The 57,671-nt window shown below is 30.5% G+C and carries 64 protein-coding genes and 1 tRNA gene; 15 read left to right on the top strand and 50 right to left on the bottom strand.

Going from position 1 to position 57,671, the window contains the following annotated elements; genetic code table 11:
* Positions 1-156 precede the first annotated feature (156 nt).
* The 4 genes from PUD86_00920 to cbiM are packed head-to-tail and all read right to left on the bottom strand — an operon-like array spanning position 157 to position 2,690.
* Positions 157-990, bottom strand: coding sequence for an ATP-binding cassette domain-containing protein (locus tag PUD86_00920; GenBank protein ID MDD6775848.1), 834 nt, complete (start codon positions 988-990; stop codon positions 157-159).
* Positions 968-1,681 carry a cobalt ECF transporter T component CbiQ gene (gene cbiQ / locus PUD86_00925; GenBank protein MDD6775849.1) on the bottom strand — a complete coding sequence of 238 codons (714 nt, stop codon included), beginning with the start codon at positions 1,679-1,681 and terminating at the stop codon, positions 968-970. Before cbiQ ends, PUD86_00920 begins: the two co-directional genes overlap by 23 nt.
* A gap of 42 nt (positions 1,682-1,723) precedes the next feature.
* On the bottom strand, positions 1,724-2,014 hold the full coding sequence (locus PUD86_00930; GenBank protein MDD6775850.1) for an energy-coupling factor ABC transporter substrate-binding protein: 291 nt from the start codon (positions 2,012-2,014) through the stop codon (positions 1,724-1,726).
* Between the two features lie 10 nt (positions 2,015-2,024).
* The gene (gene cbiM / locus PUD86_00935; GenBank protein MDD6775851.1) at positions 2,025-2,690 is read right to left on the bottom strand and encodes a cobalt ECF transporter S component CbiM; all 666 of its coding nucleotides are present in this window, start codon (positions 2,688-2,690) and stop codon (positions 2,025-2,027) included.
* A gap of 290 nt (positions 2,691-2,980) precedes the next feature.
* On the opposite strand from cbiM, the gene pyrF reads away from it, so the two are divergent.
* A complete protein-coding gene (gene pyrF / locus PUD86_00940) occupies positions 2,981-3,628 on the top strand; it encodes an orotidine-5'-phosphate decarboxylase (GenBank protein ID MDD6775852.1) in 648 nt (215 codons plus the stop codon).
* Positions 3,629-3,645: 17 nt separating this feature from the next.
* Positions 3,646-3,891 (top strand): DUF5654 family protein, encoded by a 246-nt coding sequence (locus PUD86_00945; GenBank protein ID MDD6775853.1) that lies wholly within the window; start codon positions 3,646-3,648, stop codon positions 3,889-3,891.
* 51 nt (positions 3,892-3,942) lie between these two features.
* On the opposite strand, the gene PUD86_00950 is transcribed toward PUD86_00945, so the two are convergent.
* The 10 genes from PUD86_00950 to PUD86_00995 form a co-directional block, all read right to left on the bottom strand.
* Positions 3,943-4,464, bottom strand: coding sequence for a hypothetical protein (locus PUD86_00950; GenBank protein MDD6775854.1), 522 nt, complete (start codon positions 4,462-4,464; stop codon positions 3,943-3,945).
* On the bottom strand, positions 4,465-5,388 hold the full coding sequence (locus PUD86_00955) for a deoxyhypusine synthase (protein MDD6775855.1): 924 nt from the start codon (positions 5,386-5,388) through the stop codon (positions 4,465-4,467). It abuts the gene before it with no gap.
* Positions 5,389-5,403: 15 nt separating this feature from the next.
* On the bottom strand, positions 5,404-6,306 hold the full coding sequence (locus tag PUD86_00960; protein ID MDD6775856.1) for a CBS domain-containing protein: 903 nt from the start codon (positions 6,304-6,306) through the stop codon (positions 5,404-5,406).
* Positions 6,307-6,455: 149 nt separating this feature from the next.
* Positions 6,456-6,836, bottom strand: a complete 381-nt coding sequence (locus PUD86_00965; protein ID MDD6775857.1) for a hypothetical protein — start codon at positions 6,834-6,836, stop codon at positions 6,456-6,458.
* Positions 6,837-7,129: 293 nt separating this feature from the next.
* Positions 7,130-7,288, bottom strand: a complete 159-nt coding sequence (locus PUD86_00970) for a HEPN domain-containing protein (GenBank protein MDD6775858.1) — start codon at positions 7,286-7,288, stop codon at positions 7,130-7,132.
* Positions 7,289-7,311: 23 nt separating this feature from the next.
* On the bottom strand, positions 7,312-7,617 hold the full coding sequence (locus tag PUD86_00975; protein ID MDD6775859.1) for a nucleotidyltransferase domain-containing protein: 306 nt from the start codon (positions 7,615-7,617) through the stop codon (positions 7,312-7,314).
* Positions 7,618-7,787: 170 nt separating this feature from the next.
* Positions 7,788-8,900 (bottom strand): TIGR04083 family peptide-modifying radical SAM enzyme, encoded by a 1,113-nt coding sequence (locus tag PUD86_00980; protein MDD6775860.1) that lies wholly within the window; start codon positions 8,898-8,900, stop codon positions 7,788-7,790.
* 16 nt (positions 8,901-8,916) lie between these two features.
* A complete protein-coding gene (locus PUD86_00985; protein ID MDD6775861.1) occupies positions 8,917-9,126 on the bottom strand; it encodes a TIGR04165 family Cys-rich peptide in 210 nt (69 codons plus the stop codon).
* 132 nt (positions 9,127-9,258) lie between these two features.
* Entirely contained in the window at positions 9,259-9,483 is a 225-nt protein-coding gene (locus tag PUD86_00990; GenBank protein MDD6775862.1) for a hypothetical protein, read from the bottom strand.
* A gap of 137 nt (positions 9,484-9,620) precedes the next feature.
* Positions 9,621-10,652 carry a YeiH family protein gene (locus tag PUD86_00995; GenBank protein MDD6775863.1) on the bottom strand — a complete coding sequence of 344 codons (1,032 nt, stop codon included), beginning with the start codon at positions 10,650-10,652 and terminating at the stop codon, positions 9,621-9,623.
* Between the two features lie 245 nt (positions 10,653-10,897).
* Here PUD86_00995 and PUD86_01000 point away from each other — a divergent pair, with 245 nt between their 5' ends.
* Positions 10,898-11,485, top strand: a complete 588-nt coding sequence (locus tag PUD86_01000; GenBank protein MDD6775864.1) for a hypothetical protein — start codon at positions 10,898-10,900, stop codon at positions 11,483-11,485.
* Between the two features lie 21 nt (positions 11,486-11,506).
* Here PUD86_01000 and PUD86_01005 read toward each other — a convergent pair whose 3' ends face one another.
* On the bottom strand, positions 11,507-11,662 hold the full coding sequence (locus PUD86_01005) for a hypothetical protein (GenBank protein MDD6775865.1): 156 nt from the start codon (positions 11,660-11,662) through the stop codon (positions 11,507-11,509).
* A 104-nt stretch (positions 11,663-11,766) separates the two neighbouring features.
* On the opposite strand from PUD86_01005, the gene PUD86_01010 reads away from it, so the two are divergent.
* Together PUD86_01010 and PUD86_01015 are read left to right on the top strand one after the other, a co-directional pair.
* Entirely contained in the window at positions 11,767-12,207 is a 441-nt protein-coding gene (locus tag PUD86_01010) for a hypothetical protein (GenBank protein MDD6775866.1), read from the top strand.
* 204 nt (positions 12,208-12,411) lie between these two features.
* Positions 12,412-13,239 carry a hypothetical protein gene (locus PUD86_01015; GenBank protein MDD6775867.1) on the top strand — a complete coding sequence of 276 codons (828 nt, stop codon included), beginning with the start codon at positions 12,412-12,414 and terminating at the stop codon, positions 13,237-13,239.
* A gap of 192 nt (positions 13,240-13,431) precedes the next feature.
* On the opposite strand, the gene PUD86_01020 is transcribed toward PUD86_01015, so the two are convergent.
* The 4 genes from PUD86_01020 to PUD86_01035 form a co-directional block, all read right to left on the bottom strand.
* Positions 13,432-14,649 carry an aldo/keto reductase gene (locus tag PUD86_01020; protein ID MDD6775868.1) on the bottom strand — a complete coding sequence of 406 codons (1,218 nt, stop codon included), beginning with the start codon at positions 14,647-14,649 and terminating at the stop codon, positions 13,432-13,434.
* 31 nt (positions 14,650-14,680) lie between these two features.
* Positions 14,681-15,532: a UTP--glucose-1-phosphate uridylyltransferase GalU gene (galU, locus tag PUD86_01025; GenBank protein ID MDD6775869.1), complete on the bottom strand. Its 852-nt coding sequence runs from the start codon at positions 15,530-15,532 to the stop codon at positions 14,681-14,683.
* A 93-nt stretch (positions 15,533-15,625) separates the two neighbouring features.
* A tRNA-Leu gene (locus PUD86_01030) sits at positions 15,626-15,709 on the bottom strand.
* Between the two features lie 60 nt (positions 15,710-15,769).
* A complete protein-coding gene (locus PUD86_01035; protein ID MDD6775870.1) occupies positions 15,770-16,183 on the bottom strand; it encodes a DUF371 domain-containing protein in 414 nt (137 codons plus the stop codon).
* Positions 16,184-16,360: 177 nt separating this feature from the next.
* Here PUD86_01035 and PUD86_01040 point away from each other — a divergent pair, with 177 nt between their 5' ends.
* Entirely contained in the window at positions 16,361-16,783 is a 423-nt protein-coding gene (locus tag PUD86_01040) for a GIY-YIG nuclease family protein (protein ID MDD6775871.1), read from the top strand.
* A 111-nt stretch (positions 16,784-16,894) separates the two neighbouring features.
* Complete coding sequence (locus PUD86_01045; protein MDD6775872.1) at positions 16,895-17,875, top strand: diaminopimelate dehydrogenase; 981 nt, start codon at positions 16,895-16,897, stop codon at positions 17,873-17,875.
* Positions 17,876-17,878: 3 nt separating this feature from the next.
* Here PUD86_01045 and trmB read toward each other — a convergent pair whose 3' ends face one another.
* From trmB to PUD86_01090, 9 genes are all read right to left on the bottom strand, one after another.
* Entirely contained in the window at positions 17,879-18,502 is a 624-nt protein-coding gene (gene trmB, locus PUD86_01050; protein MDD6775873.1) for a tRNA (guanosine(46)-N7)-methyltransferase TrmB, read from the bottom strand.
* A 10-nt stretch (positions 18,503-18,512) separates the two neighbouring features.
* Positions 18,513-21,104 carry a DEAD/DEAH box helicase gene (locus tag PUD86_01055; GenBank protein MDD6775874.1) on the bottom strand — a complete coding sequence of 864 codons (2,592 nt, stop codon included), beginning with the start codon at positions 21,102-21,104 and terminating at the stop codon, positions 18,513-18,515.
* 48 nt (positions 21,105-21,152) lie between these two features.
* Complete coding sequence (locus PUD86_01060; GenBank protein MDD6775875.1) at positions 21,153-21,971, bottom strand: DUF368 domain-containing protein; 819 nt, start codon at positions 21,969-21,971, stop codon at positions 21,153-21,155.
* A 148-nt stretch (positions 21,972-22,119) separates the two neighbouring features.
* Positions 22,120-22,458, bottom strand: a complete 339-nt coding sequence (locus PUD86_01065) for a P-II family nitrogen regulator (protein ID MDD6775876.1) — start codon at positions 22,456-22,458, stop codon at positions 22,120-22,122.
* A gap of 12 nt (positions 22,459-22,470) precedes the next feature.
* Positions 22,471-23,682: an ammonium transporter gene (locus tag PUD86_01070; GenBank protein ID MDD6775877.1), complete on the bottom strand. Its 1,212-nt coding sequence runs from the start codon at positions 23,680-23,682 to the stop codon at positions 22,471-22,473.
* A 134-nt stretch (positions 23,683-23,816) separates the two neighbouring features.
* Positions 23,817-26,702 carry an excinuclease ABC subunit UvrA gene (gene uvrA, locus PUD86_01075; protein ID MDD6775878.1) on the bottom strand — a complete coding sequence of 962 codons (2,886 nt, stop codon included), beginning with the start codon at positions 26,700-26,702 and terminating at the stop codon, positions 23,817-23,819.
* A gap of 99 nt (positions 26,703-26,801) precedes the next feature.
* Positions 26,802-28,769: an excinuclease ABC subunit UvrB gene (uvrB, locus tag PUD86_01080; GenBank protein MDD6775879.1), complete on the bottom strand. Its 1,968-nt coding sequence runs from the start codon at positions 28,767-28,769 to the stop codon at positions 26,802-26,804.
* A gap of 5 nt (positions 28,770-28,774) precedes the next feature.
* Complete coding sequence (locus tag PUD86_01085; GenBank protein ID MDD6775880.1) at positions 28,775-29,065, bottom strand: hypothetical protein; 291 nt, start codon at positions 29,063-29,065, stop codon at positions 28,775-28,777.
* A gap of 1 nt (position 29,066) precedes the next feature.
* Positions 29,067-29,984: a ribose-phosphate diphosphokinase gene (locus tag PUD86_01090; GenBank protein MDD6775881.1), complete on the bottom strand. Its 918-nt coding sequence runs from the start codon at positions 29,982-29,984 to the stop codon at positions 29,067-29,069.
* Positions 29,985-30,077: 93 nt separating this feature from the next.
* On the opposite strand from PUD86_01090, the gene PUD86_01095 reads away from it, so the two are divergent.
* Positions 30,078-30,590, top strand: a complete 513-nt coding sequence (locus PUD86_01095) for a hypothetical protein (GenBank protein MDD6775882.1) — start codon at positions 30,078-30,080, stop codon at positions 30,588-30,590.
* Positions 30,591-30,609: 19 nt separating this feature from the next.
* On the opposite strand, the gene PUD86_01100 is transcribed toward PUD86_01095, so the two are convergent.
* Together PUD86_01100 and PUD86_01105 are read right to left on the bottom strand one after the other, a co-directional pair.
* Positions 30,610-30,978, bottom strand: coding sequence for a zinc ribbon domain-containing protein (locus PUD86_01100; GenBank protein ID MDD6775883.1), 369 nt, complete (start codon positions 30,976-30,978; stop codon positions 30,610-30,612).
* Between the two features lie 30 nt (positions 30,979-31,008).
* On the bottom strand, positions 31,009-31,518 hold the full coding sequence (locus PUD86_01105; protein MDD6775884.1) for a GNAT family N-acetyltransferase: 510 nt from the start codon (positions 31,516-31,518) through the stop codon (positions 31,009-31,011).
* 65 nt (positions 31,519-31,583) lie between these two features.
* Between PUD86_01105 and PUD86_01110 the strand changes: the two genes are divergently transcribed.
* Together PUD86_01110 and PUD86_01115 are read left to right on the top strand one after the other, a co-directional pair.
* Positions 31,584-32,498 (top strand): ADP-ribosylglycohydrolase family protein, encoded by a 915-nt coding sequence (locus PUD86_01110; protein ID MDD6775885.1) that lies wholly within the window; start codon positions 31,584-31,586, stop codon positions 32,496-32,498.
* On the top strand, positions 32,485-32,940 hold the full coding sequence (locus PUD86_01115; GenBank protein ID MDD6775886.1) for a hypothetical protein: 456 nt from the start codon (positions 32,485-32,487) through the stop codon (positions 32,938-32,940). Before PUD86_01110 ends, PUD86_01115 begins: the two co-directional genes overlap by 14 nt.
* A 16-nt stretch (positions 32,941-32,956) precedes the next feature.
* Here PUD86_01115 and PUD86_01120 read toward each other — a convergent pair whose 3' ends face one another.
* Positions 32,957-34,381, bottom strand: coding sequence for a Mur ligase family protein (locus PUD86_01120; GenBank protein MDD6775887.1), 1,425 nt, complete (start codon positions 34,379-34,381; stop codon positions 32,957-32,959).
* Positions 34,382-34,474: 93 nt separating this feature from the next.
* Positions 34,475-36,355: an ATP-dependent protease LonB gene (gene lonB / locus PUD86_01125; protein ID MDD6775888.1), complete on the bottom strand. Its 1,881-nt coding sequence runs from the start codon at positions 36,353-36,355 to the stop codon at positions 34,475-34,477.
* A gap of 292 nt (positions 36,356-36,647) precedes the next feature.
* Between lonB and cobQ the strand changes: the two genes are divergently transcribed.
* Positions 36,648-38,177: a cobyric acid synthase CobQ gene (gene cobQ / locus PUD86_01130; GenBank protein MDD6775889.1), complete on the top strand. Its 1,530-nt coding sequence runs from the start codon at positions 36,648-36,650 to the stop codon at positions 38,175-38,177.
* Positions 38,178-38,249: 72 nt separating this feature from the next.
* Here the strand turns inward: cobQ and PUD86_01135 are convergent, their stop codons facing one another.
* The 6 genes from PUD86_01135 to PUD86_01160 form a co-directional block, all read right to left on the bottom strand.
* Positions 38,250-38,756, bottom strand: a complete 507-nt coding sequence (locus PUD86_01135) for an MATE family efflux transporter (GenBank protein MDD6775890.1) — start codon at positions 38,754-38,756, stop codon at positions 38,250-38,252.
* 72 nt (positions 38,757-38,828) lie between these two features.
* The gene (locus tag PUD86_01140) at positions 38,829-39,470 is read right to left on the bottom strand and encodes an MATE family efflux transporter (protein ID MDD6775891.1); all 642 of its coding nucleotides are present in this window, start codon (positions 39,468-39,470) and stop codon (positions 38,829-38,831) included.
* A 495-nt stretch (positions 39,471-39,965) separates the two neighbouring features.
* Positions 39,966-40,298, bottom strand: a complete 333-nt coding sequence (locus PUD86_01145; GenBank protein MDD6775892.1) for a class I SAM-dependent methyltransferase — start codon at positions 40,296-40,298, stop codon at positions 39,966-39,968.
* A 90-nt stretch (positions 40,299-40,388) separates the two neighbouring features.
* On the bottom strand, positions 40,389-41,204 hold the full coding sequence (locus tag PUD86_01150; GenBank protein MDD6775893.1) for an SseB family protein: 816 nt from the start codon (positions 41,202-41,204) through the stop codon (positions 40,389-40,391).
* A gap of 9 nt (positions 41,205-41,213) precedes the next feature.
* Positions 41,214-41,744, bottom strand: coding sequence for a hypothetical protein (locus PUD86_01155; GenBank protein MDD6775894.1), 531 nt, complete (start codon positions 41,742-41,744; stop codon positions 41,214-41,216).
* A 20-nt stretch (positions 41,745-41,764) separates the two neighbouring features.
* Positions 41,765-41,935 (bottom strand): hypothetical protein, encoded by a 171-nt coding sequence (locus tag PUD86_01160; GenBank protein MDD6775895.1) that lies wholly within the window; start codon positions 41,933-41,935, stop codon positions 41,765-41,767.
* Positions 41,936-42,156: 221 nt separating this feature from the next.
* On the opposite strand from PUD86_01160, the gene PUD86_01165 reads away from it, so the two are divergent.
* On the top strand, positions 42,157-44,175 hold the full coding sequence (locus PUD86_01165; protein ID MDD6775896.1) for a cation-translocating P-type ATPase: 2,019 nt from the start codon (positions 42,157-42,159) through the stop codon (positions 44,173-44,175).
* Positions 44,176-44,220: 45 nt separating this feature from the next.
* Here the strand turns inward: PUD86_01165 and PUD86_01170 are convergent, their stop codons facing one another.
* A complete protein-coding gene (locus tag PUD86_01170; protein ID MDD6775897.1) occupies positions 44,221-44,475 on the bottom strand; it encodes a hypothetical protein in 255 nt (84 codons plus the stop codon).
* 178 nt (positions 44,476-44,653) lie between these two features.
* On the opposite strand from PUD86_01170, the gene PUD86_01175 reads away from it, so the two are divergent.
* Positions 44,654-45,526: an ATP-binding cassette domain-containing protein gene (locus PUD86_01175; protein MDD6775898.1), complete on the top strand. Its 873-nt coding sequence runs from the start codon at positions 44,654-44,656 to the stop codon at positions 45,524-45,526.
* The gene (locus PUD86_01180; GenBank protein ID MDD6775899.1) at positions 45,516-46,253 is read left to right on the top strand and encodes an ABC transporter permease subunit; all 738 of its coding nucleotides are present in this window, start codon (positions 45,516-45,518) and stop codon (positions 46,251-46,253) included. The genes PUD86_01175 and PUD86_01180 overlap by 11 nt, the downstream gene beginning before the upstream one ends.
* A gap of 7 nt (positions 46,254-46,260) precedes the next feature.
* Here the strand turns inward: PUD86_01180 and PUD86_01185 are convergent, their stop codons facing one another.
* The 6 genes from PUD86_01185 to PUD86_01210 all read right to left on the bottom strand — a co-directional run bounded on the left by PUD86_01185 (position 46,261) and on the right by PUD86_01210 (position 51,059).
* Positions 46,261-47,679 carry a phage terminase large subunit gene (locus PUD86_01185; GenBank protein ID MDD6775900.1) on the bottom strand — a complete coding sequence of 473 codons (1,419 nt, stop codon included), beginning with the start codon at positions 47,677-47,679 and terminating at the stop codon, positions 46,261-46,263.
* Positions 47,663-48,472 (bottom strand): hypothetical protein, encoded by an 810-nt coding sequence (locus PUD86_01190; protein MDD6775901.1) that lies wholly within the window; start codon positions 48,470-48,472, stop codon positions 47,663-47,665. Before PUD86_01190 ends, PUD86_01185 begins: the two co-directional genes overlap by 17 nt.
* A 13-nt stretch (positions 48,473-48,485) precedes the next feature.
* Positions 48,486-48,734, bottom strand: coding sequence for a hypothetical protein (locus tag PUD86_01195; protein MDD6775902.1), 249 nt, complete (start codon positions 48,732-48,734; stop codon positions 48,486-48,488).
* A gap of 135 nt (positions 48,735-48,869) precedes the next feature.
* The gene (locus PUD86_01200) at positions 48,870-49,067 is read right to left on the bottom strand and encodes a hypothetical protein (GenBank protein ID MDD6775903.1); all 198 of its coding nucleotides are present in this window, start codon (positions 49,065-49,067) and stop codon (positions 48,870-48,872) included.
* Between the two features lie 361 nt (positions 49,068-49,428).
* Positions 49,429-50,610 (bottom strand): alpha/beta fold hydrolase, encoded by a 1,182-nt coding sequence (locus tag PUD86_01205; protein ID MDD6775904.1) that lies wholly within the window; start codon positions 50,608-50,610, stop codon positions 49,429-49,431.
* A 5-nt stretch (positions 50,611-50,615) separates the two neighbouring features.
* Positions 50,616-51,059 (bottom strand): flavodoxin family protein, encoded by a 444-nt coding sequence (locus tag PUD86_01210; protein MDD6775905.1) that lies wholly within the window; start codon positions 51,057-51,059, stop codon positions 50,616-50,618.
* 159 nt (positions 51,060-51,218) lie between these two features.
* Here PUD86_01210 and PUD86_01215 point away from each other — a divergent pair, with 159 nt between their 5' ends.
* Entirely contained in the window at positions 51,219-51,578 is a 360-nt protein-coding gene (locus PUD86_01215; GenBank protein MDD6775906.1) for a MarR family transcriptional regulator, read from the top strand.
* Positions 51,579-51,938: 360 nt separating this feature from the next.
* On the opposite strand, the gene PUD86_01220 is transcribed toward PUD86_01215, so the two are convergent.
* The 5 genes from PUD86_01220 to PUD86_01240 all read right to left on the bottom strand — a co-directional run bounded on the left by PUD86_01220 (position 51,939) and on the right by PUD86_01240 (position 57,671).
* The gene (locus PUD86_01220; GenBank protein ID MDD6775907.1) at positions 51,939-52,700 is read right to left on the bottom strand and encodes an HNH endonuclease signature motif containing protein; all 762 of its coding nucleotides are present in this window, start codon (positions 52,698-52,700) and stop codon (positions 51,939-51,941) included.
* Positions 52,701-53,351: 651 nt separating this feature from the next.
* Positions 53,352-54,860 (bottom strand): FRG domain-containing protein, encoded by a 1,509-nt coding sequence (locus PUD86_01225; GenBank protein ID MDD6775908.1) that lies wholly within the window; start codon positions 54,858-54,860, stop codon positions 53,352-53,354.
* 98 nt (positions 54,861-54,958) lie between these two features.
* Positions 54,959-55,639, bottom strand: coding sequence for a VPA1262 family N-terminal domain-containing protein (locus tag PUD86_01230; GenBank protein MDD6775909.1), 681 nt, complete (start codon positions 55,637-55,639; stop codon positions 54,959-54,961).
* Positions 55,632-56,462: a hypothetical protein gene (locus tag PUD86_01235; protein MDD6775910.1), complete on the bottom strand. Its 831-nt coding sequence runs from the start codon at positions 56,460-56,462 to the stop codon at positions 55,632-55,634. Before PUD86_01235 ends, PUD86_01230 begins: the two co-directional genes overlap by 8 nt.
* A gap of 69 nt (positions 56,463-56,531) precedes the next feature.
* Positions 56,532-57,671, bottom strand: coding sequence for a hypothetical protein (locus PUD86_01240; protein MDD6775911.1), 1,140 nt, complete (start codon positions 57,669-57,671; stop codon positions 56,532-56,534).

The raw sequence follows: 57,671 nt of genomic DNA on the forward strand, positions 1-57,671 counted from the left end.
TATCATCTTTTAAAACCATGAATAAAACAACCATAAATATTAATATCTATAATAAACGATTGTACTTCATAGTATATAAAATTAAAGAAAAATAAAACAATTAAAATTAGAAAAAATTGTGACTTCGTGTCACATCCTCAAAATTAAAAAAAAAGATTAATGATTAAATAAATCATTAGCAATATGGCGAGCTTCAGATATTGTAAGAGGATAATCCTCAATTGAATCAAAATGATCTTCTTTATCTAAAATCTCAAATAAATGTGCAACTCTTGGAAGTCTTAAATTTGCATTTCTGATTAATCCTATGTCTGAAAATACTTCTTTTGCAGTTCCACTTTTGATTATTTCACCGGAATTTATTACATAAACCTTATTTGAATAAATTGGCACCAAATCAACATCATGAGTTGAAATTATAATGGTCATTCCTTCGTTATTAAGTTCATATAATAATTTAAGTATATTTGATGCTCCTTTTGGATCAAGACCTGCAGTAGGTTCATCTAAAACCATTATTTCAGGTTTCATTGCTAATATTCCTGCAATTGCAACCTTTTTCTTTTGACCTCCACTTAAGTGATGAGGTGCTTTTCTCTCATATCCTTCCATTCCAACTTTTTTTAGAGCTTCACTTACTCTTTTTTGAGTTTCACTTTGTGATAAACCAAGGTTTAATGGTCCAAAGGCGACATCTTCTTCTACTGTTGGAGCAAATAGCTGATCATCTGGATTTTGAAAAACAATACCAACTTTTTGTCTGAATTTAAGTAAGCTTTTTTTATCGTATTCAAGCTCTTCACCATCTATTAATATTCTACCTGAATCTGGCTTATAAATACCATTGAAGTGCAAAAATAATGTTGATTTTCCAGCACCATTTTCTCCAAGAAGTGCTACCATTTCTCCTTTTTCAACTTCAAAATCAATATTATTAAGAGCTTTTGTTCCATCATCATATGAATAGCTAATATTTTGCGCCTTTAACATCGAAATCACCTTTAGATTTATAAACCGGTAAATATCCACTGTAACCTCTTGAATCAAGGGAGTGTTGTAATGTTTCACTTTTGTCAAGAGATTTGAAAAATAAATTACTAAATAACATTCCTAATGATTTATATGTGCTTTTAGAGTTTATATAACCTAACCTTGTTTGTTGAGCATTTCTCATTACAGATATTTGATCTAAGAATATAAAAATTATATTATACATTAAAAGAGCAATATCAATTAGAACAATAGGGACTTTAATATTTCTCAAACAGTTTAAGATATCTGCAATAGGAGTAGTTAGTGTTAAAAATCCTAAACAGGTAAAACATGCAAAGCAGCGTCCGAATGTTTTAATACCCAAATCAAATGAAGATTTTGTTACAACAATACCGAAAATACCTGTGTTATAAATTACTTCACCATTTCCAAAAAAGAATATTAAAAAAATACATGTTAAAACTGCAAATGCCATTGGTATTGTTAAAAATTTAATATAATCTTTAATAGAGACTCTTGCAATTGCTAAAATTGCTGTTGACATTGCAATAAATACTACTGCATCTAAAACCAAGTTATTCAATATCAATACTACAATCATAAGAACTATTGATGTAATAACCTTAAAATAAGCATTAACATCTGTTAATTTGTTGTTGTGTGCAATATAATCAATATCAAATTTCAATTAAACCATCCCTAAAAAATAATTAAAAAAGAATAAAATTAATTATTCTTCTTTTTTACTTTGTCCTCTCCAGTAACCAAATGCATAACCTATAATTATTGCACCGATTGCTGCTTGAAGAGCAAAGAGTAAACTTTCTATTTCCCCACTAGGAGGCTCCCAGATTGATGAAAACCAAGGTTCAAAACCGGTTTCTTCGATAGCTTCACCAGCAGCACCATCTGCTCCACCAAAATATCCTTCATCCTCACCAAGACCATCATACATAATCAATGGGGAGATGAATAATACAATACAAATAACTGATAAAATAATTAATGTTGATTTTTTCATATTAATCACCTTATGCTTCATTAGGAGCTAATACTCCAAGTTTATCTAATAATTTTGGTTTGTAAGCTTTTAATCTGTCCCAAATAATTACAGTCAATATACCTTCACCAATAGCTAATGGAACTTGAGTTACTGCGAAAATAACTAAGAATTTACCTAATGATGCGGTGAATGTTGGAATCGGGAACGCAAGTGCTAATTGAATAGAAGTTGTTACATAAGTCAATAAATCTCCTAAGAATGCTGCAAAGAAAATTGCAACTGTAGAAGAAACATTTGCTTTTGTCAATGATTTGTATACAAACCAAGCTGCAAAAGGACCTACAATACCCATTGAGAAAATATTAGCACCAATAGTTGTTAAACCACCGTGAGCAAGCAAAATTGCTTGGAACAAAAGAACAATAGTGGCAAGTACTGAAGCTACAGCAGGGCCAAAAATTGCTGCACTTAACCCATTACCACAAGGATGAGAACAACTTCCTGTAACGGAAGGTAATTTCAAGGATGATAAAACAAACATGAATGCACCAGATACTGCGAGCAATGCTTTAGATTCCGGGTGTTCCTCTATAATTTTTTTAATTTGATAAATACCATAAGCAACTACAATTAATGATATGACTAACCATATAATACACCAGTTAAATGGCAAATATCCTTCCATAATATGCATTAATATATTCCTCCATAAATATAATATTAAATTATACAAATAACAGCCAACATAATTAAAAAAAACTTAATTTAATTATTTAATTCATACTAAAATGTTCAGTATAAAAAATTACCTTATCAATCCCATTTGATAAAACAATCAATGAAAACTTAATTTAAATTAATATTTATTAAAGTTTTATTGATAAACATAATATATAATTTATTATATATAAATATTATTAACAAAAATATTATTTAGAAAACCAAATCAAAGTTAATAACATCAAATAAAAAAAAGTTGATACTATGGAAATAAAAAACAACTTAATTCTAGCGCTTGACGTAATGAGTGAAAACGAAGCTATTGATATTTGCGATTCTATTAAAGAATACATTGATACAATTAAAATCGGATACCCATTAGCACTTGCAGAAGGTCTTGAAATCATAAACAAATTAAAAGACAAATTTGGATTCAAGGTTATTTGTGACTTTAAAGTAGCAGATATTGATGCTACAAACTCAAAAATCTGTGACGAAACATTCAAGGCTGGAGCAGATGCAATTATCTGTCATGGATTTGTTGGAAATGACAGTGTACAGGCATGTTTGGATATGGCAAACAAACATGGAAAAGAATTATTTTTACTTACTGAAATGTCCCACCCAGGAGCTAAAATGTTTTTACAAAAAAATGCTGATGAAATAGCTAAAATGGGAGTTGAAATGGGAATTACAAACTATGTAGCACCGGCAACAAGACTTGACAGATTATCAGATATTAGAAATATTGTCGGCAAAGACTCATACATTATCTCTCCAGGTGTTGGAAAACAGGGCGGAGACGGTAAAAAAACTCTTGAGTTCTCAAATGCTATTATTGTTGGAAGAAGCATTTATGAAGCAGAAGATCCAAAATTAGCATGTGAAAATCTTATCAAATCATTAGAATAAATAGGAGAGATAAAAAAATGGCAAACGAAGTAACAAAATTAATCATTGAAACAATATTAGGTTTAATTACAACTGCATTTGCATTTGTTGCAGGTTTAGCATGGAACGATGCAATCCAAAAATTAATTGAAACATTTATTGGAACTGGAGATGCACTTCCAAGTTTATTTACCTACGCTATTACAGTAACCATTGTTGCTGTTGTTGTAACTGTTCTTATTGCAAGAGTAGCTGCTAAAATGGGCGTAGATATAGACGAATAAAAATAATAAATAAAAAAAAAGAATTTTTACATTCTTTTTTATCTTCTTTTTTTAATTTTCAAAAACAACTTTTGCAAGTTCATAAGCTATTTCAAAGGATATGAAACATACAAATATCCAAAGATTGAATACACCACAAACTGCTAAAAGCAATATTACAACTTTCATAACAAACCTATATTCAAAAAATAGGTTTAAAAACATGTTTTGTGTAACATTTGGGATTAATTCATGGCCAACTTCATCACCAAGAGCTGCAAGAATACAGATTAGTAATACAACCATGCTCAACTTTGGAATACCAAATATAAGTACAATACCAATAAATAAAATCAATGTAACAATATGATGCATTCCATCAACTTTAAAAGCAATCAAATTACCAACTAAAATTGCAATAAAGATATAAGCTGCTTCATTTGAATAAATTGTAGCGGCTGCAGATGCAATACCACATAAAATTCCAAAAATTGTAGCATATTTTAAATCATCATTTACATCGAAAAAATCATCCGAATATTTCATGAAAAACCCGGATAACATAAATAAAATAATTAAAACTACATACTGCATTTAATCACCATCAATCTTATCTAATGCAGCTGCATAAATTAATGGGAAAATGATAGTAACATCACCAACAACACTTGCAAGATTAGATCCACATTTAGCTTTTGACCAGGATTTTGCCTCTTCAAGTGGTGCTCCACCTAAACTTCCTGCTTCTGGTCTGTCCATTGTAATTTGAATAGCACTATCTAATCCACCAGTAATTACATTGGATGCAAGAGTGTAGTGTTTGGTAAGTCCTCCTCCTAAAAGGATTGCACCTACTTTTGGAGATGAAAATACAATATCTGATAGATATGGCATATCTCCAGCTGCACTTATTGTAAAGTCATGGTCTTGTGAAAAGATCCAAAGTTGTAAACCAATCATTGAATCAATAATTCCAGGAGCAAATATTGGAACATTGTTTCTTGCAGCATTAGCTATAAATGAGTTTTCATCATCAATTAAAAGTCCGATTTCATATAATAATTCCTGAATTGAAATAACTTTCTTTTTAGAAGCAATTTCTTCAAATATCTTTGTTATTTCACTTTCAAAAATGGTAAAATCATCAGAACCCACGTTAATATCTGCAATACGACCTATTCCTTCTTCGTTTAATTCTTCATCATCTTTTCCTTCGTGGCGATAATGAGATCCTCCAAATGCTTCAACAAGGTCGTGAGTTAAGTTAGCTCCACTGGATATAATTACATTGACATGTCCCTGTTTAATCATTTTTGATACAAGATTTCTCATTCCTCCAGGAATTAAAGGACCACCTAGACTCATAAATACATTCATCTCATCATCCTGTATCATATCAGCTAAAATATTACATGCACGTGCAACTCTACCTGCACCTAAAACACCAGATTCATCAAATTGGTTCATTAAATCTGATATCTTCATATTACTATCTACATCAATCTGGTTAACTTTCATTAAATCACTTAAAAATTAATTTGTAATAATTGGGAATTGGTTTAAATTAGCAATTGTATTTATTAAATCAGTTCTTGTAACAATTCCAAGTAACATCTGATCATTATCTGCGATGATTAATCTTGAAATGGATCTTTTAAGCATTAATTCAATTGCATTAGCTATTTTTAAATCTTCATTAACAATAACAACATTTGCAGACATCAATTCTCCAACAGTTGAATTTTCATTGCCCTCAGCAATTGCCTGAACAAGGTCAGATACTGTAAATACTCCAACTACTTTACTTTCATTCATTACAGGAGCACCGTCAATATGGTATTTTGACAGTTTTTTAGCAGCATCCTTAATAGTACAATCCATTTTAAATGAAATTACATCACGGCTTGCAATTTCTCCAACAGTCTGTTTAGGAATACTTCTGATAATCTCAGTATCAAGTAAAAGGATATTGTCCATATCATCACGACCAACAATCCTTCCAATAATTCCCAAGTTGTTTACAGGAGTTGGTCCGATACTGATTGTATCACCTAAATTCAAGTCTTTAATACTTCCTAAAACCTTAATTGCAGCTTCACATTCACTTGGCTGAGGAACACTTGTAAACTCGATTTTTGCAACAGAAATATTCTCAACCTTACTACCGTTTTTAAAAATATGTACCTTGGAATCCTTATCTGAAACAGTAATGTTTAAAGAGTGATAAGCTTCAATAGTTGGCTTATATCCTCCTCTAGGACCAGGTACGCCCTTAACTAAACTCAAACTTCTTAAGGACTGCATCTGATTACGGATTGTTCCCGGATTTCTTCCCATAACCTCAGCAATATCTTCTCCCTTAATGGATTTGCCCTCAGAAGATTGGTATAAATTAATTAATGTTTGTAAAATTTCTTTTTGAACTGATGTCAACATAAATAATCCCATCAAATTTAATTAGTGTTTTAATTTATGTAAGGTATACCATATAATATTAATGATTTATCATGATGGATAAGAACATGAAAAAATGAGATTATTATTAAAGAATAATATTAAAAAAAAGAAAAAATAGGATGAAAATCCTATCTACGTAATTTTAAACAAGTAACTGGGCTGCGATAGCTATGTTTATAACCGGTTTTTGCATAATCAGACATTCCCCCATTGGTTGCTGAAGTCCACCAACCTTTTTTACCGCCCTGCATTCCGTTCTTTTTTTCATAGCAAACAGATACATCATATCGTTTACCATTCTTGTATTTGGATCCTAAATACTGTTTGTAGCTTTTTTTATACTTACACTTTACTTTTACAGTTTTTTTACCATCTTTAACTTTAACAGTGATGTATTTCTTGTTTTTGTATTTTTTTGCATTTACAGGTTCTGCAAAAGCCACACTGAGAGTCATACCCACAATAAAAATTGCTAGAACAAATATCAAAATTTTCTTATTTTTATTCATGAAAAAAATCCCCCATATATAAAATAAATATAAGTAATTAATAATATGTGTATAAGTTATATTTAAATTAATAAGAATCCTCATGAAAATAAAAATTAAAAAAATTATAAAAATCTTTTAGCTTCAGCAATAAACTCTTCAGCATGAATTAAACAATTAAAAGCTTCTTCTTTATCAAAATTTACAGTAAAATCATAACTTGATTTATTTCTAAGCTTTTTTGCATCAGAATAATATTTATAAATATCATGACTAAAATTATCATCACGAACAAAGTCTTTACTAAACTGAGTTTAAAATAGTATCATGTTTTTTACTAACAAAATCATGTGAAGTAACAATGCTTTTGCAGCATCAAACATTGCATAGTAAGAATGAGTAACTGAACCCCTGTACATTCCAGTATCAAATAAAATTTGAGCAGTACTTAACTCCTCTACTGCAAGATCCATAAATCCATTAATTTCATCGATATTCATATGACCATACCTTCAGCCATAACAGTTTTCAAAAAACTATAGTCTTTGGTTTTATTAAAATGGTCTTCAGTCATTACATGAGGTGAAATAACCTCTTCTTTTTCTAAAATGAAATCAACAACCATTTTATCAATCATATCTTCAACCTGACGATTATCACTGCGAATAATAATTAGAATATCAATATCAGATTCGTTAGTATCATCACCACGAGCCACAGAACCAAATAATATTGTTTGGACAATATTATCTGAAGATATAGCCTCAACAAACTCACGAGCAATTTCATATCTATTATTCATGTATAATCACACCTTATTAATCATAATAATAGTATAATAAATAATATCAAATTCATCAATAATAAACATTTACCAACTACACAAATATGAAAAAACATACAAAAAAATATTAAATTTAATTCGATAAAAAAAGTTATATTATAATTAAAAAAAAAAGAAAAAAATAAAATTTAGCGTTTCATAGCTAAATCCATAATACTGAACGGCTCACCCTCTTTTTTAGGTTGATTTCCACCTAATCCAAATGCAGAGCGTGCAAATTCTTTGTTCATTCTTTTTGAAACTTCGTCAAAAATCATTTTATATGCTGTGCACTGAGGATCAACTGCTTTTGGTGTTTTGTATGCAACTATTGCGTTGTAAGGACATCCTCCTTCACAATATTTTACATGCTTACATTGTTTACAGTTTTCATCAACATATTCTCTAAATTCCTGAAGTTTTACCCATGCATCTGATGTTTTTAACTCATCAAAGCTTGGATTGTCAGACACATTGCCTAAAACATATTCTGGCATTCCAACAAAACGGTAGCATGGATAGATTGAACCGTCAAAGCCAACTGCAAGTGTTGTTCCAATACAATCAGCAAATGTGCATAGTGTTCCTCTTCTTCTAAATGAACTTCTGCAGATATGATCCAAATCCATTATTGAAAACTTATCCAAGTCATAGAGATATTTATCAAGCCAGTTAATCAATAGCTTACCGTGTTCTTCTTGGTCTAAAGCCCACGGGTCAGCATTATCCCCACGTAGAGATGGAAGAGCTGCGTGAATTTTCAAACTCATTTGTTTTTCTTTGAAAAATTCATACAATTCATCAGAATAATCTTTTGAATAATCTGTTACAGTTAAAACAAAGTTAATTATGAGTCCTTTGCTTTTTGCAAGTTCATATTTGGACATTGCTTTATCAAAGTAACCTTCCCCTCTTTGATAGTCATTAATCTCTTTTGGCCCATCAATACTGGTACTTACAACAACATTATACTCCAAAAATAAATCTATTAGCTCTTCTGTTAAAAGCCAGATATTACTTTGAAGTGAAAATCCTTCAAGATTAGGTAACTTTGATAACTTTTCTAATGCCTGTTTATAAAAATCATAACCTGCAAGGAGCGGTTCACCACCATGGAAAGTAAAATGAACCTTATCGTCTCTAAAATCACCTAACCAGTCAATAATCTGATCAATGATTTGGATATCCATCATTTCATTTTTATGTTCTGAACCCCAACAGTATTTGCATCTTGATGGACAGTTGAGAGTGGGAATAATCATTACATGAAATGTCATTTTAACCATAAATTTTATTTAATTCATTTAACAATTTTTTCTTCTCATCTTCATCAATGTTATCATTTACAAAGAAAATATAACCACAGTCTTCGCATTTTACAGTTTCCATTTCTGCATGTGCTCTGTGATTGTCTAACATTTTTCTATGAGCTATTTTGTCTTTTGAACCACATTTTGGACATGGTGCTAAAAGTTCTTCGAGTTTCATTTTTTCTCACCTAATATATAATTTATTTTAAGAATATATAAGAATTATAGTCTATTTAAAAAGAATATTTTTACTGATTATATAGCTAAATTAATAGTTTTTATGATTTGATATAATCTAAGATTAACTTATTTAAATACTTCTTTTTAGTTCAGCAGAGTCTGTTTCTTCTTCTAAATGAAAAGCCCCAATTATATTTTTAAAATCTCTCTTCTTTCTAAAACTAATTAAAGGCTCCCCATCATCTGTTAAATCCCATTCTATAATATAATCTTTATCAATATTGCATTTTTTTATTATTTCTTTAGGAATAGTAGTCTTAAAATCATCAGATAGTTTAGAAGTAGCCAAAACCATATTATCCACCTTTAATAATTAATATGATTATTTTAACATAAATACATCCATTATTTTCAAAATATAATAATTATTCAAAATATAATAATTTATAACAATCGAAAATATTGATTAAAAAAAGAAAAAAAGGAAATAATCTAAATTATTCCCATAGTAAACTGTAATATTATACTAACAACGATAATGGAAATCCAGCAGCAAGCACCAAGGATAATTGGTTTGGTTCCAGATTTAACTAATTTTACAATATCTGTATGAAGCCCAATAGCTGCCATAGCAAGGATAATGAAGAATTTACTTAACTCCTTAAATGGTACGAATACATTTGCATCTACACCAAAGTTTACTGCAAGTGTTGTAATTATTGAAGCTATTACAAAGTACAAGATAAACATTGGAAATGCTTTTTTAAGTGAGAACTGCCCACCTTCATATTCTGCCTTTTTTGAAGTAAAAACAGATAATGCAAGAGTAATTGGAATAATAGCTAAAGTACGTGTTAATTTAACTGTACTTGCTTTATCAAGAGTTTGACTTCCAAGTCCCCACATATTATCCCATGTAGTAGCTGCTGCAGTTACAGATGATGTATCATTAATCGCTGTTCCTGCAAATAACCCGAATGGTCCTCCATCAACTGTAGAAAATCCAATGAGTTTACCTAAAGACGGGAAGATAATTGCTGCTAATACATTAAAGAAGAAAATTACTGAAATTGACTGTGCAACTTCTTCTTCATCAGCATTGATTACTGGTGCTGTTGCAGCAATAGCTGAACCTCCACAAATGGATGATCCAACACCAATTAAAATTGCTGATTTTTCTTCAATGTCCAAGACCTTCTGCATTATAAATGCAACAATTAAAGCAACAGATATTGTTGCAATAATAATTGGTAAAGACTGAATCCCTGTTTGTAAAATAACATTTAAATTCAATCCAAATCCTAAAAGGACAACTGCAGCTTGAAGGACATATTTGGATGTGAAACTAATTCCATCATCGAATTTATCCTTTTTATGCCATACAAGTGAAATTAACATTCCCAATATGATTGCAATAATCGGACCACCAATCACAGGAAACATATTTCCCAATACTAAAGATGGAATGGCAATAATTAAACAAACTATTACACCATACGAATATTTTGAAATTGAATTAAACATGTGATATAATATAAATTTTAATTTATAAATATGTTTAGATAACAATTGACATAATAATGATGAAAAAAGCATATAATTGCGAAATATCAACAATACTTCATTAATTAAGCATTTTATCCTCAAACAAATATGAAAACATTTATAATGATAAGATAAAGAAATATTAAATAAAGAAGTTAAGTTGTAATAAGTTATACTAACATTATTACTTCAATAATTTATTTTTGTATAAAGTAGGTGAATAAATGGAGAGAGATAAAATAATCATTATTGCTTTAATTGCCATAATCGCAATTCTTTTAGTAAGTATTATTGCAATAATGCCTAATATAATGAAAAAAGACACACAGGTTACAATTAATAGTAATTCAACATTAAATGAAGGAGATTCAATTAAAATAAGATTGATTGATGAAAATGGAGTTGCAATAGCTAATCAAAACGTAAACATTAGTATAAACAACGGTACTGTAACCGATTATCACTCAATAACTACTGATAATCAAGGTATTGGAAAACTAGAGCTTGACAAAAAAGCTGGAAGTTATGATGTATGTGTTATCTACAGTGGAAATGACAATTATAAAGGGTGCAATGCTACTAAAATGATAAAAATTGAAGAAGTGGCAGAAGCAGAACCAACATATACCCAATCAGCACCAACAGCTTACGCATACAAGTCAGACGGAACTCCAATGTATAGTCAAAGCGAAGTAGACAGATACATGTCACAGAAATACGGTCCGGGCACTAATTATCACATTGGCAGTAACGGATATGTTGATATGGACGAACCAGGATTTGATAATGCTGGAAACTGGATAGGATATTAATACGAGTGATTTTGATGAAAATTAAATATGCATTAATGGGTTAATAGTCCTATTTTTAGCTATTGGAAGCGTATCTGCAGCAGAAAACATATCTGATACTATAAGTATAACAAATGAAGACCCAATAGAATCTGCTCCAGCAGAGACGCTTTCATTAACACAGGATGAAAAAACCATAACTGCTTATGGGGATTTATATGGATATAGTTTAGAGGAAATTTCTACTTGTAAACTTTCAGATATTAACATCATACCAATATAACAAACTAGCTAATGCAAAAATGATAGGTACGTATGAAACAATTAGTTTTGATACAAATCAATATGTTATTGTTAAAAAACCAGTAATTAAAAAAACAACCAAACTAGTTTATTCTAAAAAATTTAGTAGTTACAAATCATACAAAAAGGCTTATGATAAACTATATTTTGGAAAATATTATGGTAGTTTCATTGGAGAATACAAGTTCAAAGTTAAAAAAGTTGGAAAATATAGAGTAATGAAATTCTATAAGACAACTAAAACAATTAAATACTTTAAAAATAGCAAACAAAGACTTCGTGCTTATGTTCATGTAAATGCAAGGCAATGTACAATAAATAAATACGGACATGATTGTTTTATTATGCATGTAAATTCATTAGGTCTAGATGGAACTATAGCACACTACAAAATCAATACTTTTGACAAATATGACTGTGGTTATAGAACCTGGTTATAATTAACTTAAAAAAAGTCTATATTACTTTTATAGACTTTTTTATTATTTATTTTAATATTACTACCAAAAAATTTATTAATTCTCAAATTTAAAAGAAATATTTTAAAATAAATAGGTTTTTAAAATGTTTGGAGAATTTTCAGAAAATAAAATTAATACAGGTAGACAAAACGATTTGGATATTGCAAAAGGATTATCAATCTTATGGTTTTGGTCCATGTTTTACTTATTTCATTTTATTTTAACTATTCTGCAAGTTTCCCATTTGAATATGTAGTTAATTGTATTCTAGGAGGACCTACAGCTGCACCGGTTTTCATGTTTTGTATGGGAATTGGAATTGTTTATTCTAGACGTAGCCAACCTGAAATAATGATAAAAAGAGGAATATCTCTAATGATATTAGGATTATTAGTAAATATTTTTGAATTTATTTTGCCTCATTTTGTTTCAGGATTTCTTTTACATGATTCATCCATGTTTGGAATTTATGGTGGATTAATCCTTTTTTACGTGGATATTTTAGGATTTGCAGGGCTTTCATTTATACTGTTTGGTCTTTTTAAGAAATATAATCTAACAGATAAGCAAATTCTTACAATTGCAATAATAATGTCTGTAATTGGAAGTTTTGTAAGATATATTGATTTTAACAATCATATTTTAAATATCATTTTTGGATATTTAATAGGCACAACTGACACATTTACAGCATTTCCATTGTTAAATTGGTTCATTTTCCCTATTGCAGGATATGTTTATGGACAATATTTTATCAGATCAAAAGACAAATCAGCATTATTTAAATTTTGGTCAATTTTTATACTTATTGGTATGATTTATTTCATTATAACCTCAATTATCCCAGGAGGATATTTAACTGCTGAGGACACATATTACTTTTTAAATATTACTGCTGCTCTTATTACAGTTGTCTACATTCATGGATACTTAGGATTTTGCTATTACATATCCAAAAAATTACCAGAAGTCTTAATAAACGTGTTTACAACATTAAGTAAAAATATATAAATGTAATTTACATTGCACAATGGTTTTTTATTCCATTAACATTAATATTTATAGTTTATTTAAACAAGAACTTTGTTTTTAATGATATAACTATAACCTTGATTTCAATTGGTATTTTGGCAATATCTACACTAATTGCAATAGCAAATAGAAAAATAAGTCTACGCAAAAAGATAGATTTAATTAAATAATCTAATTTAAAAGCTTAATAAAGAACTTATAAATTGGGAATCCAACGTGTTTAATAAATAATAAAACGTATTGAACGCCCGGAAACTCAAATTCCTTTTTTACTTTTTTTAATTCTTTGATAATATCCAATTTTTGAGGACATTTTCTTAGACATTTTCCACATCCAGTACATCTACCTGCATTTCCAACACTTCCCATTAATCCGCCAACATACTGGTAGTAATTTATAAATGCAGCGTTTATAATACCTTTATCTCCAAATAAGTATTTTTCATTGTATATTTTCATACATTCCGGAATATTTACGCCTTTAGGACATGGCATACAGTATCCGCAGGTTGAACAGTTAATTTTAAGAGATGTTCTTATTACTTTTTTAACTTTATCAACTGTTTCCAATTCCTCACTAGACATTGAGCCAGGAGTAGTATTATTTGCAACTTCAAGGTTTTCATTAAGCTGATCTAAAGTGTTCATACCTGAAAGTGCACAGGTAATGTTTTTATTATTTAAAACCCACTGAAGTGCCCATTGAGCATTACTTTTAGAAGAATCAGCTTTTTTAAATACATTTTCAGCTTTTTTAGGTAAGTTTCCGGATAAGATTCCTCCTTTTAGAGGTTCCATTACTAAAACACCAAGTCCTTTTGATGCTGCATATTCTATTCCTTCAGAGCTTGCCTGGACATTTTCATCAAAGTAGTTGTACTGAACCATTACAATTTCCCAGTCGTAGATATCTACAACTTCACGAAATTCTTCTTTTGGTCCGTGATATGAAAATCCAATGTGTTTTATTTTACCGTCAGCTTTTGCTTTTTTGATGAATTTAAATAAATCACGTTTAATTAATCTATTTATTGCTTTTAAGTCAACAGCATGAATTAAATAATAATCAATACAGTCAATGTTAAGTCTTTTAAGCTGTTCATCAAGTAGTTTTTCCATATCATCGTATTTTTTAACATTGATTGCAGGAAGTTTAGTACATATTTTAACTTTTGATCTTACTTCAGGTAAAATTTCACCTAAAAATGATTCGCTGTCACCATAAAGATATGCAGTATCAATGAAGTTTACTCCATTTTCTATTGCATGAAAAATAAGTTTTTTAGCTTCTGGTCTGTTGATTTTACCATTTTTAACAGGTAATCTCATTGCTCCAAATCCAAGAGGAGATATTTCATCACCAGTTTTTTTAATTAGTCTGTATTGCATAAATAATCTTAAAAAAAGTAGTTTGGAGTTTTTAAGCTCCGTTAACAATTTCTTTCATATATTCAATTAAGTCTGCTTTAGATTCTTCATCATCCATTGCAAATTCAATTGAGGTTTTTAACCATTCTAAACGGTTTCCAATATCATAGGTTCTTCCTTCGAAGGTAACACCGTAGATTGAATCTAATTTTTGAAGTGCATCGGTTAATTGGATTTCACCACCGACACCAGGTTCTGTTTCATCGATTTTATCAAAAATATCTGGTGTTAATACGTAACGACCCATAATAGCTAAGTTGGATGGTGCTTGATGAGCTAATGGTTTTTCAACAAGTTTAGAAATGTTGTAGATGTCTTTTTCGATTTCTTCACCTTTGATAATACCATATCTTTCTACTTTTTCTCTTGGTACTTCTTCAAGAGATATTGCAGATGCTCCGTATTTTTCATAAACATCTATTAACTGTTTAGTACATGGAGTTGGTCCTTTTGTAATGGAGTCTCCAAGCATTACTGCAAATGGTTCATCTCCAACGTGCTTTTTAGCACAGTAAATTGCATCACCTAATCCTCTTTGTTCTTTTTGTCTTACATAACAGATATCTGCTAAATCAGTGATGTCACGAACTTGTTTTAGACGGTCATCTTTACCTGCACTTTGTAAAGTCTGTTCAAGTTCAAATGATTTGTCAAAATGATCTTCAATGGATCTTTTATTTCTACCTGTTACAATTAAAATATCGTCAATACCTGAAGCTACTGCCTCTTCAATTACATATTGGATAGTAGGCTTATCAAAAACAGGTAACATTTCTTTAGGTTGTGCTTTAGTAGCAGGTAAAAATCTAGTTCCAAAACCTGCTGCTGGAATTACAGCTTTCATAATTTATCACCAAAATAATTTTTTTAATTATTAATAACTATTAAACTAATTATTATAAATAGATTAGGAAAAAATAAGTTTTTAAGTAAGTAGTGCGGGGGACGGGACTTGAACCCGCGAAGGGACTGACCCACTAGGCCCTCAACCTAGCGCCTTTGACCGCTCGACCACCCCCGCTTTTAAACAAAAGTAGTTATTATTAAGTATATTCATTAAGTTATATAAACTTAACTGTTTTTACTCTAATTTTATAGTAACATTCATTGTTTTTTCATTTTTTAAATCTTCAATCAAATCCAAATCCAAGTCACGTGCTGCTTTATTGGCTTTAATCATTAATGTACGTGAACAGGTATAATCACTTGTTCTTGCTACAATATCTGTTGGATGAGTTAATGTTAAATCTTCATGGCCAAAACCTACAATTTCATCACGCGCATTTTCAGTTTCTAAAATAACAGTTATTTTTGTATTGGAATTAGCTATTTTAGCTTTAAATTCTTCTGGAAAGTCAAACATTGATTTATCCATACTTGTTCCAATAATACAATCTGCAGTAGGTCCAATCTCAACATCTTTTGTTACCTCAAAAGTTGATTTATGTAGAGAAGTTACATTCTTGTGACCTTTGGTTTGAAGTTTAAAAATCATAATTATACTTAGTCTTAAAAATTAATTAAATGTTTGCATAAGAATAATTAAAAACATCCACAATAATTCTAATATCTCACATTAATATGTGTAAAAATATAACATGACACTTCAATTTATGAGAGCCCATATGATAAATCAAATAAAATGAATATGATAATCTACATAATACTAACCATGAAAGGTTGTTACTGTTTAATTATTGAAGTTGATGAGGATAAAACAATCCAGATTGGTAAAAAATTAGGGAAAATCCAATTTAAAAAAGGATTTTATGTTTATGTAGGATCAGCTATGAATTCACTTTACGCAAGAATTAACAGACATTTAAGTAATGATAAAAAGCTTCACTGGCACATGGACTATTTATCCAAACATTCCAAAATAACAGACGTAATCTACAACAAATCACCAAAAAAGATAGAATGTGACTTATCTAGGCATCTTAGCAAAAAAACTGAAGGAATAAAAGATTTTGGATGCTCAGACTGCAAATGTGAAAGCCATCTTTATTATTTCAAAAATAGAAATGAAGCTATTGAATCTGTTTTAGATGCATATGAGTCACTATCCATGCCATGTGAGTTTTATGAAAAATAATTCTATCTTTCAAAAAGATTATTAACAATAATAAAGAAAAATATAATAGGAAACTTATTTTGAAGTCAATACTTCACACTAACTACCCTAAATATTTTTATAGTGATATTTATGATAAAAATTGGAATATTAGGATACGGAAATATCGGTCGTGGAGTTGAAGCGGCTGTAACTAACGCTAATGACATGGAACTTGCAGGAGTATTCACAAGACGTGACCCTGAAAGTGTTGAAACTGAAACCGGCGCTAAAGTGTACAAAGTTGACGATTTATACAATATGAAAGATGAAATTGACGTATTGATGTTATGTGGTGGAAGTGCAAACGATTTACCTGTACAAACCCCAGAATTTGCAAAATACTTCAATGTAATTGACAGTTTTGATACTCACGCTAAAATCCCTGAACACTTTGAAAATGTTAACAAATCTGCATTAGAAGGGGAAAATGTAGCTATTATCTCTGTTGGTTGGGACCCAGGTCTTTTCTCATTAAACAGATTATACGCACAATCAATTTTACCTAACGGAAACGATTACACTTTCTGGGGTAAAGGAGTATCTCAAGGACACTCTGATGCTATCAGAAACATCCCTGGTGTAAAAGACGCACGTCAATACACAATTCCAGTTGAAAGTGCTCTTAATGCTGTTAGAAACGGTGAAAATCCTGAATTAACTACCCGTGACAAACACACCAGAGACTGCTATGTTGTAGCTGAAGAAGGTGCAGATAAAAAACAAATTGAAAATGATATTGTAACAATGCCTAACTACTTTGATGAATATGACACTACCGTTACTTTCATCACCCAGGAAGAATTAGATGCAAACCATGCAGGAATTCCTCACGGAGGTATTGTATTTAGAAGTGGTACTACTGGTTTAAACAATGAAATGAGCCACATTATTGAGTACAAATTAACTTTAGACAGTAACCCTCAATTTACTGCATCTGTTTTAATTGCTTATGCAAGAGCAGCATACAGATTATCCAAAAATGGTGAATCCGGTTGTAAAACTGTATTTGATATTGCACCAGGATTATTACACCCTGAAAGCCCAGAATTCCAACGTAAAAACTGCTTATAGTTTTTACTCTTCTTTTTTTATTTTAACTGCTTTTACATATTTTATTGCAATACCCTTTTTTGAGAACTTCTTTTCATATTCAGTCATTATATTGAAAATATTTTCACTATGTAAATCATAACTGATTTCTTTTATATCATAGCCATATTTTTTAAAGCTTTCAAGGGAAAATTCAAACAAATCATCATTGTCTGTTTTCATAATGATTTTTTTACAGTTTTTATTGGAAAATAACTCATCATAAATTCCCAAATAGTATTCATGAGTAAGTCTTCTTTTTGCATGTCTTTTTTTAGGCCAAGGATCAGAAAAATTTAAAAAAATAGTATCTATTTTATCCTTTAGTAAATCAACTGAATCTTTTGCATCCATTCTTATAATGCGAAGATTATCAAGATTATATTCATTAATCTTTTTAATTGCAAGGCTTAAAACATTGGAATGCATTTCCATACCAATATAATTAGTATCTGGATTATTTAGTGCCATTCCAATGATAAAATCTCCTTTGCCCATTCCTATTTCAAGACAAATCCTGTTGTCATTTTTAAAATCAATAGAATCTTTTATTAGATAATCACAGTTATCAATTAATTCATCTGCAGGTGAAGAAGTGCGCATTCTCATAGCTACCAGCTTATCCGTTTTCTATTTTCTTAATCAAGTAATTGGCTTTTTTAACAACATCATTACGGTTAAATGAGTTAGCTATTCTTTTAATTGCATCTAAGTTTTTAACGAAGTTATCAAGCCATGAAAATATATCTCCAGGATAAACCTGTATTTGATATTTTCTAAATAGCTTGTTTGAGATGTCTTGAGGATCTTTTCCTTTAAGTCTTTCATGAACAATAACTTCTGAGATTCCTCTTTGCATACATGTACAAAATGGTCTGTCCTGACATCTGCATTGCATAAAATCACTTTGGAGAGCAATTAATGCATCCTGGAACTTCTTGTCAACCTTTTCAATAGCTTCACCACTTGATATAATATCCAATGTTGATTCAGCAAATAATCTGGTTGAGAATTTAATTTTAAGAGCATTAGCTATTTGGTTGTGAATAACACTTGATAAGTATGCGTTTTCAAACATCTCCAAATCCATTGCCATTGCTAAAATCAATACCTTGAGTTTATCATACTTTTCCTTTTTCTTATACATTGGAGAGTGGCCAACATATCTTTTCAAGTATTCTCTATCATTTAAAGTATTTTTAATAAATTCTGCTTCTTCAATCGATAAAAATGACATTGAAGTAGCTCTACCGTATTTGGTTACTTCAAATTTATTGTTTGGAGCATATCTAATCAATCCCAAATCTTCCATTTCATCTCTAGCTATTTTAAGTGAGATTGGAATATCCACATCACTGTAAAAGTCATTTAACTCCTTAGGTGTTTTTATTGAGTTTGAAGAGATATCAGCAAGGATTTGTTCATATGCAGAATCCTCATCATATTCAATATATACATCATCACTATTACTTTCAAGCAAATCCAAAGCTTTAGATTCTTCAGATTCTCCTGCAAAATCATTTCCAATTTCAGGTAAAAGATAAACAATACCTCTGTCATGATATGAAGGTCTTCCTGCACGACCAAGCATTTGTGAAAATTCATTTGGATTAATCCATTTGTTTCCCATTACAAGAGAGTCAAATATTACCTGAGAAGCCGGGAAATCCACACCAGCTGCAAGTGCTGCAGTAGTTACTACACATGCAATTTTTCCTTTATCAAAATCTTTTTCAATTCTTTCTTTTTTATAATATGACAATCCCGCGTGGTATGCCTGAGCATTAACCCTTTTATTGTTTAAGTAATTTGCAATTTGATGGGTTTTACGTCTTGAATTTGTAAATATAATAGTTTGTCCTCTGTATCCCCCTTTGGATTTGGTATTGTATTCTTTTTGAACAAGATTTCTCATTAAATGTCTTTTTTGAGATTCATTTCTTGTATAAACAAGGTGTCGCTCCAAAGGAACTGGTCTTTGAGAGTACTGGACAAGTTTCATGTTAAATTCTGATGCTAAAAATTCAGGGTTTTTAACAGTAGCAGACAATCCTATGATTTGTGTTTTTGAATATAAATTTTTTAAACGTTTAATTAAACCATTAAGACGAGTTCCTCTGTCTTCATCATCAATCATGTGAATTTCGTCAATTAAAACAACACCAAGATTGGACAAAGCATTTGAATTTCCACTTCTTAAAAGATAATCAATTCCCTCATAGGTTGCAACAACAATATCAGCAGATGACACATCAGAATCCGGAAGATTAAGCTCACCTTTTGCTTTAACTCTGTTTCTTCCAACTTTAATAGCTACTTTTAATCCTAATTTTGAGTATTTTTTCTTAAAGTCCCTGTATTTCTGGTTAGCAAGAGCTACAAGAGGTGTAAGGAAGATGAATTTCTTACCTTTAAGCGCTTTTGTAATTCCTGCAAGTTCCCCCACTAATGTTTTACCTGAACCTGTTGCACTTACAACAAGCAAATCTTCTCCTTTGAGAAGTCCTTCCTTAATAGCAAGGTATTGGACAGGTAATAATTTTGTGTTTCCAGAATCCAAAAGAACTTTTTTGAAGTTTTTAGGAATTTTTAGCCTTTTCATATCCACTGGAGGAATAATGTGTTTTGATTTTTTTGTTTTATCAAATAATGTTAAATTTACGTTTTTTAAAGGATCAAAGTGTGGATCTAAGACAGATAAGGTTTTTTCAAGACTTCCTGTTTTTTCAAGAGTTGATTTTAAGTTTCTAAAAATCTTTTTATCAAAGCCCTGAAGCTTAAGTTCCTGTTTTATTGTATCAAAAGCACAGTCTCTACAGATAATCTGATTGTGATATTTATAGGAATAAGAAGAATTTACAATAGTGATATTTCCGTCATATGCACAAAAATCGCAAACCTGGGTTTTTCTAACCTTAATGTTAAGGGATTTTAAAAAGTTCTCCACGTCTTCATCTGGAGTTGCAAGAAAAACCGCCTGTGAGCGTAAAAGCTTATTTACTTCACCTGGTGGCAATAATTTTTCGTTTAGTGTTGAATTATCGTTATAATTGTAATCAGCAACAAATCGTGATATTGATAGTGAATCCCCATTTCTTGAAAATTTTATGTTTCCAACGAATTCTGGTTCCCTTTTTCTGTTTAGTGCACCTTTAGGAGAACCGATAGGGTATAATTTCCATTGTTTTTTAATCTTTTTTAAAACTAGCATTGTTAATAAATATATTTTTAATAATTAAAAAAAGTAACTAAATTTGAATTAGTCAATGTAATCAAATTTAGTTTCTAAGATAATGATTATTGCAAAACCAATTACAGCAACTATTAAGCATGGGAATAAACCTGCAAAACTAATTCCGGCAGCATTTATGATTTCCACACTAGGAACTTTAAGAGAACCAATCATTACTCCAATAAGAAATGCCATAGTTACTTCTTCATGGTTTTTAAGAAGGAAATTCAATATTTTTGAAAATCCAAGAATACCAATAACTGCACCAACAACAAAAACGATAATATCAGTTATTTGGAAGTTATGAAGTGCGTTTAACATGTATTCATATTGTCCAAGAAGCAATAATAAAAATGAACCTGAAATACCTGGTAAAATCATTGCACAAATAGCTATTAAACCTGAAAGGAATATAATCGGTAGTGAATGATTAGCTGCTATTGGATTTAAGCTTACAAATATGAAAGTTAAAACACAACCAATTAATGCGAATAATATGTTTTTTAAGTTAATTTGGTCGAGTTTTTTAAATAAAATAACTGCAGAAGCTATAATTAAACCTAAGAAGAATGCATAGGTAAGTGCTGTGTGAAATTCCATACAATATGTAACCACTTTTGCAAGGGTTAAAAATGCAATTCCAATACCCAGTACCAAAGGAATAAAGAATTTAAAATCTATTTCTTCAAAAATACCATTGATAAATCCATTAATATCACCTTTAATTAATGGTTTTATAAAAGCAAAACGAATTTTACTGATTGCTTCTACTAAATGGCCGTAGATTCCAGTAATTAAAGCAATAGTTCCCCCGGAAACTCCTGGAACAATATCCGCAGAACCCATCATTATTCCACGAATCAATATTAAAAATGTTTCTTTTAAATCAAAATTCAAATTATCACCATAAAAGTAATTACTATAATATTGGATAATTTTATTTAAAAAGGTTATTAAAAAAAGTAAAAAATAAGAAAAAGTAATTGGATTTTATTTAAACTGCGTCAGAACCTCTCTCGCCAGTTCTAATCCTAATAACTTCTTCAACATCAGAAACGAATATCTTACCATCACCAACATCACCGGTTCTAGCATTTTCAATGATGATATCAATGATTCTATCTAAATCTTCTTCATTTACAATTAATTCAACTCTTGTTTTTGGAATTAAATCAATACAGTAACTGGAACCTCTGTAGGATTCTTTAATACCTGCCTGTCTACCTCTTCCTTTTACAGTAGAAACATTCATTCCTTCACATCCTGCAGATAAAAGAGCTACTTTAACGTTTTCAAACATTTCTTCACGAATAACTGCAATAATTCTTTTCATTATATCACCTCATTATATTCTATATCCTGATTCTTCGTGTAATGAAGAGTCAAGCCCTCTGATTTCTTCTTTCTCATCTACTCTTAATCCTATTACAATATCTAATACTTTTCCAATGATATAACTTACTGTAAATGAATAAGCAATTGTTGCAACGACAGCTATTATTTGAATAGTTAATTGGGAAGGATTTCCGTAGAAAAATCCTGCAACTCCATTAATTGATGGTGCTGCAAATAAACCTGTTGCAATTAATCCCCAAACACCTGAAAGTCCGTGAACTCCAAATACATCCAAAGCATCGTCGTATCCGAATTTGCTTTTGATATAAAATACTGCATAGTATGAAATTAATGAAGCACCTGCTCCGATAATCATTGCTCCTGAAAATGAAACAAATCCTGCTGCAGGAGTAATTGCTACTAATCCTGCTACTGCTCCGGTAATTGCTCCTAAGACTGTTGGTTTTCCAGCATTGAATACATCTAAAAGTAACCATACAATCATTGCAACTGCTGCTGCAGTATTTGAAACAAGAATTGCTGAACCTGCTAAACCGTTAGCTGCAAGTGCAGATCCTCCATTGAATCCCATCCATCCAAACCATAAAAATCCAGCACCTAAAACTGAATATCCGAGGTTATGTGGAAGAAGTGAAGTGTCTTTTCTTTTTCCAAGAATTAAAGCTAAAGCAAGAGCGGAAAAACCGGAGTTAACTTCTACTGCAACTCCTCCTGCAAAATCAATAGCTCCCATATTCATTAACCATCCGCCACCCCAGATCCAGTGACAGATTGGAACGTAAACAAGTGTTGCCCATAGGATAATGAATAAAACCCATGCTTTTGTTTTCATTCTTCCAACGATTGCTCCTGAAACAACTGCTGCAGTTAATCCTGCAAAGGTTAGTTGAAATCCAGCATATACTAATGTTGGAATTGAACCTGTTAGTGCATTAACGCCGATTCCTTCCATAAATAATGTTTTTGGAATTCCTATTAATCCCATTAAACTTGAATCGGAAAATGCAAACTGATATCCGTACATAATCCATAGAATGCTAACAATAGCAAATGCAATTAAAGACAAGAACATTGAGTTTAAAACGTTCTTTCTTTTTGATAAACCACCATAAAAAAACGCGATACCTGGAATACTCATTAATAAAACCATAATGGTTGCAACGAGCATCCATGCAGTATCTCCAGTACTTAAAACCATAATAATCACTAAATAAATTGAACTATCTAAATCATCGGAAAACATTGTCGGAAAATATCTTCCACTAAATATTATTTTATAAAAAAGAGTATATAAATGTTTAGTCAATTCAAAAAAATAAGAAAAAAAGAAATTAGCTATTTGCCAAAGTCTTCAACTAATTCCTTTGCATAAGGAGTGATATTCTCATTAAGCATTTTTTCTAAGAACTTACCAGTGTAAGTTCCGGATTTTGCGATTTCTTCAGGAGTTCCAGTAGCAATAACCTGACCTCCACCATCACCACCGTCTGGACCTAAATCAATAATATGATCAGCAGTTTTGATAACATCCAAATTGTGTTCAATAACAACAACTGAATTACCAGAATCTGTTAATCTTGCTAAAACTTCAAGTAATTTTTCAATATCAGCAAAATGAAGACCTGTAGTAGGTTCATCTAAAATATATAATGTTTTACCAGTACTTGACCGGGATAACTCTTTTGCTAATTTAATTCTTTGAGCTTCCCCACCAGACAATGTAGTTGCAGGCTGACCAATCTTCATGTAACCTAAACCAACATCATATAAAGTTTGAAGCTTTTTAGCTATTTTAGGAATGTTTTCAAAGAATTCCAATGCTTCTTCTACAGTCATCTCCAAGACTTCGTAGATGTTTTTACCTTTGTATCTGATATCTAAAGTCTCTTCATTGTATCTTTTACCGCCACAGACTTCACATGGTACATAAACATCTGCTAAGAAGTGCATTTCAATTTGAACAATACCATCACCAGAACATGCTTCACATCTTCCGCCTTTTACGTTAAATGAGAATCTACCAGGTTTATATCCTCTTGCTTTTGCTTCTGGAGTATTTGCAAATAAGTCACGAATATCTGTAAATAATCCAGTGTATGTTGCCGGATTTGAACGTGGAGTTCTACCAATAGGTTTTTGGTTAATAGCAATAACCTTATCAATATTTTCCAATCCTTCAATTTCATCAAATTTACCTGCAAAAGTGAATTTATTTGATAATTTACCCTGAGTACCTTTGTAGAGAATTTCATTAATTAAACTACTTTTACCAGATCCACTTACACCAGTTACACAGGTAAATGTTCCTAATGGGATTTCAACATCAACATTTTTGAGGTTGTTTTGGGCAGCACCGATAATTTTAATGAAATTACCGTTTCCAGGTCTTCTTTGTTTTGGAATATCAATCTTTTTAGCTCTTGATATGTATTGACCTGTAATTGAGTCAGGATTTTTCATAATCTCCAATGGAGTTCCCTGAGCAACTACTTTACCACCGTGTTCTCCAGCCCCAGGACCAATATCTACAACATAATCTGCAGATAAAATTGTTTCTTCGTCGTGTTCTACAACAACAAGAGTGTTTCCAAGATCTTTAAGTCTTTTTAAAGCTTCAATAAGTTTTACATTATCTCTTTGGTGAAGACCGATACTTGGTTCATCCAAGATATACAATACACCAACAAGACCTGAACCAATTTGAGTTGCTAATCTGATTCTTTGAGCTTCCCCTCCAGATAATGTACCGGAAGACCTTGACATGGACAAGTAGTCAAGTCCAACTTCAACTAAGAAGCTTAAACGTTCTTTAATTTCTTTTAAGACTTCTTTTGCGATGAAATTTTCTCTTTCAGTTAATGTTAATTCCTGGAAGAATTGATGTGAGTCTTTAATTGCAAGATCACAAATGTCAATAATTGATTTTCCACCAACAGTAACTGCTAAAACTTCAGGTCTAAGTCTTTTACCATCACAGACATGGCATTTTCTATCAGACATGTATTTTGAGAGGTGTTTTCTTGAGTAATTGGATTTAGTTTCCAAGTATAACCTTTCCATTCTTGGAATTACACCTTCAAATTTACGGTTTACCATGTAAGATTTGTTTTTTCTTTTGAAGTTAAATGGAATCTTATCATCACAACCATATAAAATAGTATTTTGATATTCTTTATCCAAATCCTGGAATGGAACGTCCATACTGAAATTAAAGTGCTTTGAAACTGCTTCAAGCATTTGATAGTAATAGTTTTCTTTTGTTGATGATTTTGACCATGGAGCAATAGCTCCTTCATTTAATGTTAATTTTTTATCAGGAACAACCAAATCAGGGTCAATTTCCATTTTAGAACCTATACCATTACATTCAGGACAAGCCCCTTGAGGTGCGTTAAATGAAAACATCCTAGGAGTTAATTCTTCAAAATTGATTCCACAGTCAACACATGCAAAATGTTCTGAGTATTTTTTCTCATATTCATCTTCACCTGAGAATAAAATTGTAATTAATCCTTCGGAAAACTCAGATGCAGTCTCAAGAGAGTCAACTAATCTTCTTTTAAACTCAACATCACTTCTTGTTTTGAGTCTGTCAACTACAACATCAATACTGTGTCGGTATGTTTTTGCAAGGTCAATATCTTCATCCAAATCTCTTATCTCACCATCAACACGTGCACGAACAAAACCTTTGTTTCTTAAATCTTCAAAGACATCCTTGTGTTGTCCTTTTTTATCTCTGATAACAGGTGCTAAGACTTGAATTTTGAGTCCTTCACCTTCTTCAATAATTGCATCTGCAATTTGACCTAATGTTTGTTGTGAAATTTCTTTTCCACATTTAGGACAGTGAGGAATCCCAATTCTTGCAAATAATAGTCTTAAATAATCATAAATTTCTGTAATTGTTCCTACTGTTGAACGTGGATTTTCCCTTGTAGTTTTTTGATCAATGGAAATAGCAGGGGACAATCCTTCAATGGATTCCATTTCAGGCTTTTTCATTTGACCTAAAAACTGTCTTGCATAAGCAGATAAAGATTCAACATATCTACGCTGTCCTTCAGCATATATTGTATCAAAAGCTAATGAAGACTTACCAGATCCACTTAAACCAGTAATTACAATAAACTCATCACGAGGGACGCTAACATCAATATTTTGTAAATTATGTTCACGTGCTCCTTTGATGACAATTTGTTTTTTAGAATCTTCAGCCATAAACTACTATTAGATAACCTAGCATATATAACCTTTTAGAGAGCATATGAAAAGTAAAAAAAAAGAATGTGTAAAAACACATTAAAATTTTAAAAAAAATTATTTATCCATACCTTTTAAGGCATAGAGTTTGTTTCTTAGTTCTGCAGCTCTTTCAAAGTCAAGTCTTGAAGCTGCTTCCTTCATGTCTTTTTCAATATCTTTAATGAGTAAACGAAGCTCATCTTTTGGCATTTTACTAATATCAGTACCTTTAATGCCTTTATATTTTTCATCTTCCTGAGATAATTTTTCTTTTAATGTTCTTTGAGCAGATGTTGGTGTGATACCGTGAACCTCATTGTATTTCATCTGTAGTTTACGCCTTTTAACTGTGGTATTATATGCATTCATTACTGAATCTGTTTTTTCATCAGCATACATTATCACACGGCCGTTGACGTTTCTTGCTGCACGTCCAATGGTTTGTATTAAGGAAGTTTCGTTTCTTAAAAATCCTTCTTTATCTGCATCGAGAATAGCTACAAGTGATACTTCAGGCAAATCCAAACCTTCTCTTAAAAGGTTTACACCGACAAGTACATCGAATTTACCACGTCTTAAATCATCAATGATTTCAATACGCTCTAAAGTATCGATTTCTGAGTGCATATATCTTACTTTAACACCTATACGTGCATAATAATCAGTTAAATCCTCTGCCATTCTTTTGGTTAGAGTTGTAACCAATATTCTTTCGTCCTTTTTGACAGTTTCCTGAACTTCTTTAAGTAAATCTTCAACCTGATCTGCTACAGGCCTTATTATTACTTCAGGGTCAACCAGACCAGTTGGTCTTATGATTTGTTCAACAACATTTCTTGATTTTGCAAGTTCATAAGCTGCAGGTGTTGCTGATACATAAATAACCTGATTTACAGAAGATTCAAACTCTTCAAATCTTAAAGGACGGTTTTCTTTAGCAGAAGGTAATCTGAAACCATAATCTACAAGAGTTTCTTTACGTGCACGGTCTCCATTATACATTCCTCTAATTTGAGGTACAGTAACGTGAGACTCATCAATTATTGTTAAAAAGTCATCTGGGAAATATTGTAATAAGGAATATGGTTTATCTCCCCAGTTACGACCGGAAAGGTGCATAGAGTAATTTTCAACACCAGTACAGTATCCCATTTCCTTAAGCATTTCAATATCAAAACGGGTTCTCTGCTCCAGTCTTTGAGCTTCCAATAGCTTGCCCATTGCTTTTAATTCGGATAATCTCTCATCAAGTTCATTTGTAATTTTTGAGAGTGCTTCACCCATTTTATCCTGGCCGACAACAAAGTGCTTTGCAGGGAAAATCATATATCTGTTTAGAGATTCCTGTTTTTTTCCAGTAACTCTATCAATTAAGCTAATTGCATCGATTTCATCACCGAATAGCTCAATTCTAATTGGTGGAGTTCCATGAACAGGATTGATTTCAATAACATCTCCCCTGACTCTGAATTGACCACGGGCAAATTCAATATCATTACGTTCATATTGCATGAAGACTAAACGAGCCAATATTTCAGATCTTTCGTAAGTATCTCCAACAGCTATTCCAAAGGCAAATTCTCCATAATCTTCAGGAGAACCTACACCATAAATACAGCTTACACTACTAATAACAATAACATCATCTCTGGATAATAATGATTGAGTTGCAGAATGCCTCATTATATCAATATCTTCATTTACAGAAGATTCTTTATCAATAAAGGTGTCTGTTCTTGGTACGTAAGCTTCAGGCTGATAGTAATCATAATAACTGACAAAATACTCAACTGCATTATCTGGGAAAAATTCTTTAAATTCTTCGTAAAGCTGTGCAGCTAATGTTTTATTATGAGAAATAATGAGAGTAGGTTTTTGGACTTTTTCAATGATATTAGCCATTGTGAAAGTCTTACCTGAACCAGTTACACCTAAAAGTGTCTGTTCTTTTACTCCATCATTTATACCTTTAACTAAAGAATTAATGGCTTTTGGTTGATCACCTAACGGTTTATAAGGTGAGTTTAGTTTGAATTCTTTCATGATATCTATTTGTTAATTGAAACATTGAAACTAACATGAATATAACTTGGAGCACAACAAGGAACAACTTTTTCATCCCTTATTGTGATATCACCATAGCTTTTAATCTCTTTTTCAAGGTCCTGTTTGATTTTACCTACATTATCTTTATTGTAAACTCTAAGAGAACCTAAAAATACTGTTTTAGCAGCCATATTCATTACTGAAATTGTATCAACCTTTTCAAGTTCTTCATATTTTGCTAAAACAATATTGGATTTTTCAGCAAGTTCTTTTTTAATAGTTTCTTTATCCATTCTATTGCCTCAATGCATCTGCAATGCTACTAGCAATAGATACACGTGAGGTATCAGAAGATAATGAATTGGTTCCAATAATCTTGTTTGCACCAGCAGCGTAAATTCTAGTTGCTCCATTATTGGTTAAGATAGGATGTACACAGCATACATCAACAGAGGATGCTCCGTATTGTTTTAAGATGTTAATTGCATTAACAATTGTTCCACCGGTAGCAATAATATCATCAACAATAATTGCATGCATTCCTTTTACAGAATCAACATTTACAGTATTTTCACTTTCACTGTCGCATCTTACATCTACAATCTTGGTTTCAACTTTATCTGGTCCTAAACGGACTTTAGTTAAATAAGTGCAGTCACAACCAATGATTTCAGATATTTCCTGTGCAAATCCATATGCTCCTTTATCAGGTGCAATAATTAATGGTTTAGCATCTTCTTTTTTGAAGAATTTTTTGTTTAAATAATCAGCAATATCTGGCATTGCAGATATATTTCTTGCTGGGATGTTAAAGAAGTCTAAAACACATTTTTCATGGATGTTAAAAGTAATAAATTCATCAGCACCTGCAGATTCAATCATTTCACAAACAATTTTAGCAGAAATTGTTTCTCCAGGATTGAAACGTTTTTCCTGTCTTGCATATCCCATATATGGAACTACTACTCTTACTTTTTTAGCACCTAAGTCTTTGAGGTTTGCTATCATGAATATTAATTCCATGAGATTTTCATCTTGAGGATATCCGGTTGACTGAATAACAGTTACTTCCTCATTTTCAACACTTTCAGAAATTCTTAAATATCTTTCTCCGTCCGGAAACTTTCTAGTTTCCACATAACACAATTTTTCTCCAAGTTCGCGTGCTACACTAGCAGCTAAATCTTGTGAAGATGAACCACCTATAATCACAATATCACCAAAATTTTTATATGAATATAATTATGTTTTTAATTATTAAAAAAGGTTAAGTATTAATATTTAAAAGTGGTATAAAAGTTAATTATGAAAAGAACATCAATGGTTTTAATGGTGATTGTGCTATTAATCTTTGCATTTTTAGCTTCACTTCTAGTTAGTCCCATTTTAATTGTTGCTGAAGACTCAGAGGAAGATGGCGGTATTGATATGGCTGCAAGAATCGGAATTACCGGTTTTGAGTGGGTTTACCCAGGTAGTTCAGTTAATGCTGAAGGTCAAACATTACATAATGTACGTGCTGATCATCCTGATGACCCATATGGTGCTGCCCGTGATATTATGACATACAGCTATGGTGTTACACCACATATCATTGTAAGTGTAAACAATGATGCTGCTGCGGCAATATTTGGTAACAGCATTATTGATGATATTCGTGTAAACGACGCATATAACGGATATGCTGGTAACGAACATGTTTCAGGAACAATGGATCGTGGAGATGCAGTTGGAACTGCAATGGCACAAAATGGAATGAATATTTTTGAAATTCCACTACAATTTTTAATGGGAAATATTAGCATTCATTTTGTCTAAATTCCCATTTTTTCTTTTTTTAATGCATCATTACATAAAATGATAATGAAACACCAATTAATGAAATAACCAACATTATTAAACCATGCTTTTTAAGTGTTGGGTGTTTGGACTGTACTAAAAAGAACGGTAAGAAACATCCAAAGAATGTGAATGTTGCAAAAATAGTATTTTTTGAAAACAAACCAATGATAAATCCACCCCATGAAAATAAAATAGTAGCAATATATGAAAAGATTAATGCTGTTTTATTTACCTGAAGGTCTTCAGTTCTGTAAACTCTTATTTGAGCAGATTTAAGTCCTTCAACTAATGGAGTGCCGCATTTAGCGCAAAAGTCATAATCGTCTTGATTTTCGAATTGGCAATTTTTACATAAGCGTGTCATTACTTAACATTAATATTTCATCATATATAATTATTTTTTAAGCACTACAGCTATTTCATCAAAGTGATTTTGCATATAATCAACATTAGTCATGTTATTGTAAAATTCAAATCCTAATTTTTCCAAAACGCGAGCAGACTGTGCATTTTCACATCTGTATGTTGCATAAATCTCTTTAATATCTAAATCATTGAAAGCTCTTTTAATCAGTTCTTTTGATGCTTCAAATGCATAACCTCTTCCCCAATATTCTTCACCAATCCAGTATCCAAGTTCTGCTGTGTTATCACCCCAGTAGTGATTGCAGTCAGGATGAAATAACAATCCAACACACCCAATAGGAATATCATCTAAAACAACAGAATAGGTTTCTTTTTTTGCAAAAACTGTATTTATAATATTTAAGCTATCTTCAACACTTTCATGAGGTGGCCAGCCTGCAATAGGACCAATTTTTGGATTTTTGGCAAGATTATAAAGACATTCGGCATCACTACTTTTCCAGGGTCTTAAAATGAGATTTGGAGTTTTTAAAATCATTGTTTTAAACTATGAATTTAATTATATAAAAATTTTAAATATAAACACAGATTATATAATTAAATATGAAAATCAAAGATGGAATTGTCGGTTTGGCTGTTGGCGATGCACTTGGAGTTCCTGTTGAGTTTTCCAAAAGATCAAGTCTTGAAGCAAATCCAGTTACTGGAATGAGAAGTGGAGGTACCTGGAAAAAAGCTGCAGGAACCTGGTCTGATGATACTTCAATGTGTCTTGCAACAATGGGAAGTATTGTTAATAAAAAAGCAATAGATTATGCAGATATTATGCAGGAGTTTTGTGAATGGTATTTTAATGATAAATATTCACAAAACGGCACTTTTGATACTGGAATTACAACAACTATTGCAATAGAAAGTTACAAACCTGGAATGAATCCTCTTGAGTGTGGAGGAACCGGAGAAAGGGAAAACGGTAACGGTTCTCTTATGAGAATCCTTCCTTTGGCTTTTATCAAAGATATTTCTTTTGAAACAATTGAAGATATCTCATCTCTGACCCATGCTCATAAAAGATCAAGAATTGCATGTGTTTTGTACATACAAATTGCAAAATCAATGCTTAAAAATCCTGATTTAAGTATTAGACAACACATACAAAATGCAAGTTTGGAAATTATTGATTATTATGGTGAGTCTTATCAAGATGAGCTTAAGCATTTCCAAAGGATTTTTGATGATGATTATTCAGATGGAATTTCAAGTAAAGGATATGTTATCACAACCCTGGAAGCAGCTATTTACTGTTTGGAAAATACCACAAACTACAGGGATGCAGTTTTAAAAGCAGTTAACTTAGGTGAAGATACTGACACAGTTGCAGCAGTTTGTGGCGGACTTGCTGGAATTTATTATGGTTATGAGGATATACCTGTAGATTGGATTAGTGAAATTGACCAAATTCAATCCATCATTGATTTATGTGAAAATTACGAGGTCGTATGTTATGAATATTTATGAAACTATTAAAAATATTAGGGCTTCCTGCGATAATTATATAGACCCAAACCTGTTGGCATTTATCATTGATGATAACAACTACATGGGGACCAATAATATTCTAGAAATAAAAGGATATGACATTGCAGAAGACGACAGTTACGAGAAAAGACTTTTAAAAATCCATAAAAGCGAAAATATATTCCTTCCTTTTGGAATGATTACTTTTATGCCAATATTAAATGAATGCGATATTTTTTCTTCAGAGGATTATAATTTACAACTTAGCGAAGCTGAATTTGACGAATACAGCAATAATGAAGAAAAATTATTCGGAATTTTAATAAAAAAGAATTCACAGGAATTTCTTATTGGAAAAACAGATGTTTGTAATTGCAGTGTAACTGCTTCATTTAAGGAATTTAAAAAAATAGACGGTGAATTTTATAAAAAAATTAAATAAATAATAGATAGTAAAATTATCTATTAATAAAATTCTTTTTAATTCTCTCCCACATTGCCTGTTCTTCACCACAGCCAGACATCATAATATTTTTATATTGAGACTCAACAACTAAATCAGATAACTTTTTAATTCTTTTATCCAATTCATCATATCCTATTGGATAAAATTCTGCTGATTCAAACTCTTTTTTAATAATATTATAATATTCTTCACCTTTTTCAACAGAGTGTCTTCCAGGAAGAACAATAACATGTTCGGGATTCATACTTTTAATTACATTGAAGTGGTCGTTAAAGATATCCTCTTCATCAACATCAGGAGTTGTGTAAATAAATTCCAAAGGACTGTCCAAGTAGCTTTTCATGAATAATGCATTGATTTTAAGTGCATCACCGTTATCTCCCTGTCCAATACCAACGTTTTTGTCACCAACTCTTATAACTTCAAATCTTCCAGGTGGAATAAAAGACATATCTAAATTATCAAATACATTATGAATTGTCTTTTCAATATTTTCAACTTTAGGAGTAAAAGATGAATAAGCAGTAATTGAAGCTAATGTATTGTAAATATTGTGGAATCCAAATGCAGGAACATTTAATTCCAAGTCAAGTTCAATATTTTTTGCTGCGTGATAGTTGTATACTTCACCTTTAATAACCAGTTTCCATGAATCTGGTTTAAATTCAGCATCTACAAGTTTTACATTAGGTTCAGGACGTTTAAAACCGCAACTGCAGGAATAAACTCCTCTATGATTTAAATAATATTGTGAATAATCTAAAATTTCACCACAGTTTGGGCAGACAACTTCTGCTTTATCAAAATCACTGATTTGAGAAATTTCGATTCCATAGAAATTGACATGAACATCATTTTGTTTTTCACTACCTATCCATGCAGTTCTTGGATCATCAGCATTTGAAACAATTACTCCATCTTTCATACCATAGGATAATAATTGTTTAGCACGTAAATACTCAGTGAAAGGATTTTTAACACCTGAAACCTGAGTATGTTCCTGAGAAATAGTTGTATATACAACACCAATAGGATTTAATAATCTTTGAACAGTATCCGGAATTCCGTATTTTATATTACGAATACCATATTCAAAAACACCTAAATCTCCTTTATGTTTTAATAGTGCTGTTGTAATTGAATTAATAGTGTTATTCTCAAAACTTTTTTTAATTGGAATATCATTTTCCATTAATTTAATTAAAAGAGTGGTGGTAGTAGTTTTTCCGTTTGTACCAGTTACTAAAACAGATCCTAAATCCATCTCACTAGCTAAATCAGATATCGCATCCTGACCCGCAATGCGAGTGAAAATATATCCAGGATAATTTCCTCCATTACTGATACCTGAACTAAATAATGAAATAAGTGTTTTAGCACTAAGTTTAGCAAAATTAAATTTAAACTTACCAGTCATGCAATTAACTTTATGTTTGATAGTATTTAATTATACCTAATATTTAGATAATTTAGTAAAAAATTGTTAAAAAAAATAAAATAAGAATCCAACTTAATTTGCAGTTGGATTAGTTATAACAGGTTTTGGAATTTTATCAGTGATTTTAGAAGTTGAATCTTTCATTTTTGCAAGTAAATTGTCTTTATCAGAACAGTCTACTAATATATTTTCTAAAACATCACTTAAAGTTTCAGTTGGAATGATTTCAATCATATCTTCGTATTTTTTCTCAATCATAACATCTTTTAAGTTAGATTTAGGAATCAATACTTTTTTCATTCCAGCTTCAGCAGCTGCTTCGATTTTAGCAGTTGCACCACCAATAGGCATTACATCTCCACGTACATTAAGAGAACCTGTTAATGCAACAGTCTGGTCAATTGGAATTTCTTCAATAGCTGAAATTACTGCAGTTGCAATAGTTACACTCGCAGAGTCACCTTCAACACCATCGTAGGTTTGGATGAACTGAACGTGAATATCGTAGTTTGAAATATCCTTATTTGAATATTTTTTGATTAATGCACTTACGTTGTGTACAGATTCACTAGCAATTTCACCTAATTTACCGGTTGCAATGATTTGACCACCAGTTTTTGATTGGGTTGGTGCAGCTTCTGCTGCAATTGGAGATACAATTCCACTTCTATCTCCGATAACTGCAAGACCATTAATAAGACCGACTCTTCCACCTTCAGCAGATACCATACTGTAGTCTTTTCTTTGCATAATGGATCTGTCAGCTATTTGCTGTTCTAAGGTTCTTGCATATCTTTTTGCTTCCAATACATGTTCAGCAGTTACAAGATCTGCTCCATTTTCAATAGCTACATCCCCTGCAGACCTTACAAGTCCACCGAGTTCTCTTAATTTTAAGGTAAGAGCATTTTGTTTTCCAGATCTTCTTTTTGCTTCCATAATGATTTCATCTAAAGCATCAGTTCCAAAGTGAGGAATTCTTCCATCATTTTTAACTTCCTGAGCTACAAACTGAACTAATTTTTCTCTGTTTTCAGTAGTATCTTCCATGTAGTCTTTCATAAAGACCTCATAACCATATCCTCTGATTCTGGATCTCATTGCAATGTGCATTCCTTCAAGAACCTGAAGGTTACCGGAAGCTACAAGTACAAAGTCACACGGTACTGACTGGGATCTTACCATAGCACCACTTGAGTTTTCACTTTGACCGGTAATAGAGTATTGTTTTTCCTGCATTGCAGATAAAAGCTCCTGTTGGGTTTTCATAGACATTGTACCAATTTCGTCAATGTATAAAACTCCACGGTTTGCTTTGTGAATCATACCTGCTTCTACACGTTCGTGTGCAGGAGTTCCAAGTCCACCGGATTGGTATGGGTCGTGACGTACATCTCCTAAAAGAGCACCAGCGTGAGCACCGGTTGCATCCATAAATGGTGCAAATCTGGAGTCTTCATTGTTTACTAACAATTTAGGAGACATATTTGCATTTTTTGGTTTGATTTGGATTGAAATGAGTAAAATTAAAGCTGCTGCAATAATGGATTCAAGTAATCTTCCATACATAAATCCGATTACCAACACACCACCGATTGCAAACATTGTAATAATTGTTTTTTTCTCCTCATGACCTTTAGCAGAGCCTTTAGTTGCTTTTACAATCTTTTTACCTTCACCTGCAGGTACAGTTCTTATAAGAGGGTGATTATTGTCCTCCATATTCGGATATACCAATACATCTTTTAAAGTTTCATGAGGTAAAATTTGTGCCATTCCTTTAGCAAGCATGGATTTTCCTACACCCGGATCTCCAATAAGCAATACATTCCTTCTTTGTTTTGCTGCTTTTTTTATTGTTTCAATGGACTCTTCGTGTCCAATAACTTGATCAATTAATAAAGGTGGGACTTCAATATCTTGTGAACTTTTAATATTATCATAATCTAACATAGGTTGAGTTTCTTCATTTTTATTTTCTTCTTCTTTTGGTTGAGAAACTTCCTCTTGAGGTGAATCTTCAGTTAATTCCACTTCATCTAATTTCATAACAAACCTCCTTTCAGTAAATAAGTCATCATTAAAAAATTAATCTCCTATACTATATAAATATTATTTAATAAGAGAATATATAAAGTTTTCCAATTTAGTAAACAAAAGTTACTTTAATATTTTTCACACTAAAAACAAATAGACTTTACTTATTTTAAAATTATTTATAACATTAATAATAAAATATTCAACTATGACAAATTGTATCATGGTTCAGGGAACCTCATCAAATGCAGGAAAAAGTATGCTTGTAGCAGCATTATGTAGAATTTATAAAAACAGAGGATACAAAGTAGCCCCATTTAAATCCCAAAACATGTCCTTAAACTCATACACAACTAAGGAAAACGGGGAAATTGGAATAGCTCAAATGCTACAGGCACAAGCTGCAATGATTGAACCAAGTGTACATATGAACCCGATTTTACTTAAACCAAAAGGAGATTTCACATCAAATGTAATCATCCAGGGAAAATCAATTGGAGATATGAACTTTTATGACTACCAGCACAAATACCATGATACAGCACTCAAAGCCGTAAAAGAAAGTTTAGACATCTTAAAAGAAGAATATGATGTTATTATTATTGAAGGTGCCGGTTCTCCTGCTGAGATTAATATGAGAGACCAGGATCTTGCAAATATGGAAATTGCACATCTTGCAGATGCAAATGTCATATTAATTGCAGATATTGAAATGGGAGGTGTTTTTGCATCAATTGCAGGAACATATGTGCTTCTTGATGATTATGACAGATCAAGGCTAAAAGCAACTGTTATTAATAAATTCAGAGGTAATTTGGATATTTTAAAACCTGGTCTTGAGCGAATTGAAGAAATAACCGGAGAACCTGTTTTAGGTGTTCTTCCATATGATGAAACATTAAAATTACCTGAAGAAGACTCAGCATCCCTAACCACACATGTTTTTGAAGAAGACAAAGACATAACAATTGGTGTTATCAGACTTCCAAAGATAGCTAACTTTACTGATATTGATCCTTTTGAATTTGAAGATGATGTTTCTGTTAAAATGATTGGAGTAAACGATGATATTGGTGATGTTGATGCTATTTTAATTCCTGGAACACGTAATTCAACAGAAGATATGTTTTCCCTTCGCGAAAGTGGTCTTAGTGAAAAAATAATTAAAAAAGCGAAAGAAATACCTGTTGTAGGGATTTGTGGCGGATTGCAGATTTTAGGAAACATTATTCATGATGAAGACAAACGTGAATCAAAACACGGAACAATGGAAGGTCTTGGTCTTTTGGATATTGAATCAACATTTACAAGAGAAGAAAAAATCGTAACACAGTCAACTGCAACAATTCCAGATGATTTAGAAGGACTTGCAGGAGAAATATTTAAAAACATTGCTGGTGAAAGCGTTAACGGATATGAAATCCACGAAGGAACAACTGATTTATTAAATTCAAAACCAATGTTTAATGTTACAAAAGGACAGGGAAATAACGATAATGGAATGTTTGACGGAGCATGTAATGGAAATGTATTTGGAACATATTTCCACGGAATTTTCCATAATTATAACTTTAGAAAAGAGTTTTTAAACTACATTAGAGTTAAAAAAGGTCTTGAGGCAAAATATGGTGAAGATCCATACGAAACCCAAAAGGATTATTCCTTAAACAGACTTGCTGAGATTGTTGAGCAAAATCTTGATATGGAAATTATCGATAAATTGTTATTTAAACAATAATTTCCTCATTTTCTTTTTTAATATGAATGCTTAATGATTTATAAGTTAAAATAAGCATTACAATTATCTGAATTACATCAGAAGAACAATTGCCATGAAAATACCAAATTCATGTGAATTAAATAGTACTTCTCCAATAAGCATGAAAACTACAAACATGGAAACATTAAGTAAAATGCTTAAAAGTGAGTAAATACTCTTTCCTATACCTATAAAGTAATAATTAGTTATTCTAACAACTGGTTGTGAGAATAAACTTAAAATACTAAATACAATAAGACTTCCAATAGCTTTTTTTGCTTCAGTATTATCTGTGAAATAAACAATGATGCTTTTGTATGAAAACAGATATATTACACTAACAATAGCTGTAACAAGCATTACAATAATTATTAGTTTTTTAAGAGTTTGTGAAAGTGTTTTAAACCTTTTAGCACCGGTGAGGTGTGCTGTTACAATACAAATTCCCTGGGAAATTCCCTGGATTGGGGTAAACATCAATGTTTGAATTCTAAGAAGTACAACATATCCAAATGAAATCATTGGATTTGCAAATAAATAAATTGCATAATTAATCATAATACCCAATATTGCAATTATTAAACCGTTTAAAACTAAAGGAACTGCAATTCTAACAATTTCTTTTATAATTTACCTATCATATGTGAAGTTTTGCCTGCTTAATTTAACAACAACATCTGCTTTTACATAGTACAAGTAATAAAACAATAGAAATGAAACTAAACATCCCAATGCTGTTGCCAGTCCTGCTCCAAAGATTCCAAAATTACATTTATAAATTAAAATCGGATCTAGAACGATATTTACTATACTTCCGGCCATTACAATATATGATGCTCTTTTTGTATCTCCTTCACTTCCCAAAATAGCTGAGAAATAGTTACTTAGTAATGTAAAAACTATGAAAATAACCGGAATTAAAAAATAACTGGCTATTAAATTAGTGTATTGTTCAATATGAGCTATACTACAAACAGGTTTAATAAGTAATATAAACATTACTGGAATTAGAACTGCTAAGATTAAAATAATAAATAAACCGTGACAAGCAATGTTATTTGCCCTGTCATACTCATTAGCACCAAATGAAGTTGAAATCATCACATTACATGATCTTCCAATTCCTTCACCTAGTTTTTGAAGAATATAATATAAATTAAGAACATATCCAACGGCGATTATAGCACTTTGACCTAAACCTGCAATCCATATAGCATCAACAACACTATAAAAAGTATGTAAAAATAAGATTACAATTATTGGAATGCTCAATAAAAAAAACAGACTTTAAAGGGTTTTTTGGATATCTTCAATTCGGTTCATACTATTATTTAATATTTTTATTTTTAATAAATATTAATTTAATGTAAGAACCGAAAGGAAGTTTTTATTCAACTTTCTTAAAAATTAGTTTCCATTTTTCAGATCTTTTTTCATCCAAAAAATGCTGTGAACATGAATCCAGTACGAAACCTTCCCTGTTAAATATTTGAGTTAACTTGGATATTGAATAATCTCTTTCAAATAAGCTTTTTTGCCATATTAACTTGTCATGTTCATAGTATTTAACATCAGTTTTGATTAAATCACTATCACGGCTTTGAACAAGAGATAGCTTTGAATAGCCATTAAAAGAATCTTTATTATATTCACCAGGAGTAAGGATATCAAAATTATTTATATCAAAAATAAATAAACCACCATCTCTTAATAAAACATTAGCATTCTTAACTATTCTTTTTACATCTTCAATGTCAGTTATATGATTTAGGGCTCATCAGTACATGTTATAAAATCATAGACTTCCCCATCATTAAATTCTGATGCATTGCACTTTATAAATTCAACATCACAGTATTTTGACCTTGCAACATCCAGCATTTCAGCTGAAAGGTCAACACCTTTGGTTTGGATACCATTATCTTTAAAAAATCCGCATAATGTTCCTGTTCCACAGCAGATATCCAAATTTTTCTTAAATGTTTCATTAGGATACATACAATCAAAATATTTAAGCATTGAATCGCCAAATGAAACAAAAAAGTCACTAATACCGAATTTGTCATACATTTGCGCTAATTCTACATAAACGTCATCCATAATATCACTTCATTAATATTAAAAATTTAAGTATGCCTAAATTAGAATTTGTTTGTTAACATTAATAAAGTTAATCTATGAAATCACGCATTAATCATCGTAAAACGGCTGAGCACCACATTTCCAGATTGTAGTAACTTCGTCCAGTTCTTCTTCAAGATTAAATTCTGAGCCCGGAGCAATAATAATATCTAAATCAACGTCCTGACCAGTTACAAGAATCTTTGTGGATTTTGGCATGAGTAAAATATTTGTATATTTTAAATCTTCACCATATTTAGGATTACTACTTGCCCTAAATGGAATTTGAGGAACATAAACCCCATCAACAGCATTTTCAACCATGAAGTTTTCGCTATCCTTATATACAAGCGCAACATCTTCTTCAAGTTCAGCAGAATGTTCTTTTAAAATTTTTAAAATTGCATTTATAGATTCTATAAACTCTTTTTCTTCATCAGTTGGCTCATAACAGACTCTTATGAAAGTTTCAATTGGAATAGAGATATTATGATCTGAAAAAGGATTGATTGTTACTTCTGCGTATTTGTCAGTTTGTCCCAACATTGCTGCAAGGTCACTCATAAATAAAATATATGCAGAACTTCTAATACCTGATTTTTCCATTTCCTTATCACTTGTAAACAATGGTACTGCTTTAGTTCCGTCCTCAGCAGTTAAATACTGAATATTAAATCTAACCTGACCTTCCGGTTCAAACACATCACCAGGTTTTGCATCTTCCATTCCCTCAAACATATTTGGAGAATATGAAACCGGCATGAACAATTGTGCTTTTTTTAATAATTCAAAAAATTCCCTTTGAGTCTCACCAGTTATTTCTTTTGCCATTACTTCTTCCAAACGGGAATTGTCAATACCAATATTTTCATCTACATAATCCATAATAACCACCTATAAATGATTTACATACTTTGTAAACTCAGAAAGTTCATCAAGAATGTTTTTAAAAAATTCTACGCTGTTTGGCATGTCCTGTTCATTATAGACATCCATCAGATACATTAACATCATAATTATTTCAGGATTAGCTCCAAGCTGAATATTATTCTTCTTAAAGTATTCAACATCCTCACTAACAGGTTTTTGTTCTTCTCCGGATTTTAAAAACATAAAGAAGTTGAATAAATGATTATACAATTCAATGTTTTTGTTTGTATGATACAAGTAATCTGCAAGCTTGAAATAATTGGATATTAATATTTCAACATTATATGAATATTTAAAAATATCACATGTTAAATCTTTTAGTTTTTCTTCCTCATTTTTAGTTTGATAAAGCTCACACAATCTCATTAAAATTGAATCAGAAACAGGATTAATCTGATTAGCTATTTTTAAATACTTTTCTGCCTTGTCAAGTTTACCAGTATTTAGATATACAATGGAATAAATCGTATAGATTTCTTTTAATGGCTCATCCATGCCCAATACATTAACTTTGTTTATATCTTCAAATTTTCGCTAAACATTAGCTCTTCAAGAGGATTTGCGAAGTGGTAATAATCAATTGTTTTGTAATGTGGATTTTCATCTAAAAAATTGCTGATTTTGGTTATTACATCTTCGAAATTGCATTTATTTAGCATATTTATAATCTCTTCTAAAAATTCCATATGCCTCACCTTGATAAGATATTATGTATTAACAACTTAATAACAATTGCTAATTCTAAGAAATTTTCTAATTTGGTAGAAAAATTATATTGATAATACTCACTATTTAAATAAACTCAAAAAAAGTAATACTTTTAAATACTTTCAACTCCAAAATTATAATTAGTAATACTGAGTATTTAAATAAATTCAAAAAAAGTAATACTTTAAGGTGTTTTACAATGATTGATGAGATAACAGATTACCTATTTGGATTAAAAATGACTATTGTTTCAGGAGTATTTCTTCTTATAGCAGTTATTTTTATGATTTTTAATATCCAAACTCCATTTTACTTAAACCCTGCATGGGCAACTGTAATAATAAGTGGAATTCCAATGCTTCTTTTGGCAACAACCAGATTAATTCGTGAAAAATGGATTTCATCTGCTCTTTTAATTGCAATAGCTATGATTGCATCACTTTTAATAGGTGAAGTATTTGCTGCAGGTGAAGTTGCATGGATTATGGCACTTGGAGCGCTTCTTGAAGACTGGACTGTTGAGAGAGCTAAAAAAGGTTTAAAAAACCTGATTGATTTAACTCCCCAAACAGGAAGAAGAATAATTAACGGCAAAGAAGAAGTAATTCAGGTAGATGAAATAAAAATCGGAGATATTTTAAGAATACTTCCAGGTGAAAGTGTACCTGTTGATGGTGAAATTATAACTGGTACAACATCCCTTGATCAGTCAATTATGACTGGAGAATCACTTCCAATTGATAAGGAAGTTGGTGATGAAGTATTTTGTGGTACTATTAATCTGTATGGTGCTATTGATATTAAAGCAACCAGTTTAGGTGAGAATTCTTCACTTCAAAAATTAATTGATCTTGTAAAAGCAGCTGATGAAAAACAGGCCCCTACTCAAAGAATAGCTGATAAATGGGCAACATGGCTTGTTCCTGTCGCATTGTTAATTGCAATAGCTGCATGGTTAATAACAGGAAATATTGAAAGAGGAGTTACTGTTTTAATAGTATTTTGTCCATGTGCACTTATACTTGCAACACCGACTGCAATTATGGCGGCTATTGGTCAGGCAACAAAATATGGAGTTCTTATTAAATCCGGAGAAGCACTTGAGACATTAGGCAGTTTAAATACTTTAGTATTTGACAAAACAGGAACTTTAACCTATGGAAATCTTGAAGTAAGTGATGTTATCCCACTTAGCGAGGATTTAACAGATATGGATTTACTTAAAATTACTGCATCCTGTGAAAAACTAAGTGAACATCCTTTAGCAAGAGCAGTTGTAAAAAATGCAAAAGAATCCAATATTGATATTGAAGAACCTGAAGAGTTTAAAATGTATCCTGGAAAAGGAGTGGAATGTAGAAATTCCTACGGTCATGTATATGCCGGAAACTCCAAATTCTTACTTGACAACAATATTTGCGTAGATGTGGATACTCAGTTGGACAAATTAAAAAATGAAGGAAAAGCTTCAATACTCGTTGCACTAAACGGTAAAGTTATCGGATTAATCGGATTATCTGATGTGATTCGTGAAGATTCCAAACAGATGATTGAAAGACTCCATGATTTGAATGTTGAGACTATATTACTTACAGGAGATAACACAAAAACTGCAAATTACTTTGCAAGCCAAGTTGGAATTAAAAAAGTTTACGGCAATCTGCTTCCTGAAGAAAAACTCACATGGATTGAAAAACTTAAAAAAGAAGATAAAAAAGTCTGTATGATTGGAGATGGCGTAAATGACGCACCTGCACTTAAAACAGCTGATGTAAGTGTTGCAATGGGATCAATTGGAAGTGATGTTGCAATTGAAGCTGCAGATATTGCACTTTTAGGTGATGACATTGGAAAAATCCCATATCTTAAAAAACTCTCAAACTCCACATTGTTTACAATAAAAGCAAATATCACAATATCAATGGCAATTAATGCACTAGCAATTATCTGTTCTGTTTTAGGTCTTTTAAATCCAGTAACTGGAGCTATTGTTCACAATGCAGGATCTTGTTTGGTTGTATTGAATGCTGCTCTTTTATATGACAGACATTTCGATGATTCCATTAAAAAAGTTGATTTGAAAAATAGTGAACATACACATTACCATTTCCACAATGATGGAGAACATACTCACTCACATGAAGGAATTAAAATCCTTGATGAAATTCATACAAAAAATGGAATTAAACACATGCATGCACACAAACATAAGTTGTGAATTTATTTTACAACTACTTTTTTTATAATTTTAAACTCAAATTAGTTAATTTGACCATTTACGGCTTAATTCAACGTCATTAAATACTGTTTTTTCCTGACATTCTTTTAACTCACTAATGTTGCCTCTAAAGAATTTTAAACAGAAATCTTTTTTTGGATTGAAATTATCACAGTTTAAATGAATATTTTCCTGGCAGTTATCACAAGCAATGTCTGAACCTTGTTTGTTTTTACAGGACAATTTATCGTTATCATCAAGATAACGGTATTCACAGTCGTTAAATATTATATTATTCATAATCCAAATCCTCCATTTTTTTATTTTATTATATTACAATCTGTTAATAAGAGAATAAATAAATTATTATCCATATTATAATTTATTTTCATGTCGAATACCATTTATCCACATCAACTAAGTAGAAGAGATTTCCAATTAGGAATATATAAAAATAAATTTCAATAAACATTATTTTATGGACACAATTGTTTCTATAAATGACATTTATAAAAAATTCGATAAAGATAATGTTTTAAATGGAATTACAGTTGATATTCCTAAAGGAGCTATTTGTGGTCTTGTTGGCCCAAATGGTGCAGGTAAAACAACTTTATTAAGAATTATCGCCTCACTTCAAAAACCTAATTCTGGCCACGTTAATGTCAATACTGATGTTTTCAGTGCATTGATTGAACAGCCTGCTTTATTTTACGAATTAAATGCGGTTGATAACATTAATCAACAATTAATTTTATATGGGCTTGAAAACGAATGCAACCCAAATGATTTCCTAAAGTATGTTGGTCTTGAAGATACTAAACAGAAGAAAGTGAAAAATTTTTCATTGGGTATGAAACAAAAAATAGCTATTGCTATGATGTTGGTTGGGAATCCGGAATTAATTATTTTAGATGAACCGATGAACGGTTTGGATCCGCAGGGAATTATCAATCTCAGAAATTTAATTCTGAAACTGAATAATGATGGGGTGACATTTTTAATTTCAAGTCATCTTCTTTATGAACTTGAAAAAATTGCTACTGATTTTATTTTTATTAATCATGGAGAAATCATCTCTAAAATGACAATTGATGAATTCTTGGAAATGAATAAAGGATATATTCAATTGGAAGTCAATGATACTGATTTGTTAAAAAAAGCAATGGAAGATTTGAAAATTCCATTTGTTGAAGTTGATGATTCTAAAATGAATATCTATACTAATTATACAATTACTGATTTAATAATCAAGCTCAATAGCTATGGTTGTATTGTTAAGAGATGTTTTAATGTTGAAAATACTTTGGAAGACTTTTTTATAGGGTTGATGAGAGAAAATGATGAATAGAATTCTTAAAGCTGAACTGTACAAAATTACTCATGAGAAATGGCTGATATTAGCTTCAGCATGTATGATTATATTTTCCATTGGATTTATTGCCATGCAAAAGACCGCAATGACTTATACAGTTGGAATAAATCGAGTTGTCTTTTTGCCAATGGTAATGTACGGGATTGTAATAGCTACATTAATTAGCGTTTTTGTATCTGAAGAATTCAATGACGGTTTTATCAAAAATAAAATCATTGTTAACGGCAATCGCAGCGAAATATATAAAATGGGATTATTATCAAATTTCATTGCATCCCTAATCGTCTATATAATAACTAATTTATTCACATTGATTGTATCCTATTTCTTATTTTCCATAAACATCACTATATTGGATTATCTTTCATATTTCATATTTGGAATCTTTATAATGCTGGCATTCTTAGGTATTTTCTATTTAATATCCATAATTGTTGCTAAAAAATCAAAAGCTATTATTATGAATATGGGTTTGGCATTTATGCTGTTGATTATTGGTATGATAATGAACGGAATGTTAATGTTGGACAATAATTTTTATATTGAATTATTTTATGATTTAAACCCTTATGGGCAAATTGCACAATTAACAGCAATGAACTGTGTTAATATGTTAAGGTGCATTATAATTGACATAGTTCTTTTTATCATATTTTCCATATGCGGTATAAAATATTTTAATAAAAAAGATATTTCAAATTAAATAATAATTATGTGGAATACCACTTATCCACATTAACTCTTTGAGTTTGAACTTCAGATATTAATTTTTCATAAGCTCCAGTGAATGCTACTACACAATCATCGTGAATAGCTTCATTTGGATATGCAGTTATTTTTTCTAGAAATTCCATCGCCCATTTTTTGGTGAACCCGGTCGAATCCTTTCCAACAAGGAAAATTCCCTTCTTTTGAATATCTGCAGAAACTCTTCTTGCACGGTCAACTTTGTTTTCTCTTGAGTTACCGGTGCCCGTAGTGAATCCTCTTCTGTTTAATTCATCTATGATTAATAATCCGAAGTTTTTGCCTGTGCTTCCGTCGAGTTCAATATATTGCACATCTGACTTGTCACGTGCTGCAGTATTTAATATTTCATTGATCAGGTTTCTTGACTCAAGTTGAAATTCATATGAGTCCAAGATGTAAATATTTCCAGATAGATCTTTAGCTAGTAGAACACCTGCTGTAAAATCCGGATCACTTCCTTTCAACTTGTCATCATTCAATACTTCAGTAGCTGCAAGATCCCAATATCTGATAATCTTAATTATTGGGATTTTCATGTATTCGTCATGAGAAATCAAATGGAAGTCTGATTCATCGAATAGCTGACCTTTAACTGATGCATACCAGTTACCATTCATTAACTGTTCACGTGTTACCCTATCCAATCCCATCAGGTATTCTTCATAATCTTTCCTGTCCAGATAAACATTATCCAGATAGCTTGAGCTAATGAATCTTATTTGCGATTTATCTTGGATGTCAGTGTCTATTTTTTCTATGAATCTTTCACGCACCCATTTGTTTCCACGTTTACCTGGATTACTTGAGCACATTAACTGTGTAGGAAGTTTGTTATCTTTTGTTTTCCTTACTCTAGACCGCATATAAATGTATTTGAACCTTTCAAGCTGTGTCAGCTCATCAATGCCTATGAACTGATATTCTGAACCCTGATAAGTATCGAGGTCATTGATGTTTCTTAAATATCCGAAAGTTAATGAATTTCCATTGGGAAATGTCCATGAATGTTCGGTTCCATCCCACTTTGGTTTGATGCTTGCATTATTTTGAACTTCCTTTCGATTTAACCACTGACTTGCTTTATGAATTAAAGCTCCTTTACGCTTCAAGTCCGATAAAGTACGTCTCAAGATGAGGGCATGATATTCATTAACATCATCCTGAACATAAAACAGTGCCCTCATTAACAGACTTGTTGATTTGGAACCTCCTGCGGCACCTCCAATCAATACTTCCTTTTCAGTTGCTAAAATCATTTCAGCCTGCTTTGGAAATGGAGAGAATGGTATATATGGATTTTCATATACGCACTTCTGAAGAATAGCTTTATCTCTAGCATCTAAATAGAATTCACCTTTTTCATCATACATTGTTATCATCTATCTGTTTTGCAAGGATTTCTATTTCATTCATGATGTCCTTTTGTGAGATTTCAATTTTCTTATCTTCCAGTTCAAGAACCCTGTTTTTGAATAGCCTGTCCATTTCATCTTTGAATAATCTGTTTTTAGCTTCAAATGCTTTAACGGATAATTCAAGATATCTGATTTTCAGTTCGGTAATGTCGATTAAATATCTTGCCAGGCTTTTTTCATTGGCATTGTATCTTACTTCCTGGTCCAGCTTTTCAAAGTCGATTTCAAGGCCAACTGCATTTTTAGTTATTTTATCCAAGTTTTCCAAACCTGTTTTAATGTCTGTGACCTGTTGCTGGAGAATTGAATCAATAGCTAAATCGATATTGTCCTCGTAAACGTTATTGTCGGTTATCTGTTTTTGTGTGATTGCTCTGTTTGTTAATGCATCTTTTTGTCTTGCTCTTGGATCTTTATCATTATCAGTTAAATTGTATTTCTTTTTGAATCTGGAAAATGTTGCTCTGCTTACTTCAAATTTGTGTTCCTCATCCAGCCATCTTCTGACGCTTTCATCTGTTGCTCCTTGAGTTTTCATTACTTGGATTTCATCCAGAAGGGTTTCCAGAAAATCTCCTTTTGTTAGTTTCAATCCTGCTTTGAATTCTTTAAATGTTGTAAGTGAAACTTCACGATCATATTTTGTCTTTAACAGTTCTATGATTTCCTTGTTGCTCATTGCCTTCTTGCAGCAGTTTATTATTTCCTGTTCGTGCTGTTCTAGAAAATAATGAATATCTGAATTTACTCTGCCCATGGTGATGGTTCTCCTATAAATCTCTTAATTCGCGTTCAAGTTCCTGTTTTCTCTCTTCAATTAACTGGAATTCCCTTTGTTTCATAATTCTTTCATAATTTGGGTTGTTGTGTATTAATGTTATTGTTTCCTGTGCATCGCCAATAGCTATTAGCATAGCTCCAAGTTCGTATGCATCCTTGTGTGTAAAACTAGATTCTTCTACTATTTTTTTGAGTGTTATTTCAACTCTTGCGCTGATGTTGGTTTTTTCAGGTAACATAATACATATATTTATTATGTATTATATATAAAATTTTATTATAAAAAAAATATAAAAGTAATAATAAATATTACTTTCACTTATGAAAAATAGTTTCTTTTGAAGAGTTATATACGTGAGATATATTTTTTGAAGCTATTCATCATCGCCCATTTCATCAAGTTCTTTTTGAAGGTCGTGGATTTGCATTTCCTTGTAAAATCTTTCGAACTTACCTACTTCAATGAGATAAGATGAAACTTCAAGAGCATCTCTAAAGGTATAATTGGACTCTTTGATAATTTGCTTTTTGTCTTCATCCATGTAGGATGATGTATTATTTATATTGGCCATAGCTATTACAACCTGTATATAATAATTAATATAATATTTTATTATTTCAATTATATAAAATTATCATTATTAAATTCATAGAAAATAATTAATTTTTCATAGCTATTGTTGCCTATAGAATAATGAATGTAAGAGCCGATTAAATTAATAGATATTTTTTTCCTTTAATTTAATGGAATGACATTAACATTAACGGACGCTATCTTGTAAATAAAATCTGATTTTAAACTGCGATATATATATGCAAGGGTTTTGAAAAGAAGTTTTTAATAACTGAACCCAATCGTTAATGTTAAAAATGGATGTTATGTTTCCAACAGCATATGTGGTTAAAGTTTAAAAAATTAGAAAAAAGAAATGATTATTGGATTAAGTGCTTTTCGACTAAATCCAATAGCATTTCGCTTGCTGTTGCATATCCCCCCATTTGGGCATGCATCTGTGAACCGGAATCTTCATCAAACAATAAATATTCCTTTTCACATTCAAGCATATCATAGAATACTTTTGCTTCACCTTGTGTCATTTCTGAGGTTCCATCCATTACAATGGTCAAACAATCCAAATCCTTAATAATGTCAGTATTGTCGAATTTTCTAAGTTCATCACAAATGGTTTCGGATGTTGCTCCGTGCTTGTAAATGTAATCTTCAAGCATGAAGTCCAATTGTGCGGGACGAACTTCTTTTGGCATTTTTTGAATCATTTCAAGTCTTTTAGCAAAGGCACCGCCCCAGTTTGCATTGCCTGGATCAACAATACACATTCTAACACGTTCATCATAGATTGCGGCTCTAGGCACTAGAAATCCTCCAAAGCTTATTCCGAAAAGTATTATGTTTTCCTCATCTATGCCTTCAAAGTTTTCTAAACAGTAATCGATAATTGGGGTTATTACATTTTCTATATCATGTCTGAATGGAATTCCGTTCATTCTAAGGGCAAATCCCTGACCTGGACCGTCATACACAAGACAGTTTATTCCTCTTTCGAGTGCCTGTCTGTAAACCCATGCAGTATCTTCTGCGAAAGTATCTCTTCCAGGAGTCAATATCATTAACGGTGCATTTTCATCTGCAACGGGAGATTGATAATAATGTGCTGGAAGAAATGAGTCTCCATAAGGGATTTCGATATATTCTCCTGGGAAAGTGGATACTTCTAGATATTTATGATAACAATCCAAACTGTTTTGAGAATACTTGGAAAGTCTATCATCATCAATTGAGTTAAAATACATTAAAGCAATTCTCCAATAGGTTGATGCCCTTAGATATGCACTTTCTTTTGTCACGTTACTGTTGGAGTTTTCTGCTCTTTTTTCAAGTGTTGTTGCCATTTCAGACCATGCATCAATCCATTCTTTTCCTGCTTTGAATTTAGCAACTGTTTCCAGTACTTCCCCTACATCTGCCATTTGCAGGTAGGTTAATCCTAGTGCATGTCTTATCAGTGCATCCTGCAGGACATTGTCGCTGAATTTATCCGCTGACCAGTGGCCTTCAACGCCAACTGACGGCATTTTATTCATCATTTTTTTCATTAATATCACCTCAAATTGTTTTTTATAAATTCACGAGCTTTTCTAAAGTCTTTTTCGTTGGGATGGTTTTTGGCTATTCCACCGATTTTTTCGAAAAATCCATATGTGTCATATCCTCTGCAGCTGAATCCTCCAATGAATTCGCAGTCTTGGGATCTGATTGTTTTTTGGATGCCTCTTGCATAGTTTATGTAATTAATACCGCATGTGTAAACAGTGAAAACCTTTTTGCCGGTCAAGTCAATTTCTGAAGCCAGCTTTTCGATGCCTTTGTGGAATTTATGGAAATATATTCCTGAAGCAAATCCTATTGCATCATAAACTGAAAAATCTGTTTTTTTAGCTTCAGATATTTTTAATAAGTCGATATCATTTGAATATGCCATTACGTCGAGAACTTTTTTTGTATTTCCATGGTGTGATGAAACATATATTATTGCGGTTTTCATTTTTTATCATCTCGAAAAAATTTTATTTCCTATAAAATAATTTCCTATGAAACTATTTCATAGAAAACTATTTAACAATAATCATATATAAACATTGCTATGGAAGAAAAAAAATTAGGATTCCTAATAGCCAATCTATTCAACGATTACACAAACTACATGAATAGCTATCTTAAAGAAATGGATTTGACATTAAGTCAGACAAGAGTGCTCCTTGTTTTAGCATTGAATAATGGTGTTTCTATAGATTATCTTGCAGAAAAAGCAAACATAGGAAAAAGCAGCGTAACCAAATCTGTGAAGATACTTGAAAAGAAAGGATTTCTGACAAAAGAAATTGATCCCGAAGACAATCGTAGGAAAATCGTTAAAATCACAAAAAAAGGAAAAGAAATACAAAAGGCAGCTCTTCAAATCAATAATGAAATAGAAGAATCAATAATCTCTAAAATAGGTGAAAATGAAATTAAAACCTTAAAAGAACAGTTAATCACATTAGACGAATTAATTAAAAATTAAAAAACAGTAAATAACTTTTTGAAATTTAAATAAGGTTTTGTTTCCAATTATGTATATTTTAATAATAGTTTGAATATACCTATTAAATATGTCAGAACTAACTATTGAAGTTTTAAAAGAAATTGTTGAAAAATTACCTAATGATTTTATAGTTGAATTTAAAGATAGAAACGGTTCTACTGTTACTGTATCAGATGATTAACGTTAAGATATCTGAAAAAAAATTAGTATTGAAAACCTACTAAAATATTTGTTAATTTTTAAATAAAAAAGAAAAAGAGTTAACATCTAATTTATCCAGCAATAATGCTCCAACATATAATAATGAATCTTTTTCTTCTAGGAATTTGTTTGGCAAAATCATTTTTCAAAAACCTCACACAATTCAAACATATAACATAAAACAGATAATGCAGCAGCATTTTCACTAAATGAATATGAATCATTTTGTATATACTCCCATAATTCAAGAAAAATCTCATCATTATCATCATGTTTTTCTTTAAGTTCTAAATACTTATCTTTAAAAAATGATTTTAATGTATTGATAAATTTTTTATCTACTTTATCCATCTCTGTTACAAAAGATTTAACTTCATAGGTCTTCATAAGCCCAATATCCAATAATCGTTTAACTTGACTGCTAAAATCATTTTTATTGATTTTATCTGAAACATCAATATGCTCAAATTCTTCAAATGAAAATGAAGGATTATAATCTCCAGAAGAAATGTTTCTAATTATTATATCTAATTCTTTAGAAGAAATTTCCAAATTTGATACTTCTAACTGTTCATCTACCCATTTTTCATGATTACTTTTTATTTCATGTAATTTGGAGGGAAGATAAGAATTAGATTGTTTATCAACTTTTTTATGACATGTGGGGCACAGCAATATTAAATTTTCATAATCATCTAATTTATCTTTTGGATAGTTGCCATCACCTCTTGGTCCATCTTCACTTGAACCAATAATATGCGCTATTTCACCAATTTGGGCAGCTTCATCTTTTTTGGTTGCATTCAATGTTATTTTTGTTCTGCACATAGAACAGCGCCCACCAGCAAATCCAAATAACTTTTTAATAGTTAATTGGCTGTAATTTCGATTTGATGACATATAATTATATATGATCTAATACAATTTAAAGTTACTGACTTACAAATATTATGTACTTGGGAACATATTTTAGTTAATAAGATACGTAATATATCGTATATAATTTAATGACATTCGGTTGTGTAATTGTTATCTGAAATATGTAGTCAATTTAATTTTAATTAAGAACTCGCAGTGTTTGGTAATGACATTGAAATATAGTAAGTATTGGATAATTGGATTCGAATCCACGAAGCACTAAGCAATAGACCCTGAACCTATCTCATTTGGTCCCTCTGACACATACCTATTAAAAAAATTAGATATATTTTATTCTTTAATTCTAGATTAAACTACTTTATTGAAATCTTTTTTAAGTTATGTTTTCAATCTTTCTATTAATTGAACTATGTTTCTTTTTTGTTTTTTTACTGTTTTTCTCAGACATATGGACAAGAAGGCAGTTTTATGATTAGAATTTTTTAACGGATGTCACTTTAACGGTTGATGAACTGTAAGATAATTTCTGTCACCTAAAATTGTATATTAATTATTATTATATATTGTGCTTTAAAATTTTATTTTATCAACATCAATGTAATTTTTAGTTTTATATTGTAATTTTATGCTTTTCTTATTCTTTTTCTTATTTCATGTTTTATTATAATATAATTAGAAATTTAATAAAAAATTTAAAGATTGGTCTTCAGGAGTTATTTCTTGTATTTCAGATTCTAAATTTAAATTAAGTTTAATAGGGTATTTAAATATATTCAAATCTTTAATTGGAATTGCATAACCTTGAAATATATCTTCAAAATATTCAAAAAAGTCTTCTTTACTCATTATTGAATTTCTTTTAAATGTGTTCCACATATTTATTGGAGTATTTTTAATTAATTCATCAATTTTAAAATAACCTAAAATTTCTCTATTATTTTTAGAATAAATAAAACAGTTTCCAAAATGCTCTTCAGTAAAAAATTTTTTAAAAATCATGCGTTTTTTCTTATTTAATATATTATTAATTTCTTTTTCATAAAATAACATTATAAAATTCTTTTTTGTAGATTTATTTAGTTCATTTACATACTCTTCTAGTCTTACTCTATTTTTTATGGATTGAACAACGCCACTATAACCTGGAAATAGATTTTCTTCAGAATATCCCTCTAAATATAATTCATTTAAGATGTAATGTTTTAAATCTCCGGGGATAATAAACTTATAAAATATTTTTTCATTATGAGGAATGATAAAATCATTTAATCCATAAAGTTTAACATAATTTTTAATTTTTGCTTTAGGATCAATATTATTTATTACATCTTCTATTATAATCTGGTCTAAAGGTCGCCTATCAAAATTATAGTTTTCACTAATAATAAAGGTAAATAACCCTTTTTGTCCCATCAAATTTTTGTTTGAATTATACTCGGGTCTGTAAAATTGTAATTTATATGGGTGCGGATGACCGGGGATATAACTATTTTCAAATAATTTATAATTAAAAGCCCATAAAACACAGTCATCAGTGTTGTTGTGTAAAATATTGTTTGTTGCAAAATATAAAGAAGATTTATAATCATAAGACCAATCCATAGCTTGGGTAGGTAATCCATAATGTTGAGCTAATGAAATTATTTCAAAAAAATCTAAATTAGGCCATTTATTTTTTGGTGGTTTAAATTCAATTGTTTCATGGATTAAACGTCTAATGGTTGGAGTAGTGGAAATTTTCAAACCACTTTTATCTGCCCAGTTTAAAAATTTTAAGAGAACATATAATTCTCTTTTATATTGTATTTCATTTTCTGATTTGACCCAACATTGTGCAGGAGTATTATCTTTCATTTCTTTAGAATTTTTATTCAAAAGAATTGTCTTACCTTCTTCATTTAATTTTTTATAAGTTTCATATGGAATTTTGCATCTTCTAAAATGATCTGCTGCTGAAGTTAGTTCATATACGCAAAATTTTGAATCAATATAGTTATTTATCATGTAATTTCCGTTTTCATCTTTTCTTAAAGCAGAGGGAATTAATTCATATTTACTACTTCCTAAACCTCTAAAAATATAATTTTCACGAAAATTAGGGGATTTTCCTTGAAGTTTTTCAATTAATTCTTCATATGATTTAATTTTAATTATTTCAATAAAATCTTCGAAATTAACCATTATTGCCTCTCTAAATATTTTTGAACCTACTTTTTTTAAATTTTATTTTATTTTATTTTATTTTCATTAAGTAATATTAATTATATAATTTATCTTGGTTAGAACGTTTTATAAATTATGCATTCATGATGGTTTAATTGGTTCCACAAATCATCAAATGCTTCAATAATTAATTCTGGATAAGGTATTAACTGTAAGATGTGATGTTTTTTTCCAAAAGAATTTACTGACGTTCCAAGCGAATAAACTTTTGGTTCTTTATAAATATTATTTGAAGGAAATATTAAAAATCTATCGTGGAATGGATAACCGTAAGTTCCATGTTGCATTCTCACTTCTAGGTTTAAGTTTAAACCATATTGTTTTTTAATCTTAAATCCTTTTTTAATTTCATTAATCTTTCCAGCTTTTTTTGAAGTAATTGCTCTAAGAGGAACGTTAAGTGTTTCCGAATAATATAATGTCTTAAAAATTTCATCTGCAGTTAGATAAGGATCCCATAAATAAACTCCATTTGCACCATTTTCGGAAATTAGTTTTTGCAAATCCTTCACGGCATTTTGTTCTTCATTATATTGTTTAAATGATAATTTATTTGATAATCCAATTTTTTTAATATGGTTTACAGAGTGATTTATTTCATCATTGTAATCTAGGGGTCTTTGTTTGATTATTGGAGAAATTTTATTTAAAGGAATTCTTTTAAGTTTACCGTTTTCATAAAATTCCCTTACATAATCTTGTGACACGACTTTTGCATTAATACTTAAATCATGCATGTAGTCCAACATCATGATACAATATTAAATTATCTTCTAAATTATAAATTGTAGTTTCTATCCCTTCATATGAAAAATTATCGAATATAAATTCTTCTTCATCAAATGTTTTTAATTTTTTAGTTGAACTTCCTATAATAATGTTATCTTGTTTTGAAGTCACTGTCACAATGCCATTTGGTGTTTCGTTTAATTTTTCATTCCAGCTAATTGATATTTTTGTCCGATCAAATTCAGTTACAAACTGATTAACATTTAATATGGTTATGGGGAATTGAAAAATAAAATTTCCAATTCTTTCAGGCACAATTTTAAATTTAAAATCTAATATTTCTTCAATATGATTACAAATTTTATTAAACTCTTTATAATTCTTATTGAATGAAAATTCTTTTTTAGAATTAAAAAATTCCAAAATATATGAAGATTGCACTGCATCTTCTTTAATTAAAATTTCCTCTAATCGATTTTGTTTTTTCAATGAAATGAATTGTTTTGGAATTAATTCCAATGATTTTTGTTTGAATTCATTGTCATCTGAATTAATCCAAATATTATTCTTCAAAGATTCAAATCTATTTTTCACTTCTTCAATTGTTAAATAATACTTTTGAATGCCTAATGAATAGTTTTTATTTATGTTTTCAGGGGTGTGCGTTAAATATCTTGCTAATTTTCCATTATACTCTGATTCAGTAAAATAAATTAATGTATAAAGGTTTAAGATAGTATTATCTGATTTATTTATTAAAAATATTTCAGTTACTTCGCAACTTTTATAAAAACCCAGTTTTTCAGGGGACAATAGTAAATTAAAAATCATCTCTTTTCACTAATTTAAGCATATTTAAATTTTCAAATAATTTATAATAAATTTAATTTGATGGATGTGTTATGAGTGTAGGTTACATTCAGCTAACAGTTCATCAAATTTTTCACTTTTTTTAATGTCAATTAAATATTTTTCATATCGAACTTCCTTATCTAGTTCTGAAATATATTTTAGATTATTTTTAGAGTCATTTATTAATTTTTCCACTTTATTAATTTCTGATGAATTTAATAAACTTAAAAAGATTTTCCAATCATTCATGTCTATTGTAATGAATTTATTACTAAATTTATTTTTCAATTTATTTAAAGTGATTCTTAATAATTCATCTTTTGGAATAATTTCTAATTCATGTAACACATTAAATAATTGTGATAATTCTCTTAAATTTTTTATTTCTAAATCATTGAAAATGCTATAAAAAATATCATAATTGTCTTTAAGAATATTTGCAACATCAATTAGAATTTTCTTGCTTTTTGGAGATTTGATATAATCTAGAATAATTCTTATTAATAATGGGAGTTCTATTCTTTTTAAAATATTAAAATTATGGTGCCACATTTCAACATCAGATTTAAATCGGCTATTTTCATTTGTAAATGGTTCTATTAGATAATTAAATAATGCATACATCTTTAAATCATCATCAAAGTTAAAATCAATATCATTGTTTATTTTCAAATTATTAATTATTTTGCCTTTTAATAGTGATATAAATAGATAATTATGTTTTTCATTAAACATCAATTTAAAAAAATACTTTTTATCATATTTATAAATCCAATTTAATAATAAGATAAGTGGTTGAGGTATAGAAAATGGAATGGGCCACCATTCCTTAATAAATGAATAATAATTATGATAAGGAGTAACAGGAAAATATTTATAGTTAATATTTAAGTGGCCTTTGAAATATTGCATTAAATATCCTTTTAGATTTGAATATGATTTTAATTTAGTGATATTGGGTAAATCATTAATATTTTCAATATCTCTATTTAAAAATCCAATATAAAAGGCAAAAGTATATTTCATTTTATCTTTTTTTCGAAAATCTTTAATTATTGTTTCAAATTTTTCTTCTTCTAATTCAATTTCTGATATTTTATATAATTCATTTAAAAAAGAAGATTCACTGATTTCTAAACCCTCTATCATGATTTTATCAATGATTTTTTCTAAATCTTCAAGTTCCAT

The sequence above is a fragment of the Methanobacteriaceae archaeon genome (genome assembly GCA_029219465.1).
GTDB lineage: Archaea > Methanobacteriota > Methanobacteria > Methanobacteriales > Methanobacteriaceae > Methanocatella.

Bases quoted from the DNA above. Each gene is read 5' to 3' on its own strand.
- PUD86_00920 (MDD6775848.1), bottom strand. From the start codon at position 990: ATGTTAAAGGCGCAAAATATTAGCTATTCATATGATGATGGAACAAAA.
- PUD86_00930 (MDD6775850.1), bottom strand. From the start codon at position 2,014: ATGAAAAAATCAACATTAATTATTTTATCAGTTATTTGTATTGTATTA.
- cbiM (MDD6775851.1), bottom strand. From the start codon at position 2,690: ATGCATATTATGGAAGGATATTTGCCATTTAACTGGTGTATTATATGG.
- pyrF (MDD6775852.1), top strand. From the start codon at position 2,981: ATGGAAATAAAAAACAACTTAATTCTAGCGCTTGACGTAATGAGTGAA.
- PUD86_00945 (MDD6775853.1), top strand. From the start codon at position 3,646: ATGGCAAACGAAGTAACAAAATTAATCATTGAAACAATATTAGGTTTA.
- PUD86_00950 (MDD6775854.1), bottom strand. From the start codon at position 4,464: ATGCAGTATGTAGTTTTAATTATTTTATTTATGTTATCCGGGTTTTTC.
- PUD86_00955 (MDD6775855.1), bottom strand. From the start codon at position 5,388: ATGAAAGTTAACCAGATTGATGTAGATAGTAATATGAAGATATCAGAT.
- PUD86_00960 (MDD6775856.1), bottom strand. From the start codon at position 6,306: ATGTTGACATCAGTTCAAAAAGAAATTTTACAAACATTAATTAATTTA.
- PUD86_00965 (MDD6775857.1), bottom strand. From the start codon at position 6,836: ATGAATAAAAATAAGAAAATTTTGATATTTGTTCTAGCAATTTTTATT.
- PUD86_00970 (MDD6775858.1), bottom strand. From the start codon at position 7,288: ATGGATCTTGCAGTAGAGGAGTTAAGTACTGCTCAAATTTTATTTGAT.
- PUD86_00975 (MDD6775859.1), bottom strand. From the start codon at position 7,617: ATGAATAATAGATATGAAATTGCTCGTGAGTTTGTTGAGGCTATATCT.
- PUD86_00980 (MDD6775860.1), bottom strand. From the start codon at position 8,900: ATGATTATTCCCACTCTCAACTGTCCATCAAGATGCAAATACTGTTGG.
- PUD86_00985 (MDD6775861.1), bottom strand. From the start codon at position 9,126: ATGAAACTCGAAGAACTTTTAGCACCATGTCCAAAATGTGGTTCAAAA.
- PUD86_00990 (MDD6775862.1), bottom strand. From the start codon at position 9,483: ATGGTTTTGGCTACTTCTAAACTATCTGATGATTTTAAGACTACTATT.
- PUD86_00995 (MDD6775863.1), bottom strand. From the start codon at position 10,652: ATGTTTAATTCAATTTCAAAATATTCGTATGGTGTAATAGTTTGTTTA.
- PUD86_01000 (MDD6775864.1), top strand. From the start codon at position 10,898: ATGGAGAGAGATAAAATAATCATTATTGCTTTAATTGCCATAATCGCA.
- PUD86_01005 (MDD6775865.1), bottom strand. From the start codon at position 11,662: ATGGTTTTTTCATCCTGTGTTAATGAAAGCGTCTCTGCTGGAGCAGAT.
- PUD86_01010 (MDD6775866.1), top strand. From the start codon at position 11,767: ATGATAGGTACGTATGAAACAATTAGTTTTGATACAAATCAATATGTT.
- PUD86_01015 (MDD6775867.1), top strand. From the start codon at position 12,412: ATGGTTTTGGTCCATGTTTTACTTATTTCATTTTATTTTAACTATTCT.
- PUD86_01020 (MDD6775868.1), bottom strand. From the start codon at position 14,649: ATGCAATACAGACTAATTAAAAAAACTGGTGATGAAATATCTCCTCTT.
- galU (MDD6775869.1), bottom strand. From the start codon at position 15,532: ATGAAAGCTGTAATTCCAGCAGCAGGTTTTGGAACTAGATTTTTACCT.
- PUD86_01035 (MDD6775870.1), bottom strand. From the start codon at position 16,183: ATGATTTTTAAACTTCAAACCAAAGGTCACAAGAATGTAACTTCTCTA.
- PUD86_01040 (MDD6775871.1), top strand. From the start codon at position 16,361: ATGAAAGGTTGTTACTGTTTAATTATTGAAGTTGATGAGGATAAAACA.
- PUD86_01045 (MDD6775872.1), top strand. From the start codon at position 16,895: ATGATAAAAATTGGAATATTAGGATACGGAAATATCGGTCGTGGAGTT.
- trmB (MDD6775873.1), bottom strand. From the start codon at position 18,502: ATGAGAATGCGCACTTCTTCACCTGCAGATGAATTAATTGATAACTGT.
- PUD86_01055 (MDD6775874.1), bottom strand. From the start codon at position 21,104: ATGCTAGTTTTAAAAAAGATTAAAAAACAATGGAAATTATACCCTATC.
- PUD86_01060 (MDD6775875.1), bottom strand. From the start codon at position 21,971: ATGGGTTCTGCGGATATTGTTCCAGGAGTTTCCGGGGGAACTATTGCT.
- PUD86_01065 (MDD6775876.1), bottom strand. From the start codon at position 22,458: ATGAAAAGAATTATTGCAGTTATTCGTGAAGAAATGTTTGAAAACGTT.
- uvrA (MDD6775878.1), bottom strand. From the start codon at position 26,702: ATGGCTGAAGATTCTAAAAAACAAATTGTCATCAAAGGAGCACGTGAA.
- uvrB (MDD6775879.1), bottom strand. From the start codon at position 28,769: ATGAAAGAATTCAAACTAAACTCACCTTATAAACCGTTAGGTGATCAA.
- PUD86_01085 (MDD6775880.1), bottom strand. From the start codon at position 29,065: ATGGATAAAGAAACTATTAAAAAAGAACTTGCTGAAAAATCCAATATT.
- PUD86_01095 (MDD6775882.1), top strand. From the start codon at position 30,078: ATGAAAAGAACATCAATGGTTTTAATGGTGATTGTGCTATTAATCTTT.
- PUD86_01100 (MDD6775883.1), bottom strand. From the start codon at position 30,978: ATGACACGCTTATGTAAAAATTGCCAATTCGAAAATCAAGACGATTAT.
- PUD86_01105 (MDD6775884.1), bottom strand. From the start codon at position 31,518: ATGATTTTAAAAACTCCAAATCTCATTTTAAGACCCTGGAAAAGTAGT.
- PUD86_01110 (MDD6775885.1), top strand. From the start codon at position 31,584: ATGAAAATCAAAGATGGAATTGTCGGTTTGGCTGTTGGCGATGCACTT.
- PUD86_01115 (MDD6775886.1), top strand. From the start codon at position 32,485: ATGAATATTTATGAAACTATTAAAAATATTAGGGCTTCCTGCGATAAT.
- PUD86_01120 (MDD6775887.1), bottom strand. From the start codon at position 34,381: ATGACTGGTAAGTTTAAATTTAATTTTGCTAAACTTAGTGCTAAAACA.
- lonB (MDD6775888.1), bottom strand. From the start codon at position 36,355: ATGTTAGATTATGATAATATTAAAAGTTCACAAGATATTGAAGTCCCA.
- cobQ (MDD6775889.1), top strand. From the start codon at position 36,648: ATGACAAATTGTATCATGGTTCAGGGAACCTCATCAAATGCAGGAAAA.
- PUD86_01135 (MDD6775890.1), bottom strand. From the start codon at position 38,756: ATGATTAATTATGCAATTTATTTATTTGCAAATCCAATGATTTCATTT.
- PUD86_01145 (MDD6775892.1), bottom strand. From the start codon at position 40,298: ATGGATGACGTTTATGTAGAATTAGCGCAAATGTATGACAAATTCGGT.
- PUD86_01150 (MDD6775893.1), bottom strand. From the start codon at position 41,204: ATGGATTATGTAGATGAAAATATTGGTATTGACAATTCCCGTTTGGAA.
- PUD86_01155 (MDD6775894.1), bottom strand. From the start codon at position 41,744: ATGGATGAGCCATTAAAAGAAATCTATACGATTTATTCCATTGTATAT.
- PUD86_01160 (MDD6775895.1), bottom strand. From the start codon at position 41,935: ATGGAATTTTTAGAAGAGATTATAAATATGCTAAATAAATGCAATTTC.
- PUD86_01165 (MDD6775896.1), top strand. From the start codon at position 42,157: ATGATTGATGAGATAACAGATTACCTATTTGGATTAAAAATGACTATT.
- PUD86_01170 (MDD6775897.1), bottom strand. From the start codon at position 44,475: ATGAATAATATAATATTTAACGACTGTGAATACCGTTATCTTGATGAT.
- PUD86_01175 (MDD6775898.1), top strand. From the start codon at position 44,654: ATGGACACAATTGTTTCTATAAATGACATTTATAAAAAATTCGATAAA.
- PUD86_01180 (MDD6775899.1), top strand. From the start codon at position 45,516: ATGATGAATAGAATTCTTAAAGCTGAACTGTACAAAATTACTCATGAG.
- PUD86_01185 (MDD6775900.1), bottom strand. From the start codon at position 47,679: ATGATAACAATGTATGATGAAAAAGGTGAATTCTATTTAGATGCTAGA.
- PUD86_01190 (MDD6775901.1), bottom strand. From the start codon at position 48,472: ATGGGCAGAGTAAATTCAGATATTCATTATTTTCTAGAACAGCACGAA.
- PUD86_01195 (MDD6775902.1), bottom strand. From the start codon at position 48,734: ATGTTACCTGAAAAAACCAACATCAGCGCAAGAGTTGAAATAACACTC.
- PUD86_01200 (MDD6775903.1), bottom strand. From the start codon at position 49,067: ATGGCCAATATAAATAATACATCATCCTACATGGATGAAGACAAAAAG.
- PUD86_01205 (MDD6775904.1), bottom strand. From the start codon at position 50,610: ATGAAAAAAATGATGAATAAAATGCCGTCAGTTGGCGTTGAAGGCCAC.
- PUD86_01210 (MDD6775905.1), bottom strand. From the start codon at position 51,059: ATGAAAACCGCAATAATATATGTTTCATCACACCATGGAAATACAAAA.
- PUD86_01215 (MDD6775906.1), top strand. From the start codon at position 51,219: ATGAATAGCTATCTTAAAGAAATGGATTTGACATTAAGTCAGACAAGA.
- PUD86_01220 (MDD6775907.1), bottom strand. From the start codon at position 52,700: ATGTCATCAAATCGAAATTACAGCCAATTAACTATTAAAAAGTTATTT.
- PUD86_01225 (MDD6775908.1), bottom strand. From the start codon at position 54,860: ATGGTTAATTTCGAAGATTTTATTGAAATAATTAAAATTAAATCATAT.
- PUD86_01230 (MDD6775909.1), bottom strand. From the start codon at position 55,639: ATGCATGATTTAAGTATTAATGCAAAAGTCGTGTCACAAGATTATGTA.
- PUD86_01235 (MDD6775910.1), bottom strand. From the start codon at position 56,462: ATGATTTTTAATTTACTATTGTCCCCTGAAAAACTGGGTTTTTATAAA.
- PUD86_01240 (MDD6775911.1), bottom strand. From the start codon at position 57,671: ATGGAACTTGAAGATTTAGAAAAAATCATTGATAAAATCATGATAGAG.